Here is a 56826-nt window from a genome sequence, read left to right as displayed (position 1 = left end):
GATCAACAAGCCGGGCGGTTCAGGCGCCGAGGCGCTGCGCTATATGCAGGACAAGGCGGGTGACAACCACACCGTCATGATGACGCTGAACAGCTTCTACACCACGCCGATCATCCAGGAGGATCTTGGCATCGACGTGACCGAGTTCACGCCCATCGGCCTGATGGCGATGGACACGTTCCTGTTGTGGGTCAACACCGACCGCGAGGACATCACCGACCTCGACAGCTTCAACGCTGCTGTGTCCGAGGCCGGCAAGAACTGGAAGGTCGGCGGCACCGGATCGGGCCAGGAAGACAGCGTTCTGACCGCGATGATGGAAGCCGAGTTCGGCTATGACGTGACCTACATCCCGTTCCCGGGCGGTGGTACGGTGGCCAAGAACCTCGTGGGCAACCAGATCGACAGCACGGTGAACAACCCCGCCGAGCAGATGGAGTTCTGGCGCGCGGGCAACACCAAGCCGCTGGTCCAATTCTCGGCCGAACGCATGCCGGCCTTCCCGGACGTGCCGACGGCCAAGGAACTGGGCGTGGAGATCGAGTATTACATGCAGCGCTCCGTGAACGGCCCGCCGGACATGGATCCCGAGGCGGTGGAATGGTACGTGAACCTGTTCCAGGAGCTGTTCGACAGCGAGGAATGGCAGGCATTCTGCAAGTCCGACGGCCTGACCTGCGAGAAGATGATGAAGGGCGAGGACCTCGCCACGTTCCACGAGAACCAGAAGGTCGCGCATGAAAAGCTGATCGAAAAGGTCGGCGCGGGTGCGATCACCGGCGAGTAAGCCAATCCTGAAAAAGGCAGGGTCCGGACACATCGGGCCCTGCACCTGGATGCCTGACGATCCGGGCGCGGGCAGATTGGTCCGACACGGACACGCCCCCTCGAACGATCGCAAACGATTTATACGGAGCCAAAGAGAATGACGGTCCGGACAGCGGAACTTCTGATGGCCATTACGACACTGCTAGTGTCGCTCGGCCTGATGCTAAACGTATACACAGACGACCTCAGTATCGGCTGGGTCAGGGGCAGAGGTCCCGGTGCAGGTATGTGGCCGTTCTGGTTGTCGGCGGGGATGGCCTTGGCTTCCGTCGCCACGCTCGTGCGATGGGCGCAGAAAAAGACGCCCGAGTCGCGCAACACCGACCCCTACATATCGAGAGATACGATCTTTCTCGTGTCGATCTCGGCGGGGTCGGTTCTCGCGCTGCTGATCATGATGACGTTCATCGGCACCTACCTGGCGCTGGTCGTCTTCATGCTGTTCTTCGTGCGCTTCATGGGGCGGCATTCGTGGCCGATGACCCTTGGTTTCGCGATCGGCACGCCGATCTTCGTGTACCTGCTCTTCGAGGTGGCGTTGACGAAGTACCTGCCGAAGGGTCTGCCGATCTTCGAGGACGCTTTCCTCTGGGTCGACAACTTCCGCTACGAATGGTTCTACTGAGAGGTCTGACGAAAAATGGAAACGGTACTTGTATCCCTAGGGTCAGGCCTTCTTGAGGCGTTCCAGCCTCTGAACCTGATGATGATTTTCGCGGGCTGCCTTGCGGGGCTGTTCGTGGGCTGCATGCCGGGCCTCGGCTCGGTCAACGGGGTGGCGATCCTGCTGCCCATCACCTTCCTGGTGCCGCCGACGACGGCGATCATCTTTCTTGCCGCGCTCTATTACGGCGCGATGTACGGGGGGGCGATCAGTTCGATAACGTTGGGCATTCCAGGGGCCTCGACGGCCGTGGCCACGGTGTTCGACGGACGACCTATGGCCCAGCAGGGCAAGGCCGACCAGGCGCTTATGGCCGCGGCCATCGCGTCGTTCATCGGCGGCACGGTCTCGATCATCCTCTTCACGCTCTTCGCGCCGCCCTTGGCCGCCTTCGCGCTGAAGTTCGGACCGCAGGAGGAGTTCGCCCTGATGCTGTTGGCCTTCGCCACCTTCATCGGGCTGGGCGGGGACGACATACCCAAGACGATCTTCTCGATCCTTCTGGGTCTCGTGCTGGCCGCGGTGGGCTTCGACATCATCTCGGGCAGCCCGCGCCTGATCTTCTTCGACATGGTCGAATTCCAGCGCGGCATCGGCTTCCTGGTTCTGGCAATCGGCATCTACGGGATCGGCGAAATGCTCTGGACGCTGGAAACCACCAGCGGCAAGGTCCAGATGCACAACGTCAAGATCTCGATGTCGCGCATGAAGGAAAACTTCAAGCAGATCCGCCAGTACATCAACTCGACCTGGTTGGGCTCGTTCCTGGGCTTCTTCGTGGGCACGCTGCCCGCGGCGGGGGCCACCCCGGCGGCGCTGATGTCCTATGGTCTCAGCAAGACGTTCTCGAAGGATCCCGACAGCTTCGGCAAGGGCAACGTGGCCGGTGTGGCCGCGCCTGAAGCGGCCAACAACGCGGCCTCGACCGGCTCGATGCTGCCGATGATCACGCTGGGCATTCCCGGCTCGCCCACCACGGCGATCCTTCTGGGCGGCATGATCATCTGGGGCCTGCGCCCCGGGCCGCTCCTGTTCACCGAAAGCCCGGACTTCGTCTGGGGCCTGATCGGGTCGATGTACGTGGCCAACGCGGTGACTGTGGTGCTGAACATCGCGCTGATCCCGGTCTTCATCCGGGTGCTGGCGATGCCCTTCACCCTGCTGACGCCGATCATCTTCACGCTCTGCGTGCTGGGGGTCTTCGCCACGACGGACCGGATGTTCGACACCTGGATCATGCTGATCATCGGCATCGTGGGGTACCTGATGCGCAAGCTGAACTACCCGGTGGCGCCGGCGGTTCTGGCCATCGTTCTGGGGCCCCTGGCCGAACGCTCGTTGCGCCAGTCGCTGATCTCGGCTCAGGGCGACGCGACCACGTTCATCACGCGCCCGATCTCGCTGGTCTGCATCTGCCTGGCGCTGGCGCTGGTCCTGTTCCCGGTCGTGCAGCGCATCCTGCGCAAGCGCAAGAAGGCGGCGGAAAGCCGGGCCTGATACGGGCCACGCATCTTACCGCACCGCCCAACGCCTGCCCCCTGATCTCCCGGGGGGCAGGCTTTTTCTTTGCGGCTTCAGCTTTCGTAGCGAGTCGATCCGCGGCGATTTGCATTGATCGGCAGGTTGATGAACAGCGGTTGATGCGCACGCTGCGAACAGGCTTGCCGCGGGCAAAGCTGACAGTTGATGCCGATCGGTTGGTAAAGCGTGTGATCGTCTATCTTGAAGCTTGCGGCATAGCGAATGCGATGTGCGTGCCGCGCCTCGCAGCCCAGCGTCAGGGTAAGCCTCCGATCCTGCGTGTCGGCACTGAAGACCGGGCGATGGACGGTCCTGCTGATCGAAAAGAAGCGTTGTCCGTCTGGCATCTCCACGAATTGCGGGAAGATGACGCCGGGCACCGAGAAAGCGGCATGAACATTCCAGACCGGACAGGCCCCGCCATACTCAGCAAGGTCGAAAGACGAGGCATTGAAGCGTTTGGTGACATTTCCGGCCCGGTCCAGCCGAAGCAGGAAAAACGGAATCCCGTGCGCCTTGTCGCGCTGCATCGTCGTAAGGCGGTGACAAACCTGCTCGAACGTGACGCCAAAGGCCAGCGCGATGCGGTCGATGTCATATCCGGTACTTTCGGCCGTTGCCAGAAAATCCTCGTATGGCATCAGAAAGGCCGCCGCAAAATAGTTTCCCAGCTCGACCTCCAGCCTGGGCTGCACCCGCTCGGGGTCGGCCTGGGCATTGCGGGCCATTCTCGAAATCATGCGGCCTTCGGTCAGGAAGGCCAGGATATGCGCCATCTGGAAAGCCCGGTTCTCGGAGTTGAGCGCCTGCGACAACAAGAGCGTGCGGCTGTCTTCGTCGTAAATGCGCAGCGAGTCGCCAAGCTCCTCGATAGGGCGCACTTCCACCGAGACGCCATGGATCTCGCGAAGCCCCGCGCGAAGGTCGACAAAAAGAGACTCCGGCGCCACCGGAATGGCCTGCCGCGCATTTTCGGCCGCCACCTCGAGAACGGCGAAATAATTGCTGTTCTTGCGAAAAAAGTCGTGGATTGCCGTTTCCGGCGAGGCGTGCAGCACCTTCTCGTCGTGGCCGTCCGCTCCGCCCCGCATGATGACCCTCAAAGCGGCACGATGCGCGCGGTGCAATTTCAGGAAATGATCGACAAAAGTCGGCGCACGTTCAATCGCGCTGCGCAATTCCTGCACGTCCGGCGGATCGCCTTCCAAGGTCGTGTCACTGAACGCGTTGCGCAGATCCGCAAGCACATGCGCGCCGTCGTCCTGAGTCAGCTCCTTAACGTCCACATCAAACGTCTCGGAAATGGCCAGCAACATCTTGACCGATAGGCTTCTTTGGTTGTTTTCCAACAGGTTGACATATGCGGCGCTGACGCCAAGCCGATCTGCAACATCGGCCTGCGTCAGATCCTGGCTGATCCGCAGCTGCCGCAACTTGGGTCCGATAAAGGTCTTTGACATGAGGATAATTTACAAAATTACGATCTGTTGATCTGTTAATATTATCAATAACACATTTACACGAATTTTGTAGAAGAATCTCTGTGGGTAATTATGTTGCGCCATGAAAGCTCAAGGAGAGATCGACATGGCTCGCAAGATTCTAATTCTGGGTGCATCCTACGGCTCGCTGCTGGGGACGAAGCTTTTGATGGCAGGGCAGGACGTGACGCTTGTGTGCCGCCAGGCCACCGCCGACACCATCAACGAGAAAGGCACCGAAGTGCGCATCAAGCTGCGCGACGAGGATGAGCATCGCGCATTCAAATCGGGTGATCTTCCCGGGCGTCTCGATGCCAAGGCCCCTGCTGACGTGAAGCCTGAAGAATATGACTTGGTCGCGCTGGCTATGTCCGAGCCACAGTACGGCAATGCAGAGATCACCGAACTGATGAAGCGCATTGCCGCGGCGGAACGTCCTTGCATGTCGATTATGAACATGCCGCCCCTGCCGTACCTGAAGCGGATCGAGAAGCTGGATGCCGACGCCCTGCGCCCCGCGTTCAACAGCGTAGAGCCCTGGGAGGATTTCAAGCCCGGCCTCGTCTCGCTGTGCAGCCCCGACCCGCAAGCTTTCCGTCCGCCGGAGGAGGGGGCCAACGTCCTTCATGTCGGATTGCCCACCAACTTCAAGGCCGCGCCTTTCGAGGATCCGGCCCATACCGCCATCGTGCGCGAGCTGGAGGAAAAGATCGAAGCGGTCCGCGTGGATGGCAAGGACGTGCCGGTCAAACTGCGCCTCTTTGACTCCCTCTTTGTGCCTTTCGCCAAATGGGCCATGCTGCTGACCGGCAATTACCGCTGTGTTCAGCGGGACGGCATTCGTCCCATCAAGGAGGCCGTGCACGGCGACCTTCTGGAATCGCAATCGATCTACAAGAAGGTCTGCGATCTGGTCACGCAGCTGGGCGCGGACGAAGATGATCAGGTTCCCTTCGAGAAATATGCCAAGGCCGCGAATGGCCTTCTGAAACCATCCTCGGCCGCGCGGGCCATCGACGGCGGTGCCGAAGAAATCGAGCGCGTGGACCTGCTGGTCAAGCTGATTGCCGACCAGATGGGCACCCCCATGGCCGAAGCGGACGAAACCGCTGACATCATCAACAAGCGTCTCGAGGAAAACCGGCGCAAGGCCGCTGCCTGAGCCTGAACCGTTGGAGTTTTCACCGGCGCTACGATCCGCGGTGCCCGATCAACCGGCCAGAATGGTGACGTAGCGTCCGAAAACCCACCCGGCGCTGCACGGCCCATCGTATACTGCGCGCTCTGCCTGTGGCGAAGACACATTGCATTCCGTCTGGCCGTCCGCTGCATAGACGACGGCAAACCATTCGCGGGTCTGATCGCAGATCCACACCTCGCGATCCGGTGGCAGAAAGTCGGTTGCCGCGTATCTCGTGCCCGGACCATTGCGGACAGTCAGCGTGTTGTCCCCTTGCGGGTCCAGTCCCGTGACCGCACCAAGCGTGCCACAGGCGTCAAGCGTCGACTCGCCTCCGACCATCACCGGTACGGTTTCTTCTGCGCTTGCTGGTGCGGTGCCGGTCAGACAAAGGGAAAGACAGGAAATGAAGAGGCGGCTCAATATCATGGGTCTCATCCGGTTTGATGCTGGACGATAACGCGCGGGCCCACCTCTGCCAATCCTATCGGACCGCGCGCTGTTTCTGAACGCAGGTCGCGGGGACCCGTCTGCGCACGATGATGTGCATTCCGGTTGCGTTTCGCCCCTCCCTTCCCGCATCCTGAGGCGAAGCCATCCGCGGTCCGGCTTAGCCGCGACCGCAACGCAAGAAGTTCAAGGAGTGCCCACTTGGCCTTTGCCCTGTCCGACATCCTGGCCGCACGACAAACCATTGCGGGCGTCGCCGACGACACGCCCTTCGTGCCATCGCCGTTCATGACGCGCGAAACCGGCTCGGAATTTTTGCTCAAGCTGGAGAACATGCAGCCCATCGGCGCGTTCAAGCTGCGCGGAGCGGTGAACGCGGTGATGAACCTGGCCGACGACGTGCGGGGCGTGACCTGTTGTTCGACCGGCAATCACGGGCGCGGCGTGGCCTATGCGGCCGCGCATCGCGGGCTTAGGGCCGTCATCTGCATGTCGAACCTCGTGCCCCAGGCCAAGGTCGACGGGATACGGGCCCTGGGGGCCGAGGTGCGCACCTGTGGCCGCAGCCAGGACGATGCCCTGGCCGAAAGCCTGAAGCTGGTCGAAACTGAGGGCCTGGTCGAGATTTCACCGTTCGACGACCCGTATGTCATCGCAGGGCAGGGGACGATCGGGCTGGAAATGCTGCTGGCCCGTCCCGACCTTGGAACGATCCTCGTGCCCTTGTCGGGCGGCGGGCTGGCCGCAGGTGTGGCCGTTGCGGCAAAGGCGATCAATCCCGCGATCAAGGTCATCGGCATCAGCATGGACCGGGGCGCGGCCATGCACGCCTCTATCGCCGAGGGGCGTCCGGTCGAGGTGGAAGAGGTCGCAAGCCTCGCCGACAGCCTGGGCGGCGGGATTGGGATGAACAACAAGCTGTCCTTCGCGCTCTGCCGGGACTATCTGGATGAAACCGTGCTGGTGACCGAGGAAGAAATTTATCACGCCATGCAGGTGCTGTTCTACGAGGACCGTATCGTCGCCGAAGGCGCCTGCGTTGTCGGCATCGCCGCGCTTTTGTCTGGCAAGCTTTCTGGCCTGCCGGGGCCTGTCGGCACCATCATCACGGGGCGCAACCTGGATATGGGCATGTTCCACCGGATCATGGCGGGCGAGGATATCCGGTTGGGCGACACGCTGGTGAAAGGACGCGCCTATGGCACATGAAATCCAGATCGTGACCGAGGCCGACCTGCGAGCGGCGATCCGGCTGGACGTGGACATGGTGAACGTCATCGAACGCGCCTTTGCCGCGCTTGCGGGCGGCGAGGTGGTAATGCCGCCGATCCTGTCCATGGACCTGCCTCAAGCCAATGCCGAGGTCGACGTGAAAACCGCGTATATCCCCGGCTTCGACGGCTTCGCGATCAAGGTCAGTCCGGGCTTCTTCGACAACCCGGCACTGGGCCTTGCCAGCCTCAACGGCCTGATGATCCTCTTCTCGGCCAAGACCGGGCTGGTCGAGGCGGTCTATCTGGACAACGGTTATCTGACCGACATCCGCACCGCCGCTGCGGGGGCCGTGGCGGCGCGGCACCTTGCCCCTGACACCGTCGAGACAGCAGGTGTCATAGGAACCGGCGTGCAGGCGCGGCTTCAGATGCAGGCAGCACACCTGGTGCGCCCTTTCAAACGTGTGCTCGTGCATGGGCGAAGTGCCGACAAGGCCGCCGCCTGCGCCAAGGATCTTGCCGCGACACTGGGGATCGAGGCCGTAGCCGTGGACGATCCCGCAACCTTGGTTGCCGACAGCCAGCTTGTCGTCACGACGACACCGGCGCGCAATCCCGTGCTGATGGCTGACTGGCTGCATCCCGGGCTTCACATCACCGCCATGGGCGCCGACCAGGAAGGCAAGAACGAGATCGACCCGCAGGCCATCGCAGACTCAGACCTTTATGTGTGCGATCGGGTCAGCCAATGTGAAACCAGCGGCGAACTGGAAGCGGCCCGGGTGGCAGGCGTTCTGGAAGGCGTCACGCCGCCGGAACTGGGAGAGATCGTTGTGGGCAAAACCGAAGGGCGACAGTCGGCGCAGGACATCACCATATGCGACCTCACCGGCACCGGGGCGCAGGATACAGCCATCGCCAGTCACGTCCGCGCGGCGCTGCCCGATGCGGGTACGCGTATTCGGACCTGACCCGACCATGACACGGCTGGACGCGCGCGATATCGAGATCCTCAAGGTTCTGGCCGAGGACGGACGGATCACGAAAGCCGCGCTTGCCGACCGTGTCGGATTGTCGGCCTCGCCGTGCTGGGAAAGGCTGAAGCGGCTGGAAAAGGCCGGTCTGATCAGCGGCTACCGCGCCGAGATCGCGTTGCGCGAGCTGGGGCCGCACGTCACGGTGTTCGTGGCGGTGGAACTGACAGATCATACCGCCGCGACGTTCCGTATTTTCGAAGATGCGGTCCTGCACCATCCCGAAATCGTGGCGTGCTGGGGGATCGGCGGCGGGTATGACTATCTGCTGCAAGTTGTGACCGCCGATATCAATTCGTATCAGCGTCTTGTGGACCAGATGCTCAACGACAGGATCGGCATGGCGCGCTATTTCAGTTACGTCGTGACCAAGCCGGTCAAAGGCCTGACGCCCCCGCCGCTGGATGTGATCTTGGGTCAGAAGTAGATTCTTCTGCCACCCCAGCCGATGTGCAGATGCTTCGTCTTCTGCACGGGTCGCATTCAGGCTCACCCATTGCCGAAAGCCGATAAAACCTCCTCAAGTCAAAGGAGGACCTAATGCCCGACTCGTCATTGCGACTGATCGAAGACCTGCGCCTGGTGCGCAACTTTTCCTATGTGGGTGGCAAATGGGTCGCCGCCGCAGATGGCAGCACCCTGACCGTGACCGACCCCGCCGATGGCGCGGTCGTCGGCGAAGTTGCCAGCCTATCGGCAGAAGAAAGCGCCGAGGCCGTCACCGTTGCCCAAGAGGCCTTTCCCAAGTGGTCGTCCATGCTGCCACAGGACCGCTCCGCGATCCTGCGCCGGTGGTTCGACCTGATCATCGAGAACCGCGAGGATCTGGCCAAGCTGATGGTCGCCGAACAGGGCAAACCCCTGTCCGAGGCGCGGGGCGAGATCGACTATGCCGCGTCCTTCGTCGAATTCTATGCAGAAGAGGCAAAGCGCCCGAACATCGAAGGCGTTACCAGCCACCTCAACACCGCAGAGGTCGAGCTGTGGCTTGAACCCGTCGGCGTCGTTGCGCTGATCACGCCGTGGAATTTTCCCTCGGCGATGCTGACCCGCAAGGCCGCCGCGGCACTTGCCGCCGGCTGTACCATCGTCGCTCATCCCAGCCACGAAACGCCGTTCTCGGCGCTGGCGCTGGCCGAGCTGGCCGAGCGCGCAGGCGTCGAGCCGGGCGTGTTCAATGTGGTCACGGGCCGCGCCTCGACCGTTGTGCCGCCTTGGACCGACGACTCGCGCGTGCGGGCGCTGTCCTTCACCGGTTCGACCGAGGTGGGGCGGCTGCTGTACCGCGCGTCGGCGGAAACCGTGAAGAAGCTGGTGATGGAACTGGGCGGTCATGCCCCTGTCATCGTTTTCGACGATTGCGACCTCGATCATGCCGTTGCCGAGACCATCAAGGCCAAGTTCGCCACCTCCGGTCAGGACTGCCTGGGCGCGAACCGAATCTACGTCCAGCGCGGCATCTACGATGAATTCTGCACGCGTTTCACCAACGCCACGAAGGCGCTGACGATCGGCGTCGGCATGGATGATTGCGACCTCGGGCCATTGATGAACGAAGGCGCCGTGGCCAAGCAGGAGGCGCATGTCGCCGACGCGTTGGAAAAAGGCGCAAAACTGGCTTGCGGCGGCAAACGCAATCCGCTCGGGCGTCTGTTCTATGATGCGACCGTGCTGACTGACGTTCCGGACGAGGCCGAGATCATGCGCGAGGAAACCTTCGGGCCTGTCGCGCCGATCACACCGTTCGAAACCGAGGAAGAGGCCATCCGACGTGCCAACGACACCGAGTACGGCCTTGTGGCTTACGTCCACGCCCACGATCCGCGCCGCATCTACCGGCTCAGCCGCGCGCTGCAATTCGGCATGGTCGCGGTCAACCGCACCAAGGTGACCGGCGCGCCGATCCCGTTCGGCGGGGTCAAGCAATCCGGCCTTGGGCGCGAAGGGGCCAGAAGGGGCATGGAAGAGTTCATGGAAATCAAATACGTCTGCCGCGATTGGGGCTAAGGAGAGTACGAATGCTGAAGAACGATCAACTTGACCAGTGGGACCGCGAGAACTTTTTCCATCCCTCGACCCACCTGGCCGAATTCGCCCGGGGTGAGGCGCCGCAGCGCATCGTGACCGGCGGCTCCGGCTGTCACATTGAGGACCGCGACGGCAACCGCCTGCTCGACGCCTTTGCCGGGCTTTACTGCGTGAACGTCGGCTATGGCCGGCCCGAGATTGCCGACGCCATCGCCGCCCAGGCGCGCGAGCTGGCCTATTACCACGCCTATGTCGGCCACGGCACCGAGGCCGCGATCACGCTCGCCAAGATGGTGCTGGACCGCGCGCCGGACCACATGTCGAAAGTCTATTTCGGCCTCAGTGGCTCGGACGCGAACGAGACCAACATCAAGCTGGTCTGGTACTACAACAACATCCGGGGGCTTCCGCAGAAGAAGAAGATCATCTCGCGCTGGCGCGGGTATCACGGTTCGGGCCTGATGACCGGCTCGCTGACCGGGCTGCACCTCTTCCACCAGAAATTCGACCTGCCGCTGGCGCAGGTGCTGCACACCGAGGCGCCCTATTACTACCGCCGCGCCGACGTGAACCAGACCGAGGAACAATTCGTCGCCCATTGCGTGGCCGAACTGGAGGCGCTGATCGAACGCGAGGGGGCCGACACCATCGGCGCCTTCATCGGCGAGCCCGCGCTGGGCACCGGGGGCCTCGTGCCGCCGCCCGCAGGCTATTGGGCCGCGATCCAGGAAGTGCTGGCCAAGCACGACATCCTGCTGATTGCCGACGAGGTCGTCACCGGCTTTGGCCGCCTGGGGAGCATGATGGGCTCCGACCATTACGGCCTGAAGCCTGACATCATCACCATCGCCAAGGGCCTGACCTCGGCCTATGCGCCGCTTTCGGGGTCCATCGTGTCCGACAAGGTCTGGAAAGTTCTTGAGCAGGGCACCGACGAGAACGGCCCCATCGGCCACGGCTGGACCTACTCGGCGCATCCCATCGGGGCAGCTGCCGGTGTCGCCAACCTCAAGCTGATCGACGAGTTGAACCTCGTGCAGAACGCGGGCGAGGTGGGGGCCTACTTCAAGAAAGCGCTGACCGAGGCCGTGGGCGACCACGCCCATGTCGGCGAGGTGCGCGGTGAGGGGCTGCTTTGCGCCGTGGAATTCGTCAAGGACCGCGACGACCGCGTGTTCTTCGACGCCTCCGAGAAGGTCGGCGCACGGCTGGCCGGTGAACTGGTCAAGGAAGGCGTGATTTCCCGCGCCATGCCGCAGGGCGATATCCTTGGCTTCGCGCCGCCCTTCTGCATGACCCGTGAAGAGGCCGACGAAGTGGCCACCAAGCTGGGCAAGGTAGTGAAGACCGTGCTGGGCTAAAATCGCCCCGACGCAAACAGAAGGGCCGCGCCGCTCAGGTGCGGCCTTTCTTATTGGCTGTTGTTTCCTTAATCCGCCGGCGCGAACCCGGTGATCAGCTGTTTCAACCCCAGCGCCGCCCCGGCGAAGATCGCCAGAAACGCCACCGGCGCGGAAAAGGCGAGCACCGAAAAGGCCGAAACCCCCTGGCCGATGCTGCACCCCACCGCCAAAATCGCGCCAGGGCCCATAAGGGCCGCCCCTAAAATCTGGCGCTTCAATTCGCGCGGGTCCTCGCAGGCCTCCCACCGGAAATGCCCCTTGAAGCAGGAGCCGATGAAGGCGCCCACCACCACGCCCAGCACCGAGCCCACGCTGAACGACAGGCTGTTGCCCGAGGCGGTCATCGCGTAATAGATCGTGTCGCCGATGGGCGCGGCAAAGGAATGCGTCTCGATCGGTTCGGCCTCGAACCCCGTCATGGCGACCCAATAGGTGCCGACCCAGCCAAGGACGATGGCCATTCCTACCACGGCGGCCCAGAAAACCATATTCAACGAGCTCAGCATCCGGGCGCTGGCGAGGGAGAATATCAGGATGGCACCGCCGAGAAGCAGGCCGGTCAGCGCGGGGCCAATGCCCAGATGCGCCTGCGCCAACTGGCTGAACCCCTGGGGCGATGTCGCGCCTTCCTCGACAGTGAAAAGCCAGACGCGGAAATGGGCCAGCGGGCCGGACATCACCAGGTAGGCCGACAGCCCCATCACGATCACGATGACGAAAGACCGCAGGTCGCCGCCCCCCAGCCGCGCCAGCGCGCCGTAGCCGCAATTGCCCGACAGCGCCATGCCATACCCGAACATCAGCCCGCCGACGATGGTGCCCAAGGGGTTCCAGACCCGGTCCAGGTAGGCGGTGGCGGCTCCGTCCATATACCCGCCGGCCATCGCGAAGTGCGTGCCTATGATCGCCACGCCGATGGCGATGCCCCACATGCGTATGCGCCGGTCGTCCGAGGAGTATAGCACGTCCTCAATCGCGCCCAGCGTGCAGAATCTTCCCAAGCGTGCGGCCAGCCCCAAGGCGAGGCCGCCCAACAGCCCGATCAGCGCCGCGCTATTCGCTTCGCCCAGAACGTCCAGCATCTTGGTTCCCGTTTAGTGACCGGAACCTCTCCTCAATCCCGGTCAGTCTTCCCTGCAAAAAAGGTCATAGACGACTTCCATGATTTGCCTCGGCCTGTCGTCTGCCAAACTGTAATAGATCGCCTTGCCCTCGCGTCGCGGCGTCACCAGCCCCTCCAGCCGAAGCCGGGTCAGCTGCTGCGACACCGCCGCCTGACGGGCCGAAAGCAGATCCTCCAGTTCCGTCACCGACTTCTCGCCCGAGGCCAGATGGCACAGGATCATAAGCCGCCCCTCGTGGCTGATCGCCTTGAGGAAGTTCGACGCCCGCTGGGCGTTCTTCATCATCTTTTCCATGTCCTCGGCGCACATGTTGGCGTCGAGCACCGGCAGCCGCGTTTCGGGCTCGGATGCGTCGGAAGAATTCTGGGGGTCGAGTGTCATGGATTTCCGTCAGCCTGTCTTGTCGAGGTCGATGCGCGCCTCTTCCAGCATCTTGCCGAGCAGGCCCCAGAAGAAGTCCTCTCCGGGGTATCCTTCGATTCGGCCCAGTTCGGTGCCGTCACGGACGAGGATGAAGGTCGGCGTGAATCGGACCCGTCGGGCGAAGTCCACGTCCGGCGTTTCGCTGTAGAGGTCATAACGGCGCAGGGGCGCGGCTTGTCCTTCGGGAGTTTTGGAATATGTCGCCGAAACCTCCTCGTTCCATTGGGCACACCAGTAACACCCGTCCTCCTCGGCCATCAGCAGATAGGTTTCTGCCAGCAGGGGCGCGGGAAGCCAGGTCAGGAAAACGAGCAGGACTGCTCTGATCGCTGCCACGTGAAACTCCGATTGACGGCTTGCTAAATCCAATCATAATCTAATATTCGAATATTTCAAGAAAATGCGGTGGGCGTGTGAATGTTTGACGTGACGATCTACGGGGCGTTGATCGCGGGGCTCTTGTCGTTCCTGTCCCCCTGCATCCTGCCTATGGTGCCCTTCTATCTAAGCTATCTGGCCGGTGTGGGGATGAACCAGATCACGGCCGAGGCTGAGGTTTCCCGCGGCGTGCGTATTCGCGCCTTTCTCGCCGCGTGTTTCTTTGCGCTGGGCGTGATCACGGTTTTTGTCGGACTGGGCGCTTCGGCCACCGCCTTCGGCCAGCTGGTGCAGGAGTATTTCCATATCCTGCGTTGGGTCGCGGCGGCGATCATCATTGCAATGGGCCTGCATTTCCTCGGCGTCATCCGAATCGGCATTCTCTATCGCCAATTCCGAGCGGATGCGGGCGACACCAGCAATGTCGGCCTCGTGGGGGCCTTCGTGATCGGCCTTGCGTTCGCCTTCGGCTGGACCCCTTGCGTCGGCCCCGTTCTGGCGGCCATCCTCTTCACGGCGGCAGGGCAGGAGTCGGCGTCGCAGGGTGCGATACTGCTTTTCGTCTACGGCTTGGGCATGACGCTGCCCTTCATCGCGGCGGCGCTCTTCATCGGGCCGTTCATGCGGTTCATGGCGCGGTTCCGCCGTCACCTTGGCCTTGTCGAGAAGATCATGGGCGCTCTGCTGATCCTGTTCGGCGTCCTGATCGCGACCAACTCGGTGAACATCATTGCCCAGTGGATGCTTGAAAATGTCCCCTGGTTCAGCACAATCGGATAATTCGGAGGACTCAGTCAGATGACCAGACTTTTCGCCACTCTATTCGCCGCATTGGTGGCGCTGCCGGTGTTCGCCGCCGAATTGGGCGATGACGGCCTGCACAAGGCGCCCTGGATGCGCGACACGTTCAAGGATCTGGGCGACGACCTCGAAGAGGCGACCGCCGAAGGCAAACGCCTGCTGGTTCTGATCGAACAGCGCGGGTGCATCTATTGCACCAAGATGCACGAGGAGGTGTTTGTCGTCCCCGAGATCAAGCAGTTCATCGAGGAGAATTACTTCGTCGTGCAGATCAACATGTTCGGCGATGTCGAAGTGACCGATTTCGACGACAAAGCCATGCCCGAGAAAGAGGCCGTGCGCCGCTGGAACGCCATGTTCACCCCCACGATGATGTTTTTCCCCGAAGAGAGCGAAGGCGAGTTGCCAGCCGACGAGCTGGCGGTCGTCACGATGCCCGGCGCGTTCGAGAAGGGAACCACCCTGAACCTGCTGCGCTGGGTTGTCGAAAAGGGTTATGAAACCGATGAGCCTTTCCAGAAATACCTGGCGCGCAAACTTGGCGAATAGCCGCATGACTTTCTGCACGCGCAAAGCCGACGGCCTGCATCTTCTGCGGGAGCAAACAGATTTAGAAATTCATTTACTTGAATTTGTTGTTGCGTGAATCGGTTTTGTATGTGCAAGCTTGTAACAACTGTCATACGGGAGGGTACATGACACGTCTAACGGCTCTTGTCTCCGCGACCGCGCTTTTCGCGACCGTCGCGGCAGCGGAAACCATCGCACCCCAGGATGTGAACTACGCCGATGGGGCGGTGGAAACGTCACTGACCGGCCAGCCCGGCGATCCGCAAGCGGGTGCCGAGTTGATGAACAAGGGGGCGGGCAACTGCATCGCCTGCCACGCGGTCTCGGACCTGTCGCATCTGCAATTCCACGGTGAAATCGGCCCGCCGCTCGATGGCGTCGCCGACCGCTGGAGCGAGGCGGAGCTGCGCGGTATCGTGGCCAATGCCAAGCAGATGTTCGAAGGCACGATGATGCCGGCCTTCTACAAGGTCGACGGCTTCACCCGCCTCGGCGACGCCTACACGGGCGAAGCGCATGAGGGCGATGTCGAACCGCTGCTGACCGGCCAGCAAATCGAGGATGTCGTCGCCTACCTGATGACGCTCAAGTACGAATAACTCAGATACCTGGAGGACAAGATGGAACTCAATCGCCGAAAGATGCTGGTGCTCGGCACCGCAGGCGCAGCCGTGACGGCCTTCGGCGCGCTGCCGGCCTTTGCATCGGCCACCGAAGATGCGATCGCGAAATTCACCGGGGGCGCCGACGTGGGCGAAGGTGGTGTCGAACTGACCGCGCCTGAAATCGCCGAGAACGGCAACACCGTGCCGATCGAGGTCAGCGCACCGGGTGCCGTCGCCATTTCGGTCTTTGCCGATGGCAATCCGACGCCCGCCGTGGCCACGTTCAAGTTCGGCCCGCTGGCCGCCTCGCAATTCGCGGCCACCCGGATCCGCCTTGCCGGGACCCAGGACGTCATCGCCGTCGCAGAGATGCAGGACGGCTCGTTCAAGAAGGCCTCGGCAAACATCAAGGTCACCATCGGCGGCTGCGGCGGCTGAGCTAAGGACAAGGAGAACAGATTATGGCCGAAGGTGTAAAACCCCGCGTCAAGGTCCCGAAGACGGCAAGCGCCGGTGAGACGATCACCATCAAGACGCTGATCAGCCACCAGATGGAAAGTGGCCAGCGCAAGGATGACGACGGCAACACCATCCCGCGCTCGATCATCAACCGCTTCGTCGTCGACTTCAACGGCGAGAACGTGATCGACGTCAAGATGGAGCCGGCGATTTCGACCAACCCGTTTTTCGAGTTCGAGGCGACCGTGCCCGAAACCGGTGACTTCAAGTTCACCTGGTACGATGATGACGGCTCCGTCTACGAAGAGACGCAGACGGTTACGGTCGGATAAGGCGCTTCGAGGCGCTAGGGAGGATAACATGACAAGAACGACTGTAACGGGTGGGCGTTTGATCATGGCAGCGGCCGCCAGCGTGTTCGCGCTGGCCGCTTATGCCGGGCCGGACGAGGACGAACTGGTCGTCAATGACGAGATCGAGATGGTCACCAAGACCGACGCGCCGGCGCATCTCGACGGCCTGGACACGATCTATTCCGGTTGGCGCTTCCGCTCGGACGAGACGCAGGCCGTGCAGACCGACGATTTCGACAACCCCGCGATGCTCTGGGTCGAACAGGCCGGCGAGGTCTGGAAGACCGCGGAAGGGTCCGAGGGCAAGTCCTGTGCCTCGTGCCACAACGACGTCGACAGCATGGCCGGCGTCAGGGCGGTCTACCCCAAGTGGAACGAGGCCGCGGGCGAGGTGCGCACGATCGAGATGCAGATCAACGACTGCCGCGAAAACCGCATGGGCGCCGAGCCCTGGAAATACGCCGGCGGCGACATGACCAACATGTCCGCCCTTCTCGCGTCCGTGTCGCGCGGAATGCCGGTGAACGTGGCGATTGATGGCCCGGCCCAGTCCACCTGGGAAAAGGGCAAGGAGATCTACTACACCCGCTACGGTCAGCTGGAACTCAGCTGCGCCAATTGCCACGAGGACAATTGGGGCAACATGATCCGCGCCGACCATCTCAGCCAGGGTCAGATCAACGGCTTCCCGACCTACCGGCTCAAGAACACCAAACTGAACGCCGTGCATTCCCGCTTCAAGGGCTGCATTCGTGATACCCGGGCGCATACCTTCTCGCCCGGCAGCCCGGAATTCGTGGCACTCGAACTTTACGTAGCCTCGCGCGGCAACGGCCTCAGCGTCGAAGGACCCTCGGTCCGCAACTAAACTCAGTTCAAGGCTCCGTCGCAAAGGCGGGGCCTTTTTCATCCGCGCTATATTCAAATATGCGCATATGTCTTAAAGGATGAGCACTCATGATTTCGCGCAGGGATTTCCTTCAGGTCGGCATGGCGGCATCGGCGCTCGTCGGGGCCTCGGGCTTTGGCAACTGGGCCAGGCTGGCCGCGCAGCAATCGCTGACCCAGGACCAGCTATTGCAGTTCGATACGTTCGGCAACGTGTCCCTGATCCACGTGACCGACATCCACGCGCAGCTGAAGCCGATCTATTTCCGCGAACCCTCGGTCAATATCGGCGTTGGCGAGAACAAGGGCGAGGTGCCGCACGTGACTGGCGCCGACTTCCGCCGCCTCTACGGGATCGAGGATGGCAGCCCCAGCCATTATGCCCTCAGCAGCGGCGACTTCACGTCGCTCGCCCGCGAATATGGCCGCGTCGGCGGGCTGGACCGCGTCGCAACCGTGATCAACGCGATCCGCGCCGACCGTCCCGACGCCATTCTGCTCGATGGCGGCGACACGTGGCACGGCTCCTACACCTGTTATCACACGGCGGGCCAGGACATGGTCAACGTGATGAACGCGCTCAAACCCGATGCGATGACATTCCACTGGGAATTCACGCTGGGGTCCGATCGCGTGGCCGAGCTCGTCTCCTCTCTCCCGTTTGCCGCGCTCGGCCAGAACATCTTCGACGCAGAGTGGGACGAACCCACCGATCTCTTCCCGCCCTACACGACGTTCGAACGCGGCGGCACCAAGATCGCGGTGATCGGTCAGGCCTTCCCCTACATGCCAATCGCCAACCCCGGCTGGATGTTCCCGGAATACGCCTTCGGCATTCGGGACGAGAACATGCAGGCCATGGTCGTCCAGGTGCGCAGCGAAGGCGCGGAATGCGTTGTCGTGCTTAGCCATAACGGCTTTGACGTGGACAAGAAGATGGCCACTGTGGTCAGCGGCATCGACGTGATCCTGTCGGGCCACACCCACGACGCCCTGCCGGAACCCGTCCTGCCGGGCGAGACGCTCATCATTGCCTCGGGCAGCAACGGCAAGTTCGTCAGCCGCGTCGACCTCGATATTCGCGACGGCCGGATGATGGGCTATCGCCACAAGCTCATCCCGATCTTCTCGGACGTGATCGAACCCGACGCCGAGATGACCGCGCTGATCGACGAACAGCGCGCTCCGTATACGGACCAACTGTCCGAGGTCATCGGCCAGACCGAAAGCCTGCTCTACCGCCGCGGCAACTTCAACGGCAGCTGGGACGATCTGATCTGCGACGCGCTCCTCTCCGAACGGGACGCCGAGATCGCGCTCAGCCCCGGCGTGCGCTGGGGCCCGTCCCTGATCCCCGGTCAGGACATCACCCGCGAGGATATCTGGAACGTCACCTCCATGACCTATGGCGAGGCGTATCGCACGGAAATGACCGGCGAATTCCTCAAGGTCGTGCTGGAAGACGTGGCCGACAACATCTTCAACCCCGACCCCTATTACCAGCAGGGCGGTGACATGGTCCGCACCGGCGGGCTTGGCTACACCATCGACGTCAGCGCGCCGCAGGGCGAGCGGATCAGCAACATGACCCTGCTCAAGACGGGCGAGCCGATCGACCCCGCGCGCAATTACGTCATCGCCGGCTGGGCCTCGGTCAACGAAGGCACCGAAGGGCCGCAGATCTGGGACGTGGTCGAAAGCCACATCCGCAAAATGGGCACCGTCACGGTGCAGGAAAACGACAGCGTCGAAGTGACCGGCGTCTGAGCATTCATCAAGGGAGCGTTCAGCCATGAATGATCTTTTCAAATCCCCCTCCCGCCGCGCCTTCCTGCGCGGCAGCGCGGCGGCCGTCGCGGGCTCCGTGGCAGGGGCCGCGGCAGCGAACGAACCCGATCCGCTGATCACCGAGGTTCAGGACTGGGCCGCCATCACCGGCGAGGGGGTCGATGAAACCCCCTACGGCCTGCCGATCCGGTTCGAGGATGACGTGGTCCGCCGCAACGTGCCGTGGCTGACCGCCGATCCGATCAGCTCGATCAACTTCACGCCGATCCATGCGCTCGACGGCACCATCACGCCGCAGGGCTGCGCGTTCGAGCGTCACCATTCCGGCGCCATCGAACTCGCGAAAGAAGATTACCGCCTGATGATCAACGGCCTCGTGGATAAGCCTCTGGTCTTCCACTACGCCGATCTCGAGCGTTTTCCGCGCGAAAACCACGTCTATTTCTGCGAATGCGCCGCCAATACCGGCATGGAATGGGCGGGCGCACAGTTGAACGGCGTGCAGTTCACCCACGGCATGATCCACAACATGGAGTATTCCGGCGTCACCCTGCGCACCCTGCTGGAAGAGGCGGGGCTGGATGCCGCCGGCGATCTCAAGGACAAGTGGGTCTATGTCGAAGGCGCCGACGCGTCCTCGAACGGTCGGTCCATTCCAATGGAAAAGGCTTTGGACGACTGCCTCGTCGCCTTTAAGGCCAATGGCGAGGCGTTGCGCAAGGAGCACGGCTATCCGGTGCGCCTCGTGGTGCCTGGCTGGGAAGGCAACATGTGGGTCAAGTGGCTGCGCCGGATCGAGGTTATGGACGGCCCCGTGGAAAGCCGCGAGGAGACGTCGAAATACACCGACGTCCTGGCCGACGGCACGGCCCGCAAATGGACCTGGGTGATGGATGCCAAATCGGTCATCACCTCCCCCAGCCCGCAATCGCCCATCTCCCACGGCCCCGGACCGTTGGTCATCTCCGGCCTTGCATGGTCCGGCCACGGCAAGATCACCCGTGTCGATGTCTCCCGCGACGGCGGCGTGACGTGGGAAACCGCCCGCCTCGGCACGCAAGGCGACAGCAAGGCGCTGACCCGCTTCTACCTCGACACCACCTGGGACGGCGAGGAGATGCTGCTTCAGGCCCGCGCGATGGATGAGACGGGCTATGTTCAACCGACCAAGGCGCAACTGCGCGAGGTGCGCGGCGAAAACTCGGTCTACCACAACAATTGCATCCAGACCTGGCACGTCAAAGCCAGCGGGGAGGCTGAAAATGTCGAAGTTTCTTAAGATTTTCGCACCCGCCGCCGGTGGCGCCGCGGGCGTCCTGACGATGGCCTACGTGCTGGCCGACAAATTCGTCGTCGACATACCGTCGCTTGCCCCGGTGCTGGTGTCACAGGCCAACGCGGCCTCGACCGATGCGGCGGAGACTGAACCCGCCGCCACCCCCACACCCGAAGGCGGCTTCGGCCTGGGCCGCGAAGCGCTGCCCGAAGAGGTCGCCGCATGGGACGTCGACGTGCGCCCCGGCGGCATCGGCCTGCCCGAAGGCCGCGGTGACGTGGCCACCGGCGAAGAGGTCTTCGCCGAAGCCTGCGCCGTCTGCCACGGTGACTTCGCCGAGGGCGTCGGCAACTGGCCGGTTCTGGCCGGCGGCTTCGACACGCTCGCCGACAAGGATCCGGTGAAAACCGTCGGCTCCTACTGGCCCTACCTGTCGACCGTCTGGGACTACGTGAACCGCTCCATGCCCTTCGGCAACGCGCAGTCGCTCAGCCCCGATGAGGTCTACGCGATCACCGCCTACATCCTCTATTCCAACTACCTCGTCGAAGACGATTTCGAGCTTAGCCACGAAAACTTCGCCGCCTTCGAGATGCCCAACGCCGACGGCTTCATCATCGACGACCGCCCCGAAACGGAATACCCGATCTGGCGCACCGAGCCTTGCATGGAAGGCTGCAAGGACAGCGTCCAGATCACCATGCGCGCCTCTGTCATTGACGTGACGCCCGAGGAAGACAGCGCCGATGAAGAGGCCGCCGCCGAACCTGCCGCCGAAGACGTGGCGGAAGAGATCGAGGTGGCCTCCGCAGACCTCGAACCCACCGAGGCGGCCACGTCAGAGGCCGACGAAGGCGCCGGCCCCGATCCCGAGCTGGTGGCGGCAGGCGAAAAAGTCTTCAACAAGTGCAAGGCCTGTCACATGGTGGGCGAAGGCGCCAAGAGCCGAGTCGGTCCGGTGCTGAACGGTGTCATGGGCGCGACAATCGGCGGCCACGACGACTTCAAGTACTCCGGCGTGTTCGAGGAAGCCGCCGAAGCAGGCCGCGTCTGGGACGAGGCCGCCATGGCAGAATTCCTCGCCGCGCCGAAAAGCTATATGAAAGGCACCAAGATGAGTTTCGCCGGTCTCAAGAAGCGCGAGGATATCGACGCGATCATCGCCTATCTATCAAGTTTCGGAGACTGACCGCATGTCGGTCGGCTGCCGCTCGCTCTTTTTTGCCTTGGCGGCAGGCTGTCTGGCCTGTGCCACCTCCGCGGCGGCGGAAGAGGGCGACCCGGAGGCCGGCAAGGAGGTGTTCGACTACTGCTCCGGTTGCCACGAAGTGGGCAAGGGGGCCGAGCATGGCATCGGCCCGCATCTGAACGGTCTTTTCGGCCGTCAGGCCGCCACGCAAGTAGGCTTCCCCTATTCCGAAAGCTTCAAGCGCGCCGGCACCGGCGGGCTGGAATGGCACGCCGAAACCCTCGACGTCTTCTTGGAAAACCCAACTGCGATCGCCTCGGGCACCCGGATGAGCTTTGACGGGCTCCCGGACCCGCAGGAGCGTCTGGACCTGATCGCCTACCTGCGGCGCTTTTCCGACAATCCCCGCGACATTCCCGAGGCGGACCCGACCATCCAGGGCAGCGATCATGACCTCGATCCGGAAATCCTCGCGCTTGTGGGCGACCCGGAATATGGTGAATATCTCAGCGGGGAATGCGTGGCCTGCCATCAAGCCGGTGGCTCCAACGACGGTATCCCGTCTATCGTGCTCTGGCCGGAGGAGGATTTCGTGGTCGCCATGCACGCCTACAAGAACAAGCAAAGAAACCATCCGGTGATGCAGATGGTCGCCGGACGCCTGGGCGATGAGGAGATCGCCGCACTCGCCGCCTATTTCGGCCAACTGACGGAACAAAAAAGATAATAATACCTTTGGGAGGACTAAACATGACACTCAACAGACGGACGTTCCTTGGAACGACAGCCGCCGCGGCGACGACGCTCGCGGCGCCGAACGTGCTGGCGCAAGGCGCGGGCAAACCGCGCGTCGTCGTCATTGGCGGCGGTGCAGGTGGGGCCACGGCGGCCCGCTATATCGCCAAGGACAGCGACGGCGCCATCGACGTAACCCTTGTGGAGCCTACGCGCACCTACTTCACCTGTTTCTTCTCGAACCTCTATATCGGTGGCTTCAAGGAAATCAGCGATATCGGCCATACCTATGGCAAGCTCGCCGCGGCCGGCATCAATGTCCTTCACGACTGGGCCGTCGATGTCGACCGTGACGCCAAGACCGTAACGCTCGCTGGCGGGTCAACGCTGCCCTATGACAAGCTGATCCTCAGCCCCGGCATCGATTTCGTGGACGGGGCCGTCGAAGGCTGGAGCATCGAGGCACAGAACGCAATGCCCCATGCCTACAAGGCCGGCTCGCAGTCCGAGCTTCTGCGCGCCCAGCTGGAAGCGATGCCCGAGGGCGGGACCTTTGCCATGGTGGCCCCCCCGAACCCCTATCGCTGCCCCCCGGGCCCGTACGAGCGGGTTTCGATGGTCGCGCATTTCATGAAGGAAAATAATCCGACCGCCAAGATCATCGTGGCCGACCCCAAGCCGAAATTCTCCAAGATGTCGCTCTTCCAGGAAGGCTGGAACAAGCACTACCCGGGCATGGTCGACTGGATCGGCGAGGAATTCGGCGGCGGCAACGTCTCGGTCGATCCGGCGAACATGACCGTCACCATCGACGGCGAGGAGACCCAAGTCGATGTCTGCAACGTCATCCCCGCGCAAAAGGCAGGCCGCATCGCCGAGATGGCGGGTGTGACCGATGGCAACTGGGCACCGGTGAATCCCGCCGACATGTCCGCACGCGCGGATGCCGATGTCTACGTTCTGGGCGACTCGGCAGAACAGGGCGACATGCCCAAATCCGGCTTCGCCGCCAACAGCCAGGCCAAGGTCTGCGCCAACGCCGTGCGCGGCGCGCTGACCGGGTCCAAGGTGTTCCCGGCGAAATATTCCAACACGTGCTGGTCGCTCATCGCCACCGATGACGGCGTCAAGGTCGGCGCCACCTACGAGCCGACCGAGGAAAAGATCGCCTCGGTCGACAGCTTCATCAGCGAAACCGGCGAGGATTCCGCCCTGCGCAAGGCGACCTACGAAGAGTCCGAAGGCTGGTACACCGGCATCACCACCGACATGTTCGGCTAAGCCAACCCGCAGTCCCGGCTTTGATCTCGGTCAAAGACCGGGGCGGCGCCCCTGTGCGACACCAAACCGACACCTAGGAGGACCGACCTTGAAACCCGTGATTCTGACGGCTGCCCTGGCCTTGGCCACTGCCGCCCATGCCGAAGCTCCGATCGTTATGCCTTATGACGGCACGTTCGACGACGCGACCTTCGCCGTGGAAACCGCGATCGTGGGGCAGGGACTGGTCATCGACTACGTCAGCCATGTCGGCGAAATGCTCAACCGCACGGGCGAGGACGTGGGCAGCGACGTGATGCTGTTCAAGGAAGCGGATATCTTCATCTTCTGCTCGGCCGTCGTGTCGCGCGAAGTGATGGAGGCCGACCCGATGAACATCGCGCATTGCCCCTACGGTATCTTCGTGGCCGAAGACGCAGAAGGCGCCGTGACGATAGGCTACCGCGACTACCCCGATGGTCCGATGGAAAAGGTCGAGGCCCTGCTGGCCGAGATCGTGAAAGAGGCGACAGAGAACTGATGAACTACCAGGAATTTTTCCGCTCCGAACTCGATGGGTTGCGGGCCGAAGGCAACTATCGCGAATTCGCGGAATTGGAGCGGCGGCGCGGGCAGTTTCCGCAAGCGAATTGCTATAACGGCCCCGGGACAGTGACGGTCTGGTGTTCGAACGATTACCTCGGCATGGGCCAGCACCCGGCCGTGCTCGAGGCCATGCACGACGCCCTCGACACCACCGGCGCCGGGGCAGGGGGCACGCGCAATATCTCGGGCACCACCCATGCCCACGTGCAGCTAGAGGCCGAGCTGGCCGACCTGCATGGCAAGCAAAGCGCCTTGCTCTTCACTTCGGGCTACGTCTCGAACTGGGCCGCGCTGGGCACATTGGCATCGCGCATTCCCGGGCTGGTGGTGCTGTCCGACGCACTCAACCACGCGTCCATGATCGAAGGCATCCGGCACAGTCGCGCCCAGAAAGTCATCTGGAAACACAACGACCTCACCGATCTCGAGGCCAAGCTGGCGGCGCTTCCCGCAAACGCCCCCAAGATGATCGCGTTCGAGAGCGTCTATTCGATGGACGGCGACATCGCCCCCATCAAGGAAATCTGCGATCTCGCCGACAAGTATGGCGCCATGACCTATCTCGACGAAGTGCACGCCGTGGGCCTGTACGGTCCGCGCGGCGGCGGCATCGCCGAGCGTGAGGGCCTGATGGACCGCCTGACCGTGATCGAGGGCACGCTGGGCAAGGCCTTCGGCGTTATGGGCGGCTATATCGCCGCCTCGACCGAGCTGTGCGACTTCGTCCGCTCCTTCGCCTCGGGCTTCATCTTCACCACCGCCCTGCCGCCCTGCGTCGCCGCCGGTGCCGCTGCCGCCGTGCGCCACCTCAAGCACAGCAGCGAGGAACGCAGCCAGCAACAGGCCCGCGTGGCCGAGGTGCGCGCCCGGCTCGACGCCATCGGCCTGCCGCATATCGAGAACCCCAGTCACATCATCCCGGTGATGGTGGGCGACCCGGTCAAGTGCAAATACATCTCGGACGTGCTGATGCGAGATCATGGTATCTACATCCAGCCGATCAACTATCCCACGGTCCCAAAGGGCACCGAACGGCTGCGTATTACCCCTTCCCCGGTTCACTCCGCCGAAGATGTCGAGCGTCTGATCGGCGCCCTTGAAAAGCTCTGGGCGCAGTGCCAGCTTGCCCGGCTGCCCATCGCAGCGCAGTGATCGGAAAAATATTCCGCCCACACGAGAAATAGGAAAATCCGTTTCGCCGGACCGTCCTTCGATGGTCCGGGGTTGTAACGTTTTCCGCGTTCCGGAACGTTGTTTCTTCTTTGCCGCCAAAGCCGGAACAATGCTCTTCGCCTTGGGTTTTGACTCGCGCGATATCACACCAGATAAGGACGGATTACCTGAATCAGGACGTGACCCATGCTGCTCGACTCCCTGCCGTTCGACCTGCCCGTGCAAACCCTGCATCTTCTGCTTGGCGCGCTCTTGGGCCTTGCCTTCGGTGTTGCCGCCCAGATCTCGCGTTTTTGTCTGAGGCGTGCCGTGGCGGGCGAAGACGGCGTGGATCGCTCGGCGCTCTCGGTCTGGCTGGTCGCGCTTGCCGTGGCCATCGGCGGCATGGCCCTGGCAGGGGTCATGGGCTGGGTCGAGCTTGGCGACCACCGCTACCTGTCCAGCAGCGTGCCAGTCGCAGCGATCGCCGTGGGCGGGCTCGCTTTCGGCATCGGCATGGTGCTCACACGCGGCTGCATGTCCCGCCTGACAGTGCTTGCCGGCACGGGCAACCTGCGCGCGGTCAGCGTCATTGCGCTTTTCGCCATTGTCGCCCACGCAACGCTCAAGGGCGTTCTGGCCCCTCTGCGCACATCCCTCGGAGCGATCCAGTATGACTTCGGCATCGGCAGCCTCGCGTCCATTCCCGGCTTGGCGCCCGCCGTGGCACTGGGCTTGCTGGCCGTCGCAGTCCTGCTCGCACACCGCTCCGGCGCCCGCGTCCTGCACCTTGTCATGGGCGCGGTGATCGGCCTCGTGGTCGTCGCGGGCTGGGCCGGAACCTCCGTCCTTCTGCTTGATGATTTCGATCCGCTGCCGGCACAGTCGATGGCCTTTACCCTGCCGTGGACCGACACGCTTTTCTATGCGATCGCATCCACCGCCGTGCCGGCGGGGTTTGGCGTCGGCGTCATCGGCGGCGTGATCGTCGGCAGTTTCCTCAGCGCGGCAGCGCGCGGCGAGCTTGCCTTGCAAAGCTTTTCGTCCCCCGTGCAGACGCTGCGCTACAGTGCCGGCGCGGTGCTGATGGGCTTTGGCGGCGTGCTGGCGGGGGGGTGCACCATCGGCGCAGGCCTCAGCGGTGGCGCGAACCTCAGCATCGCCGCTCTTCTGGCGCTTGGATTCATCGTGCTGGGCGCAGTCGTGACACGGGCCGTCCTCGCCCCGCGGGGTGCCGCGGTTCCCGCCGAGTAAAGCCCGGCCCGACCGCCGTCAGGGCGGGCGTCACGCGTCCATTTCGACAAACCGATATCCGGTTTCGGTCGCTTCGGCCCGGCCGATGCCGCCTTCGGGCAAGTGGAAACCAATCAGGGTCAAATCCTCGGCGGCCAGACGATCCAACAAGGCCTTGCGGGTCGCCACCGCCATGATTGGGTTCTGGTCCGATCCGCTCGGCCATTCAGGCCGGGCGAAGGCCACATGGTGATTGGCGATCGCATCACCAATGACCATCGCCGCATCCGTTCCGCGACGCAGCTCAAAGCTCATGTGCCCGGGCGTGTGGCCCGGCGTGGACACCGCGAAAATTCCCGGCAGCACCTCTTCTCCGTCATCAAAGAACGCGACTGCGTCCTCTATCGCTTCCAGCCGGTTCTTCGCGCCCACGGCGAACGCGGCACGTTCGGCTCCGATGGTGTTCACGGTTTCGGGATCCCACCAGTAAGCCCATTCCGCGCGGCCCATCATGTACACGGCTTGCGGGAACAGCAGGTCTCCGAAATCGTCCAAAATGCCCCAGATGTGATCGGGATGCGCGTGTGTGAATACCACGTGGGTGATGTCCTCTGGCGCAAGCCCGGCGGCCTCCAGGCTTGCCGGCAATGTGCCCGCGCTGGGCATGAAATTCGGACCGGCACCGGCATCGAATAGCACTGTGTTGGTGCCGTCGCGGTAAAGGGTCAGATTGCATTCCGGACGCACCTCGCCCCGGCTTTGCCCGGCGGCGTCAAGAATCGGCAGTAGTTCGTCCTGCGGCATCTGCTCGAAGATAAAATCGCCCGGCAGGACAAGGTTGCCATCGCTTACAGTCGTAACTGTAGCATCGCCAAGGGATATGTCCGCCAGGCTCCAACGCGGCAGCGCCGCGGCAAGTGGCAGGGACGCACCGGTCGCCATCAGGTGACGTCGGGTCAGTCTCATGATAGTCCTCCCAAGAATTCTATTATAGGAATATGTGCGAATGTTTCGTGCAGCGCAAGCGCCGTCCCGTACACCTGGCCCTTTGCGGTAAATGATGCATATGAGAGCTTGTTGTCGGCTTGGCGCGCGATGACCGCTTCGCGCTCAGGCTAACGAATCCTGCCCCTGCATGGGGCTCTGCTTCGAGACCGGTCTCCATCGCGGCGAAAACTGGAAAAGTGCCTTCCTTTTTTAAAACATCAGTCTTCAAACCTGATCGAATTCGGGCAAGGATTTTCTTGGGCACGAGCCATCGAACAAGTGGGAAACAGTAATGAGCGACTATGTTTGGGCGAGTGATGCGCTGACCGGCTCCTATCATGATTTCGCCGGGGACATCTATTTTCAAGGTGCAGATGCGATTAAACAAGCGCAGAAATGCGTCGCGAGAAGCTCTTACGGATATCCTTTGAGCCGAGAGGATATTCCAAAAAGGACTTTCGCCGAGAAAAACAATCCGCGAAAGCTGAATCACTTCAATGTCGTAGGGTTCTTTCTCGTGTCTCCAGAAGTCGCCGATGTCTTGCGACAGGTCGATTTGGGACAAGGCGGTCTTTATGAGACGCAGTTTTTCAAGCAGGACCAGGTGACCCCACTGCATTACAGGCACATGTATTGGGACATCGGCAATCAAAAGGAAAGCTTTCTTGCCGACGCGTCCCCGAAGGCCGACCAAACGACCGCACCCAGAGACTGGCCGGAACGGGATCGTGCACGAACCCGGCGTCGTCACTCGGACTGGCAAGACGACGATCTGGCCTTGAGCGCGGATGCACTGATCGGTCCGGACACGTGGGTGGAAAAGTGTTTTCGCGGGTCTTTTTTCATTAGCGACCGCCTGGCCCGGATGCTGCGTGCGGAAGGCCTCGACCGGGATTTCAACCTAAAACGTTGCCGCATTCTAGGTTGATTTTCGAAATGAACCGGGGTCGTCAAGGGTATGGTGCGCACGCGCTTCGGGCCGGCGTACGTGCTTGGATGTCACTGAATACAGCCATTCCACTGGAAAACGCGATGGCAGCTCCGTCCGGATCGCCGGGACGCATCTCAAACAGCTTGCGAAGTTGTCTGCCGTCGCCGGTTTCTTGTCATCGGCCCGTCCTGAACGATCTCAGGTCTTTACTACATCCTCTACGGCAAAGGGCCGGCGCTCACGCAGCCGGTTTCCACTTGATCGAACAGCCGACCGAGGCAATCTGGTCGCGCGGGCCTTCACCGGTTTCCGCCACCTGCTTCATCGCCTCGAAAAGCTCGCGCGGCGCATCCGGTTCGGCGGGGGACATACGCGACGCATCCAGGCGGCCGCGGTACTGAAGCCCCAGCTTGGAATCGAAGCCGAAAAAATCCGGTGTGCACGCGGCATGATAGGCCCGCGCAACCGCTTGCTCTTCGTCATGCAGATAGGGAAATGGCAGGCCGGCATTTTCTGCCAGTTTGACCATGTTCTCGAAACTGTCGTCCGGATAGGCGTCGGCGTCGTTGGCACAAATCGCCGCCACGCCGATGCCAAGCTCCTGCAACGCCTTGCCGTCTCGCACGATCCTGTCCAGCACGGCCAGAACATAGGGACAGTGGTTGCAAATGAACATGATCAACAGACCGTTTGGGCCCGCAATATCATCCCGCGTATACATACGCCCGTCCGTGGCCGGCAGCCGGAAATCCGGGGCCGGCCAGTTGAAATCACACACCGGCGGTTCGTTTGCAGTCATGATCGTCCTCCGTCGCGGTTACGGGGACAGTCTTGCCGACCAGCGGCGGCTTGGCAACAGGGGGCTCGTCATGCCGGGGCTCATCGAAAAGCAAACGGCGGGTCAGGGTCCATGACGCCGTCGGCATCCCAGCGGTCGGCCAATGTCAGACCTCGTGCCGCCAGCATATCCAGAATGCGCTTGTCGATCGTGTCGATCAACCGTCCGAATTCCATTTCGTCGCGCACCAGCTTGGCGACATCCTGCGCGATCAGAGTCCGCTGTTGTGCCAGAAGTTCGCCGATCCAGTGCCGCGAGGTTTCCGCCAGCACCTTGACCGACGCCATCATCAGTTCGCGCAGCTTGTCGGTGTTCAACTCGACCTTGTCGAGACAATCCAGCGATCCCTGCTTGATCGATTCGATCGCCACGTCGGTGCGCATCCGGTTCGACATCATCACCACCGCGGCGGCAAAGTTCGTCGGATGGCTTTGCACCATTTTCTGGGCTGCCAGTCCGTCACTGTCAGGCAGCATGTAATCAATCAGGATCACATCGAAACTGCCCGCGTCCAGGGCTGCACCGAATTCGCCGATCGTCGCGGCACTGACCGAATTCACGGGCATCCCGGTCGCGTCCAAGGTGCGCGCCAGTCGTTTCTGATCGAACGGATCGTCGTCGAGGATAAGCACGTCAAAGCAATCGCCGCGCCGGCCGCCGTTCAGGCAGGTTGCGGGAAGCGCCTGAGTGACCATCGGCTCCTTGGGGATGGGGGAAATAGACGCCATGTCGTAACCTTTCTCACGAAAACACCCGGAAATCGTGACCTTATGCTAGAGGCGCGTACCTTACCAATCTGTTACCGACACATGGTCTGATACTGCGGATTTTAACGACTGATCAGCGTTCCCGGCAAAGATGTTCACGGATTGGAAACCTGGCTCTGAGATATCTACTTTCGCGCGAACACCAGGAAAGAGAGGCGATACGTGTCACGCTCGTTCACCTCTGACAGCCAGGGCCCGGTACAGGAGGCTGAGGAGTTTCTGTACATCCTGACGCACGACCTCAAGGCATTCGCCAGGGCCATGCGCACGATACCCGACTGGATCGTCGAAGATCTGGCGGCGCAGCGTATTGTCCTGTCCGCCGACGCCGCGGACAACCTCGCCATGTTGCGCGACTACGCGCATCGGCTGGATGATACGCTGACCGCACTGACAGAACTTTCCCGGGTGGGCCGTCTGGCCGACCCGCCTGCAATGCATGACCTTGACGGGCTGGTGACCGAAGTGTGCGACGACCTGCCCGCGCACCCCGGGCTAATCCGTGACATTGATTGCGGCGGCCTGTGTGTGACGGGCCCCAAAAACGATATGAAAAAGCTCTTCAAGGCGGTCCTCGGCAACGTTGCCGCGCATCACGACCGCGACTTCGGAAAGCTGCGGGTCACCGCCACCCCGTGGCAGGACCGTGTTCAGGTGGTCGTGACCGACGACGGTCCCGGGATCGAACCTGCTCATTGGACCGCTGTCTTCAAGCCTCTCGCGACCCTGCGCCCGAAAAGCGAGACGGGCTTTTCTGGCGTCGGTCTCGCCATCGCGCAGAAAGCCGTACGCAGCCTGCATGGCGAGATCGCGATCATCCCGACAGAGGCACCCCGCGGCCTGAGCCTACGCTTCGACCTGCCACGCGCCGGTTGCGGTCACTGACCCTGCCCATCCCGCACGCTTTGTCTGGCCAAGCTGGGGATAGGCTTGCTATCACCATCGCATGTTTTCGCTCCTTCGCGCCAGGTGGATTGTCATCACCCTGTTTCTGCTCGCCGTTGTCGCGGCGGCGGCGACCGTCTGGCGCTACGGCTACAGCCAGGGTCTGACGCAGCTGTCCAAGCAGGGGCGCGCCGACCTCGCGCTCGCGGCCGATCGCTTTACCGGCGAGATGCGCCGTTTCCGGGAACTGGCGGTTCTCATGTCCGATCATCCCGAACTGGCAGACCTGACCGGTGACGCGCCCGACGTTCCAGCGGCCACGCAACTGCTTCAGGAAGCCGTCGACAAAAGCGGTGCCGCTGCGCTGATCTTCACCGATGCCGCCGGCGCGGTGCTGGCCGAGGCCGGCGAGGTTGCGCTCGACCCATCCGGCAGCAGCTATTTCGCCCGCGCCATGCATGGGGCGCTGGGGTCGTTCTTCGGCAGGCTCGGACCCGACGGGCGACGCGTCTACGCCTATGCGGCGCCTTCCTTTGCGGTGGACGGTTCCATCCGGGGCAGTCTTATTGCCGTGGTCGACATCGCTGAAATCGAGTGGGGCTGGATCGGCGGTCAGCCGGTGGTCTTTTTTACCGACGACAACGGCCGCGTGTTTCTCTCCAATCGTGCAGAGGTCCTTGGCTGGCGCATTCGGCCGGACGGGGCCGGGCTTGCCGCGCCCGAAGACGATGCATCGGCGGGCGATACGACAGGCCTGGCCCCGGACATCTGGACGCTGGACCACGGCGATTACCTGCCAAAGCGCGCCTTGCACCTTGCCAGCCCCAAGCCCGTGATCGGAATGACCGGACACGCGCTGATGAACGTCGCGCCGGTGTCTCGCATGGCAGGCCTGCAATCGGCATTTTTCGCGGCGATCTGTCTTGCCTTCGGCGCGGTGCTCCTGCTTCTGGCCGAACGGCGCCGCGCGCTCGCCATTTCCAATGCCCAGCTTGAGGTGCGCGTGGCGGACCGCACGGCGGAACTGTCTCACACCAACGCCGCCCTGCGCCGTGAAGTGGCTGAGCGGATGGAGGCCGAGGCCGCATTGACCCGCGCCCAGGAGGATCTGGTGCAGGCCGGCAAGCTGGGTGCGCTGGGGCAGATGTCGGCGGGCATCAGCCATGAACTCAACCAGCCCTTGATGGCGATTCAGCAATTCGCCGACAACGGCGCCTCGTTCCTCGACTCCGGGAAAACGGGTGCCGCGCGCCACAACCTCAGCCGTATTTCCGACCTCGCGGGACGCGCCGCACGCATTATCCGCAACCTGCGTGCGTTTGCCCGCAACGAGGCCGAGCCTGCCGGCAAGGTCGATCTGGTAAGCGTAATCGACAGCGCGGTCGAGATGACCGAGCAGCGTCTTGACCGCGAAGGCGTGGCGCTTGAATGGCATCGCCCCGAGTTCCCGGTCTATGTGCTTGCGGGCGAAGTGCGGCTGGGCCAGGTGTTCGTGAACCTGATCAACAACGCGATCGATGCGATGGGCGGACAGCCCTGCAAACGCATCGAGCTGACGCTTGTTGCCGGCAACCGCCCGACAGTGACGGTGCGCGACACCGGGCCCGGAATTTCCGATCCGTCCAAGATTTTCGAGCCGTTCTACACCACCAAGGAGGTCGGTGGCGAGGATGGGCTGGGTCTTGGTCTTTCCATCTCCTACGGCCTGGTCGAAAGCTTCGGTGGCCGTATCAGCGGCAGCAACGCACCGGACGGCGGTGCGATCTTCCGCGTCGAACTGGATCCCTGGCAGGACGAGGCCGCAGCATGACGATGGAGGTATTGATCGTCGACGACGATGCATCCGTGCGCGAGGCCCTGGCCCAGACACTTGAGATCAACCAGCTTTCGGCACGGGTTGCCGGCTCGTTCATCGAGGCCAAGGACCATATCACCCCCGATTTCCCGGGCGTGATCCTGTCAGATATCCGTATGCCCGGCCGCGACGGGTTCTACCTGCTGGACTACACCCGCAAGACCGATGCAGAACTTCCCGTCATCCTGCTGACCGGCGAAGGCGACATCCCGATGGCGGTACGCGCCATGGGGCAAGGCGCGTTCGATTTCCTGGAAAAGCCCTGTGCCCCCGATGGTCTGCTGCCTGTTCTGACCCGGGCCTTGCAGACCCGCTCGCTTGTTCTGGAAAACCGCCGGCTGAAACGACAGCTCGAGACCGGAGATGCCGCCGCGCGAATGCTGTTCGGTACGTCCGTACTGGCCGAGAACCTGCGCGAACGGGTGCGGCGCGTGGCGGCCATGGGTGCCGACGTACTGGTGACCGGGCCGCCCGGCGCGGGGATATCGAAGGTGGCCGAGGTGGTGCACCTGATGACGCCCGCCGGTCGCGGACCTTATGTCAAACACCCTGCGGCGGCCCTCGATGCAGCGGCGTTGGATGACGCTTTGGCGTCGGCCCGCGGCGGAAGCCTGTTCATCGAAGAGATCACGGCACTGCCGCCGCACGCGCAGCACGCTCTTCTGGACCGGCTTGAGGAAGGCGCCGAAACACGGCTGATCGCAGGCACGACGACCGATCTCGCCAAGGCGGCCGAGGACGGGCGTTTCTATCCCGAACTCTATTACCGCCTTGATGTGGCGCTGGTGCGCATCCCGGCCTTGTCCGAGCGGCCCGAGGACATTCCGGTGCTCTTTCGGCATTACGTGGCACAGGCCGCCGAACAATCGGGCATCGCCGCGCCGGACATCGCGCCGGATCATCTGGCCCGCCTGATGGCGCAGGACTGGCCCGGAAACGCCCGTTCCCTGATGAGCGCCGCCATGCGCTTTGTCCTGGGTATGCCTGACGAGGTTACCCGCGCCGCGGATCTCGGCCTCTCGGAACAGATGGCGCAAGTGGAACGCTCCCTGCTGATCGCCGCGCTTGGCCGTCAAAATGGTCGCGCGTCAGAGGCAGCAAAGGCGCTGAAACTGCCGCGCAAGACGTTCTATGACAAGCTGGCCAGGTACGGGATAAAGCCCGAAAATTACCGCCGCGGCGACAGTTAGCGCGGTATCCGTGCCACAGACCCAGGCATTGGTGCACATATCGGCAAACGGTGATTCCGCGCACATATGAAAGACCTTAGGCTCCTGCGACACGACACGCGGCACCAGATCGCGGGCGAAAAACGGCAGAGCAGGAAGATCCCATGACAACCGCGACACCCCCCGACAAGATGCCCAAGGGCATGATGGCCGCCGCCCGCTGGGCCGCCGAGCGCACGCCCGAGAGCCGCAATCGTGCTGTCGACCTCTACCGCGCCATTGCCATCAGTTTCGTGATCCTCGGTCATTGGCTGCTGGTCGCAGCCGTCATGCGCGACGGCGAGGTGACGCTGGTGATCCTGTTGGCCGAACAACGCTGGACCCATTACGCGACCTGGCTCTTCCAGGTGATGCCGGTCTTCTTCTTCGTCGGCGGGTTTTCCAACAGCCTGTCCTGGGATTCCGCTCAAAAGGACCCGGAAAAGAAGCGCGCCTGGGCCGCCACGCGCCTGTCGCGCCTTCTGAAACCCACCGTGCCCGTCGTTCTGGCCTGGGCCGCGGGCGGAGTGATCGCGCGCGCCATGGGCGTATCGCCCGAGCTGATCGGTTTTGCATCTCAGGCGGCGCTCGTGCCGGTCTGGTTTCTGGCCGTCTACATCGTCATCACCATGGCCGTGCCGGTCACCGTCGCGCTGTGGGATCGCATAGGTGTCCTGTCGGTCCTCTTGCTGGCCCTAGGTGCCGTCGTCGTGGACGCCATCGCCTTCGGTCTCGACCAGGGGTGGCTGCGCTGGGCCAACTACGGCTTCGTCTGGCTGGCCGTCCATCAGCTTGGCTACTGGTGGCGCCGCGCCGCGCGGCCCAAGACATGGGCGCTGGGCTTCATCGCCTCGGGCGTCGCGTGGCTCTACGTGCTGATCGTGCAGTTCGGATACCCCGTCGCCATGGTCAGCGTGCCGGGCGCCGAGATGTCCAACACGCGCCCGCCCACCACCGCGATGCTGGCCGTGGGTGCCGTGCAGATCGGCGCGATCCTGCTTTTCACGGACCTCGCGCAGGCGTGGCTTCAGCGCACGCGGCCTTGGGCGCTGGTGATCCTCTTCAATCAGATGATCATGTCGATCTACCTGTGGCACATGACGGCGCTGATCATCGTTGTCGGCATCGCCGTGTTGTTGGGCGGCGTCGGCCTGCAAGAGCCGCCGGGCAGCGGCGCCTGGTGGGCCATGCGGCCTGTCTGGCTGGCGCTCTTCACCGTCGTACTGGTGCCACTCGTTTTGATCTTCGTACGGTTCGAGGCCGGCAGCCGCACCAAACCCGCCGGTCGCCCCGGCCCGATCCTCGCCATGCTGGGCGCCCTGATGACCTGCGCCGGGCTTATCGTCATGGCCATGGTCGGGCTGGGCGCGGACAACATCACCGGCGTCAACTGGCTGGCCGTGGGGCTGGTGGCGGTCGGCGTGCTGGTGGCGACGCGGCGCTGGCCGGGCAGGGCGGCCTGAGCGCCGTATCACCGAACTGTGCGAAAATCCGCACAGCAGCGTTGAGGCGCGTGCGGGAATCCGCACAGGCGATTCGAGGGCGTCTCGGGTCACAGCGATTCGAAAGCCTTAATGCACTGAAACTCTTCAATATATCTTGATTCCCGTGATCTTTCTCCGAATCAGCTTGTTGCATCCTTCGCAATCGCCATTCTGGCTGCGCAATACCGTGACGGTATCTAAACCAGTCTCGAATTAGGGAGGAGAGACCATGAAATTCCTGTCTGCCGCATCCGCGGCACTCGCACTGACCGTGTCTGCCGGCGCCGTAAGCGCCGCCTGTGACGATGGTGAAATCGTCGTCAAGTTCAGCCACGTCACCAACACCGACAAGCACCCAAAGGGCATCGCCGCCTCGCTGCTGCAAGAGCGCGTTAACGAGGAAATGGACGGCAAGATGTGCATGGAGGTGTTCCCCAACTCCACGCTCTACAACGACGACCAGGTGCTCGAAGCGATGCTTCAGGGCGACGTCCAGCTCGCCGCGCCGTCGCTGTCGAAATTCGAGAACTTCACCAAGGTTTTCCGCATCTTCGATCTGCCCTTCATGTTCGAAAACATCGACGCGGTCGACAGCTTCCAGGCGTCCGACGCCGGCCAGGACATGCTCGACTCGATGCAGCGACGCGGGCTGCAGGGTCTTGGCTTCTGGCACAACGGGATGAAGCAGTTTTCGGCCAACGTGCCACTGCTCGAGCCGTCTGACGCCGAGGGCCTGAAATTCCGCGTGCAGACCTCCGACGTGCTCGTCGCGCAGATGGAAGCGCTCGGCGCCTCGCCGCAGCCGATGGCCTTCTCGGAAGTGTACGGCGCGCTGCAAACCGGCGTCGTGGACGGTCAGGAAAACACCTGGTCCAACATCTATGGCCAGAAGTTCTTCGAGGTGCAGGACGGCATCACCGAGACCAACCACGGCATCATCGACTATCTGCTGGTGGCGTCCAGCGACTGGCTCGACTCGCTGGAGCCTGACGTGCGCGACCAGTTCATGACCATCGTCGCCGAAGTGACCGAGACCCGGAACGCCGAAAGCTATAACGTGAACCAGGAAAACCGCCAGGCGATCATCGATGCAGGTGGCGAGGTGCGCGAGCTGAGCGCTGAACAGCGCCAAGCCTGGGTCGATGCGATGCGCCCGGTCTGGGACCAGTTTGTCGAGGATGTGGGCCAGGACAACATCGACGCGGCCCAGTCCCACAACAGCGGCAGCTGACGCAGGACATGGCGGGCGCGCGCTTGCGGCTTCGCTGAGGCCGGACCGCGCCCGCAGCGCCGGACCCCGGCGGCACCCCGTGTGCCGCCGGAACCCACACCGGCCTGACCCCACATGATCCGGAGGGAAACGCCATGAGCGTGAGCGGATACACACCATCGGGCCCGGTCGGACGCGTCGTCCACCGCGCCGAGGAAATCTTCATCGCCCTCATCCTGGGCGCGATGACCCTGATCACCTTCGCCAACGTCGTCCTGCGCTACGGCTTTTCCGAAAGCCTGCTTTGGGGACAGGAAGTGGTGGAAATCCTCTTTGCCTGGCTGGTTCTCTTCGGCATTTCCTACGGGTTCAAGGTCACCGCCCACCTCGGCGTTGACGCCATCGTCAACATGGTTGGGGGCGGTCTCAAGCGCGGCATGGCCATCATCGCCTGCCTTGTCTGCGTGGCCTATGCCTTTCTTTTGCTCAAGGGCGCCTATGATTTCTGGGCGCCGTTCTCGAACCTCAATCCGACCTCTGGCCGCTGGTTTCCCACCGGTTTCGAAGAGGCCCGCGCCCAGGGCTACGCCGTGGTCCGCCCCGTGCCGATCCCTTTCGGCAAGGAGTTCCTCGAGAACACATTCAACTGGTACATGGACGGCGATACCCGCGTGGTCGAGGAATATGACTACCTTCCGCGCGTCATTCCCTACCTGATCCTGCCCATCGGCGCGTCCCTGCTTCTGTTCCGCGTGGTCCAGGCCACCCTGGGCGTCGTTCGCGGCACCCGCCAGCGCATCATCACCAGCCACGAGGCTGAGGACGCGGTGGAAACCGCCGCCGACAAGCTCGCCCGCGGCGAAGCCGTGAAGAAGGGCTGATACCATGGAAGTCGCATTTCTCTTCATCATGATCATTGGCCTGCTGCTGATCGGTGTGCCGATCGCGGTCTCGCTCGGGTTCTCCTCGATCGTGTTCCAGCTGATGTTCTCCAACACGTCCATCGGCGCGGTGGCCAAGTCGCTCTATGACGCGATGGCAGAGCATTACACGCTGCTGGCCATCCCGTTCTTCATCCTCGCCTCCAGCTTCATGTCCACGGGCGGCGTGGCGAAACGGATCATCCGCTTCTCCATCGCCTGTGTGGGGCACCTCAAGGGCGGTCTGGCCATCGCCGGCGTACTGGCCTGCATGATCTTCGCCGCGCTCTCGGGGTCATCGCCCGCCACCGTGGTCGCCATCGGCACAATCGTGATCGCCGCCATGCGGCAGGTGGGCTACACCAAGGATTTCGCCGCCGGGGTGATCTGTAACGCCGGAACGCTCGGCATCCTCATTCCGCCCTCCATCGTCATGGTCGTCTACGCCTCCGCCACCGATGTGTCCGTGGGCCGCATGTTCCTCGCGGGCGTCATTCCGGGCCTGCTGGCCGGTACGATGCTGATGATCACGATCTACATCATGGCCCGGATCCGCAACATGCCCGCCGGCGAGTGGAAAGGCTGGGTCGAGATCTTCGACAGTTTCCGCGACGCCTTCTGGGGCCTTCTGCTGATCGGCATCATCATGGGCGGCATCTATGGCCACCCATGGATCAACCTTACCGGCGAGGGCAGCCTGATCTATTGGCAACCCGGCGCCTTCACGCCCACTGAGGCCGCCGCCGTCGCCGCCGTCTACGCCTTCTTCGTGGCCTGTTTCATCTACCGCGACATGGGCCCGCTCGCGGCGCCGTCCGAAGAGGAAACCTACACCGGGGCCATGGGCGAGCGCAGCGTCAATGCCGCCGAGGCCCCGCGCCCCGCGACCCTGCTGCAAAAGCCCTGGGCGCTGGTGACGGCCTTCTGGCACCGCGACACGGTGAACACCGTGTTCGAGGGCGCCAAGCTGACGATCACGCTGATGTTCATCATCGCCAACGCGCTTCTGCTCAAGCATGTGCTGACCGACGAACAGATCCCCCAGGCGATTGCCGAAAGTATGCTGGCCGCGGGCCTCGGCCCGGTGATGTTCCTGGTAATGGTCAACGTGATCCTGCTGATCGGCGGCCAGTTCATGGAGCCGTCCGGCCTTCTGGTGATCGTCGCCCCGTTGGTGTTCCCCATCGCCATAGAGTTGGGCATAGATCCCATCCACCTTGGCATCATCATGGTGGTGAACATGGAAATCGGGATGATCACGCCGCCCGTGGGCCTGAACCTCTTCGTGACCTCTGGCGTGGCGGGAATGCCGATGATGAGCGTCGTGCGCGCGGCCCTGCCGTTCCTTGCCGTGCTCTTCGTCTTCCTGATCATGGTGACGTATATCCCCTGGATATCGACCTACCTGCCCACGACCTTCATGGGGCCGGAGATTATCACCAACTGACACCCCTGGCGCGCGGCCTAATCGTCGCGCGCCCGAACATTCTTCGCAGAAGAATGTGGCCAGAAAATTCTCCGAATTTTCAGCCGCCCTTGACCACCTTCAGCGCCCCTTCCAGACAGGATCGCGCTTTTCCGCAAAGGCCTTGGCGCCCTCCAACTGGTCCTCGGAATCATACAGCACATCGACGCTTTCAAATTGCCGCCGCGTGATCCGGTTCATCGCGTCCTGAAACGTCATCGCCTCGGCCTCGCGCACGATCTCCTTGATAGCGGCATAGACCAGCGGCGGCCCGCTCGCCAGTAGGTCGGCCATCTCCCGCGCCTTGGCCATCAGCTGGTCGCCGGGATGGATCTGGTTGATCAGCCCCCACCGCGCCGCTTCCTCGGCGTCGATCCAGCGCCCAGTCAGCAGCATTTCCATCGCGATATGATAGGGGATGCGCTTGGGCAGCTTCACGCTCGCCGCATCGGCCACCGTCCCGGACCGGATCTCGGGCAGGGCGAACTGCGCATGATCGGCGGCCAGGATGATGTCCGCGCTCAGCGCCCATTCCAGGCCCCCGCCGCAGCAGATGCCGTTTATGGCGGCGATGATCGGCTTGTTCATCGCCCGCATTTCTTGAAGGCCTCCAAAGCCGCCCACGCCGTAGTTGTCATCCACCGCATCGCCCCCGGCAGCGGCTTTCAGGTCCCAACCGGGGCAGAAGAATTTGTCGCCCGCGCCGGTGATCAGCGCCACCCGCAGTTCCGGATCGTCGCGGAAGTCCTTGAATACGTCGCCCATGATCCGGCTGGTCGCCAGGTCGATCGCGTTGGCCTTGGGCCGGTCCAGCGTCACTTCCAGCACATGGCCGCGTGTCTGGGTCTTTACGGGGCTCTCCGTCATGTCAGTCTCCTTTCCGGATCAGTGCATCCGCCGCCACGGCCCTTTCGGGCGTGCAGATCAGCGGGTTGATCTCGATCTCCTCCAGCCGGTCGCGTTCGGCGCCGACATAGTCCTGCACCGCCAGAACGGCGCGTGCAATGGCGGCGCGGTCCGTGCCGGGCTTGCCGCGATACCCTGCCAGCGCGGGGGCAATGCGCAAGCTGTCGAGCGCCCGTAACACTTCGTCTTCGGTGACCGGCAGGATCAGCGACACCGTGTCTTGCAGGATTTCCGTCAACGTCCCGCCAGCTCCCAGCGTCAGCACGAATCCGTGCGCCGGGTCCCGCACGACCCCCAGCAAAAGCTCGGCCACGCCGCCGCCGATCATCTCCTCCAGCAAAAAGCCGTCGCAGGCCATGCCCTTGGCCGCTTCCTCGACTTCCAGGGCGTCCCGCAGACCAAGCGCCACCAGTCCAGCCTCGGTCTTGTGTGCGATGCCCGTACCTTTCAACACCACAGGAAAGCCGATCTCCTTCGCCGCCGCCACAGCGTCTTCCACTGTATCCGCGACAATCGCCCGGGGCACGTCCAGGCCGGCGGCGGCCAGCGCGCGCTTGGCCTCGGCCTCTGACAGCAACCTTGCGCTTTCGGGCTGGTTTCCCTGCAACACGGGCGCGGGCAGCGGGCTGTGACTGCCGATGAAGGCCGCCGCCTCCATCGCGGTCAGAAAGTCGTCCAGCCCCTGCATCGGGATCATGCCGCCCGCCGTGGCGCGCGCGGCCATCGCCTCGGGCAGCAGCTCGGGCAGGGTGGACACCAGCACCAGAGGCCTGCCGGTCTTGGTCACCGCCGCCGCCCCGGCCTCGAACACGCAATCCCAGGCGGCGGGGTCGCACCGATCCGTGCGGGGAAAGTCGATGATCACGCAGGTCAGGTCTGCCGCGCCCTCCTGCATGATGCCAAAGACCTGCGCCATGCGCTCGGCGTCGTTCCAGATGAAGGTGTGGTAATCCAGCGGATTGGCCAGCGCGACCATGGGCCCCAGCGTCTCGCGCAGGCGGTCGCGTTGCGCCTGGGTCAGGTCGGGAAATTGCACCTCCCGGCCCTCGGCGCTGTCGGCCATCAGGCTCGCCTCGCCGCCCGAACAGGACAGGGAGGCCAGCGACGCGCCGGGCAACGGGCCCGCATAGTGCAACAGCTTCGCCGTCTCCAGCAAGGCGGGCAGGCTGTCCACCTGAGCCACGCCTAACCGCCGCAAAAGCGCGCGCGCCCCGGCGTCGCTGCCGGCAAGCGAGGCGGTGTGCGAGACCGCCGCCGCCTGTGCCCGCGCCGACTTGCCGGCCTTCAGCACGACCATGGGCTTTCCCAGCTCCCTCGCGGTGTGCACCAGCCACTCGAACGCGGCCACGTCGCCGATACCTTCGATGTGCAGCGCCAGCACCGTGACCCGCGGGTCCTGCAATAGCGTGTGGCCCAGCTCCGCCAACCCGGTCTGCGCCTGATTTCCGGCCGTGGTCACATAGGCCAGCGGCAGACCGCGCGACTGCATCGAGATGTTGATCGCCATGTTGGAGCTTTGCGTCAGCACCGCCACGCCGCTCTCGACCCGCGCACCGCCATGCTGGTCCGGCCACAAGAGCGCGCCGTCCAGATAGTTGATGAAGCCATAGCAGTTCGGGCCCAGAATCGGCATCTCGCCCGCCGCCTCCAGCAAGGCCGCCTGCAAGTCCGCGCCGTCACCGGTTTCGGCCTGCGCCTCGCTGAAGCCGCTTGCGAAACAGACCGCACCGCCCGCGCCCAACTCGCGCAGCTGGCGGACGACATCGACCGTGGCGTGCCGGTTCACCCCGATGAAGACGGCATCCGGTGGCGCGGGCAAATCATCCAGCCGGGCGCAGGCGGGCAGGCCCGCGATTTCCGCCTTCGACGGATGGACCGGCCAGACCGGGCCGGAAAACGCCATCTTCCTGCACTGCTCGACGACACTGGTGCACCAGGCCCCGCCGCCGATCACCGCAATCGACTTCGGCTGAATGAGGCGGCTCAGGTCGCGCATGGGGCGGATCCTTGCGCCAAAGAGTTTCTTGCCTCCGGCGGGGATATTTCCGGCCAGAGGAAGAAACGGTTTGTTAACCACGACCTGCAATGCTTGCCATGCGGTATAGGCGGGGACACCGATGACCGCGCCAGGGGAAGAGGCCGCGCCTTTTCCCGGTGGGAGCTTTCCAGGCTCCCCCCTTTTCCTCTGGCCACAAATATCCTCGCCGAAGGCATTCGTCTCTTATGCCCCCAGCGGTCGCAAAAGCTCGCGGCTGATGATGTGGCGCTGGATTTCCGAGGTTCCATCCCAGATCCGCTCGACACGTGCGTCGCGCCAAAACCGTTCCACCGGGAAGTCGTCCATCAGGCCCATGCCGCCGAAGACCTGCAAGGTGGCGTCGGTCACGCGGGCCAGCATCTCGCTGGCATAGAGCTTGGCCGACGCGATCTCGCGGTTCGCCGGCAATCCCTGATCCAGCCGCCATGCGGCGGCGAGGGTCAGCCAGTCGGCGGCGTCGATCTCGGTGACCATGTCGGCGATCTGAAAGCTCACGCCCTGGAACTTGCCGATCTGCTGGCCGAACTGTTTGCGCTCGGCGGCGTAATTCAAGGCGTAATCAAAGGCCCGGCGCGCCCGTCCCACGCTCATTGTCGCCACGGTGATCCGCGTGGCGTAGAGCCACTCGTTCATCACCGCGAATCCGCCATCGACCTCACCCAGCACCTGCGCATCGGGCAGGCGGCAATCGTCGAATTCCAGCACCATGTTCTTGTAACCCCGGTGGCTGACTGACTTGTAGCCTTCTCGAATGGTGAAGCCCGGCGTGCCGCGATCCACGAGAAAGGCGGTGATCCGCTTCTTGGGCCCTTTCGGAGTGTCGTCCTCGCCCGTGGCGATGAAGACGATAATGAAATCGGCATGATCCGCGCCCGAGATGAAATGCTTGGTGCCGTTCACCACCCAGTCGCCCCCGTCGCGCTTGGCGAAACACTTCATCCCCCGCACGTCCGACCCGGCATCGGGCTCGGTCATCGCGAGCGCATCCATCCGCTCGCCACGGACAGCGGGCAGGAGGTACCGCTCGCGCTGCTCGCCCTCGCAGGCCATCAGGATGTTCTGCGGACGCCCGAAGAAATGCGTCAGTGCCATGGACCCGCGCCCAAGCTCGCGCTCGACCAGCGCGAAATCCACGTGGCCCAGGCCCGCGCCGCCCACCTCCTCGGGGAAGTTGCAGGCGTAAAACCCGAGATCCATGCATTTGCGCTTGATCTCCTGCGCCACCTCGTCCGGCACCTCGCCGGTCCGCTCGACCAGCTCCTCGTGCGGATAGATCTCCTTCTCGACGAAGCTGCGCACCGTAGAGACGATCATTTCCTGCTCGTCCGTCAATCCGAAATGCATGGTCTCACTCCTCCGCGTGCAGGGCGGCCAGCGCCGCCACCTTGTCCGCCACGTCCTCGGGCGGCGCGCAGGTGCGCCGGGTCTCCAAGCTCACATGCAGCATCAACTGGTCGCAGGTCGCCATCACCTCGCCGTCGCTCTTGCGCTTCATCTCGTGAAAACAGCGCAGCTTCTTGCCGCCGCCTTCGGTCACCCGGCTCTCGACGATGATCTCTTCCCCGGCCCGCGTTTCGGCCAGGTACTTGATGGTCGTCTCCACCGTGAAATAGCTCAACTGCCGCTCCGATACATAGGCTTCGTCCGCACCCACAAACGCCATCACGCCCTCGGCCGCATCGCTGAACACCTGCCCGTAGCGGCCCTCGTTCATGTGCCCGTTCATGTCGGTCCAGTCGACCGGCACCATCCGGTCCTGCGTGATCATGGGCCGGGCGTCCTGCGGCGGTCGCATCAGCGTCCTTTGATGCTGACCGACCAGCTTGCCCGAAGCGGTGCCCTGCTGCTTCAGCGCCCGCATCATCGCAATCAGGTTGCGGTCACGCTTGCGCTCCAGCTCGCGGATCGTGAGGTGCCCCGACTGCGCGTCCGACTGGTCCGCGATCAGGTCCACCAACTCGGGGGTGAACTCCGGCACATCCATCAGCTTGGTCCAGGGCCAGCTCAGCGCCGGCCCGAACTGTGCCATGAAATGCCGCATCCCGGCTTCGCCGCCCGCCACGCGGTAGGTCTCGAAGAGGCCCATCTGTCCCCAACGCAGGCCAAAGCCATAACGGATGGCGTTGTCGATCTCCTCCGTCGTGGCGATGCCGTCCTTCACCAGCCATAACGCCTCGCGCCACACGGCTTCCAGGAAACGGTCGGCGATATGCGCGTCGATCTCCTTGCGCACATGCAGCGGATAAAGGCCCACCTCGGTCAGCACCGCCTTGGCAGCCTCGACCATCTCGGGCGATGTCGCCTCGGACGGCACCACCTCGATCAGCGGCAAGAGGTACACGGGGTTGAACGGGTGCGTGACCATGATGGTCGACGGATCGGCGGCACCTTCCTGCAACTCGGACGGCTTGAACCCGCTGGTTGACGAGCCGATGGGCACGCCCGGTGCTGCAGCCTGGATCTCGGCAAAGACCTTGTGTTTCAGGTCCAGCCGCTCGCTCACGCTTTCCTGGATCCAGTCCGCGCCCTCGGCCGCCTCGGCAATCGAGCCGTGAAAGCTCAGCTTGCCCTCAGCGGGCAGGGCACAGTCATAGAGCATCGGCAAAGCGCCGCGTGCATTGGTCAGCACCTCGCCCACCTTGCGGTCGGCCTCCGGGTCGGGGTCGAACACCCGCACGTCCCAGCCGTTCAGCAGGAACCGCGCGGCCCAGCCGCCGCCGATCACGCCGCCACCAATGATTGCCGCCCGTTTCGTCATCGTCTTTCCCTTTATCTCACCTTGATCCGCGAGGTGTCATAGCCGTTGAAGTTCAAAATCTCCGCCGCCGCCCGCAGCCGGTCCGCCCCGCCTTCGGGGCGACGGTCGAGGATCCAGCCATAGCTGCCATCGGGCGTCCCGATTGCCGCCGTGCGGAAATCGTCGTCCACCCAGACGACCCACATCTGGCGCGGCGCCGCGCCTTCGCGGTTCAGTTGCCAGCGGTTCTGCCCCAGCGGCCTGGCCAGCCAGATCTCGGTGTCCGTCTCGCAGTCGCCGGACAGCAGGCACGCCTCGGTACGGAACTCCACCGCCTCCTGACCGCGCAGATCGGGCAGCAGGGTCACCATCGCCAGCCCGCCGTCGCCCGGGAAGTAGCCGCGCACGAACCACGGCCCGCCCATGTCCTGCATCCCGTTGCCGCGTGTCGTCACCGACAGCGGTTTGCCGGTGTCGCGGAATGTCCGATCAGGCGCCATCGGCCCGCTGGCGCAGCCCGCCAGCGACAGGGCCGCCGCGAGGTATGTGGTTCGGTTCGTCCAGTTTCGCATGGTGTACCTCATGTCGTGATGCTTCACGCGCATCATGGCACCAGTGTCTCGGTGTGGCCATCCACCGCCATAACCTGACCCGAGATCTTCGACGCGCCCGGCGAGGCGAGAAACAGCACCATATCGGCCAGGTCGTCGGCGGTGACCCAGGAGCGCAGGCTGACACCCTTGACGTATCGCGCGCGCACTTCGTCCTCGGTCTTGCCGCTGGCGGCGGCCTCCATGGCCACGACCCGGTCCATCCGGTCGCCTTCCACCGCGCCGGGGGCGATGGCGTTCACCCGCACGCCCGCCGGCCCCAGCTCCATCGCCAGCGTCTTGGTCAGGCCCACAAGCGCCCACTTGGCCGAAGAATAGGGCGAGCGATAGGGATAACCCCATTGCCCTGCGGTCGAGGTCGTCAGCACGATCAACCCGGACCCTTGCGCACGCATCACCCGCGCGGCCCAGCGGCAGGTCAGGAACGACCCGTGCAAGTTGACCGCGACGCACTGCTGCCACGCGGCATAGTCGAGGTCCTCGATCAGCCCCGCCTGTCCGCCGGTTCCGGCATTGGCACAGACCACGTCGGCCCCGCCCCATTCACCTTCGACCTGGCCCAGAAAGCCGTCCATCTGGGCCTCATCGGTGACATCGGCCTGTTGCGCGATAAGCGATGGATTCGCGTCGGCCATAGCGGCGACGGCCACTGGATCAGCGTCGCAAATCGCCACGCGGTCGCCCATCTCAAGGAACCGCTCGGCCAGTCGCTTGCCGATGCCCGACGCGCCGGCGGTGATGACCACGCGGCGGCTCATGGCCGGGTTGTCCGGCAGGCGCAGATGGCACCGACGCGACGCCACCCAAATACCGACGCGATACCGACAGCCATTTTCAGACCGGCGCCCGCTTGGTCAGGCCCAGCTTCTTGCGCACGTCCTCGGGCCCGACGACGCGGGCGCCCAGCCTTTCGATGATCTCTTTCGCGCGCGTCACGAGCTCTTCGTTGGTGGCCAGCACGCCCTTGTCCAGCATCAGGTTGTCTTCCAGCCCGACCCGCACGTTGCCCCCCGCCAGCACCGAGGCGGCGACATAGGGCATCTGGTTGCGGCCCAGCCCGAAGGCGCTGAAGGTCCAGTCGTCGGGTATGTTGTTGACCATCGCCATGAAGGTATTGAGGTCGTCCGGCGCCCCCCACGGAACGCCCATGCACAGCTGCACCAGCGCGGGACTGTCCAGCACGCCGTCGCTAACCAGCTGTTTTGCGTACCATAAATGGCCTGTGTCAAAGGCCTCGATCTCGGGCTTCACGCCCAGCTCGGTCATCATTCGACCCATCGCCGTCAGCATTCCGGGCGTGTTCGTCATGACGTAATCGGCCTCGGCAAAGTTCATCGTGCCGCAATCCAGCGTGCAGATTTCCGGGCGGCATTCGGCCACATGCGCCACACGTTCGGTCGCGCCGATCATGTCGGTCGCGCCCTCGTTCAGCGGCAGCGGGCTCTCGACATCGCCGAATACCATGTCCCCGCCCATCCCGGCGGTGAGGTTCAAAACCACGTCGACCTCGGCATCCCGAATGCGCTCGGTCACCTCGCGGAACATGCCCACGTCCCGCGACGGCACCCCGGTCTCGGGATCCCGCACGTGGCAATGCACCACCGCCGCCCCAGCCCTAGCGGCGGCGATGGCGCTGTCGGCAATCGCTTTCGGGCTGCGAGGCACGTGGGGGCTCTTGTCTTGTGTTCCGCCCGAGCCTGTTACGGCGCACGTGATGAAAACGTCTCGGTTCATGGCGAGTGGCATGGAAGAAGCCTCCTTTTGCTGACATCAGCATATCGCGCTGGGAATGACATAAATCTTGCGGTAAAAGACAAAAATCATGCCGGAATGGACAAATTCAGCTTCTTCACCCACGCGGATCGGCTTTCTGCTTTTTGATCGCTTTTCCAACCTGTGCCTGGCCAATTGCATAGAGCCTTTGCGTGCGGCCAATACGCTTGGACCGGGCGCTTTCTTCGACTGGACGGTGATAAGCCTCGACGGCGGACCGACACGGTCTTCCAGTGATATCGAGATGATCGCCCGATGTTCGCTGTCTCAGATGCCGAAGGTCGATTACCTTTTCGTACTGGCCAGCTACGGACACGAGGCACATGACACGCCAATGACCCGTCGGGGTTTGCGTGAAGCTGCCCGGCAAACCAACCGGATGGTGGGGCTTGATGCAGGTCCCTGGCTGTTGGCGGCAGCCGGCCTGCTTGACGGAAAGCGCGCGACGGTTCACTGGGACCTGCTCGATGCCTTTACCGAGCGCTTCCTCGCCGTCGAGGCGGAGCGGGCGCATGTTCTGAGTGATGGTAGCGTGATCACGTGTGCAGGGGCGATGTCGGCGCTGGATCTGACGCTGGACCTGATCGCCCAGCACCTAGGAATGTCTGTTCGATTGGATGTCGAGGCGTTGTTCCTGCAAGGCGACCCACCCGTGGGCGGAAGCCGCACGGCGCAAGTTACGGATCCGCTGGTGCGCAAGGGCCTGCAGTTGATGCGGGATACGATTGAAAATCCCATCTCCGTTCAGCAGCTTGCACAGCGCCTGTCCTGTCAACCGCGCACGCTCGACCGGCGTTTTCGGTCCAGGTTGGGCGCGCCGCCGGGCAAAGTCTATCGCCACCTACGGCTTGCGGCGGCACGCAAATTTATCGAGGACAGCAATCTGGGAATTGCCGAGATCGCGGTGCGATGTGGCTACGACTCGCCGGCGGCCATGACCCGCGCCATAAAACGGCAATACGGGACAACCCCGCGCGATTTGCGGCGCCATTGACAGCGATCAGACTGCCGCTAAAGCTGCGCCAATGACAAACATTACGCGCAACGTGGCCGTGATCGGCGCCGGCATCGTCGGTGTATCCACCGCGCTTTGGCTGGCGCGGGACGGACAGAATGTCACGCTGGTCGACAGGTCAGCACCGGGCGAGGCGACCAGCTTTGGCAACGCCGGCCTTCTTGCGTCCGCCGCGACTTTGCCAGTGCCGGGGCCGGGGCTGCTGCGCAAGGCGCCGCGCATGGCGCTGGATCCGCGCGAACCCTTGTACCTGAGACTGCGGCACCTTCCGGCGTTGGCGCCGTGGCTGTTTCAGTATCTGCGTTATGCGTCTGCAAGTGCCGCGCGCACGCGCGCCGACGCGATCCTGCCTTTGATTGGCGACAGTCTTGCCGACCACCAGGCATTGGCTGCCGGAACGCCGGCCGAGCGGTACGTCCAGCCCTGCGATTATGTTTACGGCTATACGGACAGGTCTGGCTTCGAGGCCGACCGCTTTTCCTGGGACACGCGCACAGCGCAAGGTTTCGATTTCTCGGTCATGGATCGTGACGCTTTCCGCAAATATGACCCGGCTTACGGCGACGCGATCGGTTGCGCGGTCAGGATGCCCAACCACGGGCGCATTTCTGACCCCGGCGCATATGTGAAAGCGCTGGCGTCGGCGGCCGAACGTCTTGGGGTCAAGTTCGTGCGTGGCGAGGTCACAGGGATCGACAAGGAGAGAGGGCAGGTTCGGGGACTATGTATCGCGGGTGAGACCCTGGCTTGTGACACAGTCGTGATTGCAACTGGTGCTTGGTCGAAGGCGTTGACCCGCTCTCTGGGGCTCGTCGTTCCCCTGCATCCCGAAAGTGGTTTTCACATCGAGTTGTGGGAACCGTCACAAACGCCCCGAGCCCCTTTGATGTTTGAGGTCGGCAAGTTCGTTATCACGCCGATGGACGGCCGCATCCGGCTTGCGGGAATGGTGGGCTACGGCGGTTTCGATGCGCCGCCGCCCGAAGCGCCTTACCGGATGTTCCTGCGCTATCTGAAGAAGGCGTTGCCGGACTTGCGGTGGAAAGAAACGACGCGCTGGATGGGGCACCGGCCGGCAATGACGGATTCGCTGCCCATGATCGGTCCCGTTCCGGGGGTTGTCGGCGCGTATACCGGCTTTGGCCACGACCACGTTGGCCTGACGGCGGGCCCGAAAACCGGTCGCATTCTGGCGCAGATGATCTCGGGGAAGCATCCGAATATCGACGTTGCCCCATTCGCGCCCGGGCGTTTCAGCCGCTGACGCCAAATTGCTGTGCGTAGATGAACGCACCTATGTGCGGCCCGCGTCTGCGGTATCGACTTTTGAAGATCCGTCCTAACTCGTAAGTTGCAAAAACACAGGCGCACTCTTCGCGCCGGTTTGACGTTCCAGCGACTGCCAACAGGGATAGGAGCCAGACATGATTTCATTCACCCTCAACGGAAAAGAAACCCAAATCGACGCAAGCCCGGATATGCCTTTGCTTTGGGCGCTGCGTGATGAACTCAAGATGACAGGCACGAAATTTGGCTGCGGGGTGGCCGCTTGCGGGGCGTGCACAGTGCATATCGACGGCGTGCCGACGCGATCCTGCCAGACCTATCTGGGTGATCTGGACGGGGCGACCGTCACGACGATCGAAGGCGTTGAAAGCGATGCCGCCAAGGCAATCCAGGAAGCCTGGGTCGAGCTGCAGGTGCCGCAATGCGGTTACTGCCAGTCGGGCCAGATAATGTCGGCCTCGGCACTGCTGGCAGAAACGCCCAAGCCAACAGACGAAGATATCGACACGGCAATGGACGGCAACCTGTGCCGCTGTGCGTCCTATGCCCGCATTCGCAAGGCCATTCACAGGGCCGCAGAAATCATGGAGGCGTAAGATGAGACTGATCGACAAACGCGACCTGATGCCCGCGACACGCGCGATGACGACGACGCGACGCGGATTTCTGACTATGTCCGCCGGTGCCGCCGGTGGCCTTTTGCTTGGTGCCGCCGTGCCGGTACGCGGTCTGGCCCAGTCCGGCGCTCAAGGCGAAGTGCTGGTGACGCCGTTCGTGCACGTGATGCCCGACAACACCGTCCTGGTGCTCAGCAAGCACCTTGACATGGGGCAGGGCACGGCGTCGGGTCTTGCCACGCTGGTGGCCGAGGAACTTGATGCTTCGATGGACCAGGTGACCACCGATTTCGCGCCGTCCAATCCCGAGGTCTATGCCAACACCGCATTCGGCGTGCAGGGCACTGGCGGGTCCACCGCCATGCCCAACTCCTGGGAGCAGTATCGCAAGGCCGGCGCAACCGTCCGGGCAATGCTGGTCAATGCGGCGGCAAGCGAATGGGGTGTCGACGCCTCCGAAATCGGCGTAGCCGAGGGCAAGCTGTCGGCTGGCGAAAACAGCGCGACTTTCGGCGAATTGGCGAGCCTCGCGGCCAGCCAGCAACCGCCTGAAGACGTGGCGCTCAAGGCGCCCGGGGATTGGGTTTACATCGGCAAATCGTTCGCCCGCGTTGACGTGCCCCAAAAGACGCAAGGCAGCGTCGGCATGTTCGGTATCGACAGGCAGCCTGAGGACGGGCTGGTTGCCGTAACGGCCCGCCCGCCTCGTTTCGGGGCAACGCTGGCGTCGGTGGACGCGACTGATGCGAAAGAGATGGACGGCGTACTTGATGTGCTTGAAATCCCGCAAGGCGTCGTCGTGGTGGCGGAGACCACGTGGAAGGCGATGCAGGCGCGGGACGCGCTGACGCTGGAATGGACCGAAGGTTCGGGCGAGACCCGTGGCACCGATGCGCTGATGCAAGAGTTCCGTGCCCTTCTGGACCAGCCCGGAAACCCCGCAGAACCAAAGGGCGATGCCGCCGCCAAGCTGGAGCAGGCGGATAAGATCATCGAGGCGGATTACGTCTTTCCGTATCTCGCCCACGCGCCGATGGAGCCGCTGGACATGACCGTTCTTTTTGACGGCAGTTCCGCGCAGTTCTGGGGTGGCTCGCAATTGCAGACGGTGGATCACGGCACGGCAGCATCGGTTCTCGGGCTCGAGATGGGACAAGTGCAGATCCATACTAAGTGGGGCGGCGGCTCGTTCGGGCGCCGTGCCACCGGTGACGCGCATCTGGTCGCCGAAGCTGCGACGATCGGCAAGGCCTGGCTGGACGCCGGGCACGACGCGCGGCCCATCAAGCTGGTCTACACCCGCGAGGATGACATCAAGGGCGGCTATTATCGCCCCCTGACGATGCACCGGGTGCGGGCGGGCCTCGATGCCGACGGCAACATCTCGGGCTGGGAGCATCGGATTGTCAGCCAGAGCATCGCCAAGGGCACACCTTTCGAGCAATACATGGTCAAAAACGGCGTCGACGATACCACGATCGAGGGTATTCACCCGACACCCTATGCCATTCCCGACCTTTCAGTCGACGTGCATCACCCGGATGTCGGCGTGCCGGTCCTGTGGTGGCGCTCGGTCGGGCACACCCACACGGCCTATGTCATGGAAACCATGATGGACGAATTGGCAGAGGCCGCCGGGCGTGACCCGGTCGAGTTTCGCCTGTCCTATCTCGGAGAAGACGCGCGGCTGGCCGGGGTGCTGAAACTTGCAGTCGAAAAGGCCGGAGAGGCCGGGCCGGAAGGCACGTATCGCGGGATCGCCGTGCACAAGAGCTTTGGCAGCTACGTGGCCGAAGTGGCTGACGTGCGACTGCGCGAAGACGGCACGATCAAGGTCGAGAAAGTGACGTGTGGCGTGGATTGCGGTGTTCCGATCAACCCCGACAACGTCGTGGCGCAAGTCGAGGGCGCCTTGGGGTACGGTCTGTCGTCGATCCTGCGCGAGCAGGTCACCCTGACCGATGGTGAGGTGGACCAGTTCAACTTCCCCGACTACATGCCGCTGCGCATTTCGGACATGCCCCAGGTTGAGGTGCATATCGTGCCCTCGACCGAGGCGCCCACCGGCATTGGCGAGCCCGGAACGCCGCCCATCGGCCCTGCCGTGGCCAACGCGGTTTACAAGGCGACAGGCGAGCGGGTGCGCAGCCTGCCGATGTCGCAGCACGGGCTGGCCTGAGGCCGGTTGCTCGAGACTTGGAAGAAGGGGCGGCAACGCCCCTTTTTTCGTTCCGGCGATTTGCAACGGAGCTTCTGGCGATCCCGCGAGGACTCGAACCCCGAACCTGCTGATTAGAAGTCAGCTGCTCTATCCAGTTGAGCTACGGGACCGCTTGGCGAAAGCCTTACCCAAGCGCGGGTGCGAATTCAAAGCCGAAATCACCCGAAAGGATCTTCGGGATAGCCTACGCCCGCAAGGTATAGTCCCTGCGGCGGGCAAACCGGTCCGCAGGCAGCGCGGTCGCAGGCCTCAAGTGCGGTTTTCATCTGACCCGGCTCCCAGGCCCCGGCGCCAACGCGTTCCAGCGTGCCGACGATGCTGCGGACCTGGTTGTGCAGGAAGGATCGGGCGCGCAGCCGGAACTGGATTTCCGGACCGCTGAGGTTCTCGACCTGAGTGATGGAGATGTCATCCAGGGTTTTCATGGGGCTTTTCGCCTGGCAAATGGTCGAGCGGAAGGTGGTGAAATCGTGGTGACCGACAAGGTGGGCCGCACCTTGGCGCATGGCCTCGACATCCAGCGGATTCTGCACGCGCCAGACCAGCCCCTTGTCATGGGTGGCCGGCGCGCGGCGGACCAGCAGTCGAAAGAGATATCGGCGCTCGATCGCCGAGAACCGAGCGTGCCAGTCGTCGGCGACCTGCGCACAGTCGAGGATCGCGACGGGCAGGGGCTTCAGGTGATAATTCAACGCCTCGGACAGGCGGAACGGGTCCCAGTTCTTGGTCATGTCGCAGTGTGCGACCTGTGCCAGCCCGTGCACCCCCGCATCGGTGCGCCCCGCCGCCGCAATCGTGTGCGGGCCGGGTTCCAGCCGCGCCAGCGCATCCTCGATCGCGCCTTGCACCGAAGGCTGATCGGCCTGTCGCTGCCAGCCGGCGAAGGGCGCGCCGTTATATTCGACTTTCAATGCATAGCGGGGCATGAAAAGGGCTTAGCGCGACCGGGGGCGCGGAACAATCCCCCAACGCTCCCCTCTGGCACATGCCGGGTGTGCGGCCTATCTTTAGCGGAAAGAGAAGGGGCAGTTTGGTGCTTTCGGATATCGCAGATGGGCTGACGCGCGGGGTGGAACGCGTGGGCGACACGCTGTCGGGCGCGTTCATGGAACCGGTGATCCGGCTGGGCGTCACCGGGCTGAGCCGCGCGGGCAAGACGGTGTTCATCACCTCACTGGTGGCCAACCTGATGGATCGCGGGCGAATGCCGGGGCTGGTCGCCGCCGCTGAGGGGCGCATTTCGGCGGCCTATTTGCAGCCGCAGCCCGACGATACGCTGCCCCGGTTCGAGTATGAAAAACACCTGGGGGCGCTGACCGCCGAGACGCCGCGTTGGCCGGACAGCACAAGGACCGTGTCGGAGTTGCGCCTGTCGCTGCGGGTGCGCCCGTCGGGCTTGCTGGCCGGATTGCAGGGGCCGCGGACGGTGCACCTGGATATCGTGGATTACCCCGGCGAATGGCTGCTGGACCTGGGCCTGATGGACAAGAGCTTTGCCGAGTGGTCAGCAGAAACCCTGGGCCGGTTGGAAAGCCGCGAGCAGGCGCAGGGCTTTCTGGCCTTGGCCCGCGAAGTGGATGCCACGGCCAAGCTGGAGGAGCCCGTGGCGCAGTCGCTGGCCGAGGCGTTCACCGCCTATTTGAACGCGGCGCGGGCGGCGGGGCTGTCGGATTGCACGCCGGGCCGGTTCCTGCTGCCGGGCGATCTTGCCGGCTCTCCGGTGCTGACCTTCGCGCCGCTGCCCGCGCCCGACAGCCCGCCAAGGCGGTCGCTCTGGCGCGAGATGGAGCGGCGGTTCGAGGCCTATAAATCCAAGGTGGTCAAACCCTTCTTCCGCGATCATTTCTCAAGGATCGACCGGCAGGTCGTTCTGGTCGATGCGCTAGGCGCCATTCACAACGGCCCGCAGGCAGTCGAGGACATGCGCCGCGCGATGGCCGATATCCTGGGGGCGTTCCGGCCGGGGCGGAACGCCTTCCTGTCCAGGCTGCTGATCGGACAGCGGGTCGAGAAAATCCTGTTCGCGGCCACCAAGGCCGACCATTTGCACCATACGCAGCATGGGCGCCTGACGGGTATCATAGAGGCGCTGATGCGGGATGCGCGCAACCGGGCGGATTTCGCCGGGGCCGAAACGGCGGGAATGGCGATTGCCGCGCTCAGGGCCACGACCGAGGAAACGCGAGAGCATGGCGGGCAGACGCTGGACTGTGTGCGCGGTACGCTGATGACGCCCGAAGGCGAGCGCGGCAAGCAGGCGGCGTTCTATCCCGGGGCGTTGCCCGAGGACCCGGCCCACCTGCTGGGCCCGGCGCGGGACGGGGCCGAGGCGTGGCTGGAGGCCGAGTACGAGGTGATGAATTTCGCACCCGCGCGGCTGACGCTGAAGCGTGGAGAAGGGCCGCCGCATATAAGGCTGGACCGGGCGGCGCAGTTCCTGATCGGGGATCGGTTATGACCCCGTTTCGTGCAAGGCTTTGGCATGTGCCCGGCTTGCTGGCGGTGCTGTGGCGGTACCGGGACTCGAGTTGGTGGGATGACCTGACCATCATGCTGCGCCTGACGCGGCAGGGTTGCGTTCGGGCCGTTGCGGATGGCACTGGCATCGCTGGTTTCAGCCTTTGCCGGGCGGGCGAGTTACACGCGCTTTACGTGCATCCGCGGGCGCAGGGGCGCGGGCTGGGGCGCGTTCTGTTGCAGGATGCCCAGGACCAGCACGAACGGCTAAACCTTTGGGTGGCCGAGGAAAACACCGGGGGCAGGCGGTTCTATTGCCGCCATGGCTTTGCCGAAAAGACACGGGCGGATGGTGCGAGAAATGACGAGGGGCGGCCCGAGATCCTGATGGTCTGGCCGCCGGAGCGCAGGGTGGAGACATGAGCAAGCGGCCGGTTCTGATCGACATCGAAGAGGGTGATGACAGCCCCCGCCCCGACATGGCGCCGCCGGTGCCGGACCCCGTGTTGGAAGGCCACCCCGAGGGCCGCGCGATGCAGACCGTGGCGACATTGGCAGCGAAGAAACCGTCGCGCCTGGCGCGTTGGTTCTGGGGCTTGTTGCTGTCGATCCTCGGGGCCGTGATTTCCTTTGCCGCTTGGGACTTCGTGATGGCTCTGCTGGCCCGCAACGTGGTGCTGGGCTACGCCGTCACCGCGCTGATCGCGGCGTTTGCCCTTGTTTGCCTGATCATTGTCATTCGCGAGATGGCGGCGTTTTCGCGGCTGGCGCGGATCGACAAGCTGCACCGAGCGGCGGATGCGGCTTTGGCGGGCGCGGACCTGAAACAGGCGCGGCGCGTGGTGCATGACCTGACGCAGCTTTACGCGGGCCGGGAGGATACCAGCTGGGGGCGGGACCGGCTGCGCGACTATGGCCCCGAGCAGATGGATGCGGGCAGCCTGCTGGGGCTGGCCGAGACGGAACTGCTGGCGCCGCTGGACCGGGCCGCGGCGCGCGAGATCGAGGCCGCAGCACGGCAGGTGGCGACGGTGACGGCGGTGGTGCCGCTGGCCTTTGCCGACGTGATTGCGGCGCTGACGTCGAACCTGCGGATGATCCGGCGGATTGCCGAAATCTATGGCGGGCGGTCGGGCACGCTGGGCAGCTGGCGGCTGGCCCGGGCGGTGATGACGCATCTTGTGGCCACGGGCGCCGTGGCGGTGGGCGACGACCTGATTGGCTCGGTCGCCGGAGGAAGCCTTTTGTCCAAGGTCTCGCGCCGGTTCGGTGAGGGGATCGTCAATGGCGCGCTGACGGCCCGGGTGGGCGTGGCGGCGATGGAAGTGTGTCGGCCCCTGCCGTTCCGGGCGGGCAAGCGGCCCTCGGTGACGCGGATGGTGCAGCGGGCGCTGACCGGGCTCTTCAGCGGGGTTAACAACGTGTAAACAAACGGCAATTTTCGCTCGGTGTGTCGGTATTTTCGCCCCAAGGCAGATGCAGCCTCGCGGTTTTGCCCAAATTAGCGGGAAATCATTAACGTCCGGTCGCGGGGCCGTGCGTCAGAACGGGTTACCCAGCTTCGGGATGCCGCCGGGCAGGGTCTCGCGGTTCACGACGCCCGCGCGCAGGGTCTGGCCGATGCGGTGGGCGAGTGCGGACCAGGCGGCGGCCTTGGTCGGGGAAAGCTCGGAGTGCAGGGTGGTGTCGAAGAGGTCGAGCCATGTCGAGAACATGCCCGGTTTGACATTGCCCGCCTGCACATGGGCCTGCATGGCATTGCCCACGTAGCACCGCTCGTGCAGGATCGTGTTGGCCCAGAAATCGCTGACGCGGGCCTCGTGCGCGGTCCAGTCGGCGACATGGGCGGCAAAGACAGGGGCCAGCCCGGGATGCGCGCGGCACGCGGCGTAGAAGGCCGAGACCACGCGCTCGATCTCGGCGCGGGTGATCTCGAAACGGGGGGGCAGGACCGGTGTCATGGCCTCGAAT

55 protein-coding genes and 1 tRNA gene (1 of these 56 running past the window's edge) are annotated in these 56826 nt (G+C 63.6%); 38 read left to right on the top strand and 18 right to left on the bottom strand.

Translation table 11 applies throughout. The features are described from left to right. The 3 genes from XM53_RS08840 to XM53_RS08830 form a co-directional block, all read left to right on the top strand. A protein-coding gene (locus XM53_RS08840) for a Bug family tripartite tricarboxylate transporter substrate binding protein (RefSeq protein ID WP_057792389.1) crosses the window boundary here: on the top strand, positions 1–787 show its 3' portion. It extends 197 nt beyond the left edge of the window; 787 of the gene's 984 nt are visible here — the last part of the coding sequence; its start codon lies beyond the left edge, outside the window; the stop codon is at positions 785–787. 138 nt (positions 788–925) lie between these two features. After that, on the top strand, positions 926–1453 hold the full coding sequence (locus tag XM53_RS08835; RefSeq protein WP_082630843.1) for a tripartite tricarboxylate transporter TctB family protein: 528 nt from the start codon (positions 926–928) through the stop codon (positions 1451–1453). Between the two features lie 78 nt (positions 1454–1531). Continuing rightward, the gene (locus XM53_RS08830) at positions 1532–2989 is read left to right on the top strand and encodes a tripartite tricarboxylate transporter permease (protein WP_408006057.1); all 1458 of its coding nucleotides are present in this window, start codon (positions 1532–1534) and stop codon (positions 2987–2989) included. Positions 2990–3066: 77 nt separating this feature from the next. Here the strand turns inward: XM53_RS08830 and XM53_RS08825 are convergent, their stop codons facing one another. Further along, entirely contained in the window at positions 3067–4473 is a 1407-nt protein-coding gene (locus XM53_RS08825; protein WP_057792383.1) for a helix-turn-helix domain-containing protein, read from the bottom strand. Positions 4474–4600: 127 nt separating this feature from the next. Here XM53_RS08825 and XM53_RS08820 point away from each other — a divergent pair, with 127 nt between their 5' ends. Further along, on the top strand, positions 4601–5656 hold the full coding sequence (locus tag XM53_RS08820; protein WP_057792380.1) for a ketopantoate reductase family protein: 1056 nt from the start codon (positions 4601–4603) through the stop codon (positions 5654–5656). Positions 5657–5704: 48 nt separating this feature from the next. Here the strand turns inward: XM53_RS08820 and XM53_RS08815 are convergent, their stop codons facing one another. Next, positions 5705–6103, bottom strand: coding sequence for an SH3 domain-containing protein (locus XM53_RS08815; protein WP_057792378.1), 399 nt, complete (start codon positions 6101–6103; stop codon positions 5705–5707). Positions 6104–6325: 222 nt separating this feature from the next. Between XM53_RS08815 and eutB the strand changes: the two genes are divergently transcribed. From eutB to XM53_RS08790, 5 genes are all read left to right on the top strand, one after another. Continuing rightward, entirely contained in the window at positions 6326–7333 is a 1008-nt protein-coding gene (eutB, locus tag XM53_RS08810) for a hydroxyectoine utilization dehydratase EutB (RefSeq protein WP_057792375.1), read from the top strand. Next, positions 7323–8309 (top strand): cyclodeaminase, encoded by a 987-nt coding sequence (locus XM53_RS08805; RefSeq protein WP_057792373.1) that lies wholly within the window; start codon positions 7323–7325, stop codon positions 8307–8309. Before eutB ends, XM53_RS08805 begins: the two co-directional genes overlap by 11 nt. Before the next feature lie 7 nt (positions 8310–8316). After that, entirely contained in the window at positions 8317–8799 is a 483-nt protein-coding gene (locus tag XM53_RS08800; RefSeq protein ID WP_057792371.1) for an Lrp/AsnC family transcriptional regulator, read from the top strand. 113 nt (positions 8800–8912) lie between these two features. Continuing rightward, positions 8913–10379 carry an NAD-dependent succinate-semialdehyde dehydrogenase gene (locus XM53_RS08795; protein ID WP_057792369.1) on the top strand — a complete coding sequence of 489 codons (1467 nt, stop codon included), beginning with the start codon at positions 8913–8915 and terminating at the stop codon, positions 10377–10379. A gap of 11 nt (positions 10380–10390) precedes the next feature. After that, the gene (locus XM53_RS08790) at positions 10391–11761 is read left to right on the top strand and encodes an aspartate aminotransferase family protein (RefSeq protein WP_057792367.1); all 1371 of its coding nucleotides are present in this window, start codon (positions 10391–10393) and stop codon (positions 11759–11761) included. 68 nt (positions 11762–11829) lie between these two features. Here XM53_RS08790 and XM53_RS08785 read toward each other — a convergent pair whose 3' ends face one another. The 3 genes from XM53_RS08785 to XM53_RS08775 form a co-directional block, all read right to left on the bottom strand. After that, positions 11830–12885, bottom strand: a complete 1056-nt coding sequence (locus XM53_RS08785; RefSeq protein ID WP_057792365.1) for a YeeE/YedE family protein — start codon at positions 12883–12885, stop codon at positions 11830–11832. 42 nt (positions 12886–12927) lie between these two features. Beyond that, positions 12928–13236: an ArsR/SmtB family transcription factor gene (locus XM53_RS08780; RefSeq protein ID WP_057792425.1), complete on the bottom strand. Its 309-nt coding sequence runs from the start codon at positions 13234–13236 to the stop codon at positions 12928–12930. 81 nt (positions 13237–13317) lie between these two features. Continuing rightward, entirely contained in the window at positions 13318–13686 is a 369-nt protein-coding gene (locus XM53_RS08775) for a thioredoxin domain-containing protein (RefSeq protein WP_144435490.1), read from the bottom strand. Positions 13687–13767: 81 nt separating this feature from the next. Between XM53_RS08775 and XM53_RS08770 the strand changes: the two genes are divergently transcribed. The 14 genes from XM53_RS08770 to XM53_RS08705 all read left to right on the top strand — a co-directional run bounded on the left by XM53_RS08770 (position 13768) and on the right by XM53_RS08705 (position 26664). Beyond that, positions 13768–14508, top strand: a complete 741-nt coding sequence (locus XM53_RS08770) for a cytochrome c biogenesis CcdA family protein (protein WP_057792363.1) — start codon at positions 13768–13770, stop codon at positions 14506–14508. 18 nt (positions 14509–14526) lie between these two features. Next, positions 14527–15078 (top strand): thioredoxin family protein, encoded by a 552-nt coding sequence (locus XM53_RS08765; protein ID WP_057792362.1) that lies wholly within the window; start codon positions 14527–14529, stop codon positions 15076–15078. A gap of 146 nt (positions 15079–15224) precedes the next feature. Next, positions 15225–15698: a sulfur oxidation c-type cytochrome SoxX gene (soxX, locus tag XM53_RS08760; protein ID WP_057792360.1), complete on the top strand. Its 474-nt coding sequence runs from the start codon at positions 15225–15227 to the stop codon at positions 15696–15698. Between the two features lie 21 nt (positions 15699–15719). After that, complete coding sequence (gene soxY, locus XM53_RS08755; protein ID WP_057792358.1) at positions 15720–16142, top strand: thiosulfate oxidation carrier protein SoxY; 423 nt, start codon at positions 15720–15722, stop codon at positions 16140–16142. A gap of 23 nt (positions 16143–16165) precedes the next feature. Beyond that, entirely contained in the window at positions 16166–16495 is a 330-nt protein-coding gene (gene soxZ / locus XM53_RS08750; RefSeq protein WP_057792356.1) for a thiosulfate oxidation carrier complex protein SoxZ, read from the top strand. Positions 16496–16559: 64 nt separating this feature from the next. Then, positions 16560–17384: a sulfur oxidation c-type cytochrome SoxA gene (gene soxA, locus XM53_RS08745; RefSeq protein WP_144435495.1), complete on the top strand. Its 825-nt coding sequence runs from the start codon at positions 16560–16562 to the stop codon at positions 17382–17384. A gap of 89 nt (positions 17385–17473) precedes the next feature. After that, the gene (gene soxB, locus XM53_RS08740) at positions 17474–19171 is read left to right on the top strand and encodes a thiosulfohydrolase SoxB (RefSeq protein WP_057792352.1); all 1698 of its coding nucleotides are present in this window, start codon (positions 17474–17476) and stop codon (positions 19169–19171) included. 25 nt (positions 19172–19196) lie between these two features. After that, complete coding sequence (soxC, locus tag XM53_RS08735; RefSeq protein ID WP_057792350.1) at positions 19197–20471, top strand: sulfite dehydrogenase; 1275 nt, start codon at positions 19197–19199, stop codon at positions 20469–20471. Next, the gene (locus XM53_RS08730; protein ID WP_057792348.1) at positions 20455–21657 is read left to right on the top strand and encodes a c-type cytochrome; all 1203 of its coding nucleotides are present in this window, start codon (positions 20455–20457) and stop codon (positions 21655–21657) included. Before soxC ends, XM53_RS08730 begins: the two co-directional genes overlap by 17 nt. Before the next feature lie 4 nt (positions 21658–21661). Beyond that, positions 21662–22384, top strand: a complete 723-nt coding sequence (locus tag XM53_RS08725; RefSeq protein WP_057792346.1) for a c-type cytochrome — start codon at positions 21662–21664, stop codon at positions 22382–22384. A 23-nt stretch (positions 22385–22407) separates the two neighbouring features. After that, a complete protein-coding gene (locus tag XM53_RS08720; protein ID WP_057792344.1) occupies positions 22408–23673 on the top strand; it encodes an NAD(P)/FAD-dependent oxidoreductase in 1266 nt (421 codons plus the stop codon). Between the two features lie 88 nt (positions 23674–23761). After that, entirely contained in the window at positions 23762–24193 is a 432-nt protein-coding gene (locus tag XM53_RS08715) for a DUF302 domain-containing protein (RefSeq protein ID WP_057792342.1), read from the top strand. Next, positions 24193–25410: a 5-aminolevulinate synthase gene (gene hemA / locus XM53_RS08710; protein ID WP_057792339.1), complete on the top strand. Its 1218-nt coding sequence runs from the start codon at positions 24193–24195 to the stop codon at positions 25408–25410. The genes XM53_RS08715 and hemA overlap by 1 nt, the downstream gene beginning before the upstream one ends. Positions 25411–25617: 207 nt before the next feature. Then, positions 25618–26664, top strand: coding sequence for a YeeE/YedE family protein (locus tag XM53_RS08705; RefSeq protein ID WP_057792337.1), 1047 nt, complete (start codon positions 25618–25620; stop codon positions 26662–26664). 30 nt (positions 26665–26694) lie between these two features. Here XM53_RS08705 and XM53_RS08700 read toward each other — a convergent pair whose 3' ends face one another. After that, on the bottom strand, positions 26695–27609 hold the full coding sequence (locus XM53_RS08700) for an MBL fold metallo-hydrolase (protein WP_057792335.1): 915 nt from the start codon (positions 27607–27609) through the stop codon (positions 26695–26697). A gap of 313 nt (positions 27610–27922) precedes the next feature. Between XM53_RS08700 and XM53_RS08695 the strand changes: the two genes are divergently transcribed. Then, positions 27923–28558: a hypothetical protein gene (locus tag XM53_RS08695; protein ID WP_057792333.1), complete on the top strand. Its 636-nt coding sequence runs from the start codon at positions 27923–27925 to the stop codon at positions 28556–28558. A 241-nt stretch (positions 28559–28799) separates the two neighbouring features. On the opposite strand, the gene XM53_RS08690 is transcribed toward XM53_RS08695, so the two are convergent. Both XM53_RS08690 and XM53_RS08685 read right to left on the bottom strand, forming a co-directional pair. Beyond that, positions 28800–29360 carry a thioredoxin family protein gene (locus XM53_RS08690; protein ID WP_057792330.1) on the bottom strand — a complete coding sequence of 187 codons (561 nt, stop codon included), beginning with the start codon at positions 29358–29360 and terminating at the stop codon, positions 28800–28802. A gap of 80 nt (positions 29361–29440) precedes the next feature. Further along, complete coding sequence (locus tag XM53_RS08685) at positions 29441–30127, bottom strand: response regulator (RefSeq protein WP_082630839.1); 687 nt, start codon at positions 30125–30127, stop codon at positions 29441–29443. Between the two features lie 201 nt (positions 30128–30328). Here XM53_RS08685 and XM53_RS08680 point away from each other — a divergent pair, with 201 nt between their 5' ends. From XM53_RS08680 to XM53_RS08650, 7 genes are all read left to right on the top strand, one after another. Next, entirely contained in the window at positions 30329–31051 is a 723-nt protein-coding gene (locus tag XM53_RS08680; RefSeq protein ID WP_057792326.1) for a sensor histidine kinase, read from the top strand. 61 nt (positions 31052–31112) lie between these two features. Then, positions 31113–32861, top strand: a complete 1749-nt coding sequence (locus tag XM53_RS08675; protein ID WP_057792324.1) for a sensor histidine kinase — start codon at positions 31113–31115, stop codon at positions 32859–32861. After that, positions 32858–34096, top strand: coding sequence for a sigma-54-dependent transcriptional regulator (locus tag XM53_RS08670; RefSeq protein WP_057792321.1), 1239 nt, complete (start codon positions 32858–32860; stop codon positions 34094–34096). Before XM53_RS08675 ends, XM53_RS08670 begins: the two co-directional genes overlap by 4 nt. A 143-nt stretch (positions 34097–34239) precedes the next feature. Next, positions 34240–35577, top strand: a complete 1338-nt coding sequence (locus XM53_RS08665) for an acyltransferase family protein (protein WP_082630837.1) — start codon at positions 34240–34242, stop codon at positions 35575–35577. Between the two features lie 250 nt (positions 35578–35827). Continuing rightward, positions 35828–36829, top strand: coding sequence for a DctP family TRAP transporter solute-binding subunit (locus XM53_RS08660; RefSeq protein ID WP_057792319.1), 1002 nt, complete (start codon positions 35828–35830; stop codon positions 36827–36829). 134 nt (positions 36830–36963) lie between these two features. Then, a complete protein-coding gene (locus tag XM53_RS08655) occupies positions 36964–37689 on the top strand; it encodes a TRAP transporter small permease (RefSeq protein WP_057792317.1) in 726 nt (241 codons plus the stop codon). 4 nt (positions 37690–37693) lie between these two features. Beyond that, a complete protein-coding gene (locus tag XM53_RS08650; RefSeq protein WP_057792315.1) occupies positions 37694–39175 on the top strand; it encodes a TRAP transporter large permease in 1482 nt (493 codons plus the stop codon). 99 nt (positions 39176–39274) lie between these two features. On the opposite strand, the gene XM53_RS08645 is transcribed toward XM53_RS08650, so the two are convergent. The 7 genes from XM53_RS08645 to XM53_RS08615 all read right to left on the bottom strand — a co-directional run bounded on the left by XM53_RS08645 (position 39275) and on the right by XM53_RS08615 (position 47231). Next, entirely contained in the window at positions 39275–40060 is a 786-nt protein-coding gene (locus XM53_RS08645) for a carnitinyl-CoA dehydratase (RefSeq protein WP_057792313.1), read from the bottom strand. Position 40061: 1 nt separating this feature from the next. Further along, a complete protein-coding gene (locus tag XM53_RS08640; protein ID WP_057792311.1) occupies positions 40062–42095 on the bottom strand; it encodes an acetate--CoA ligase family protein in 2034 nt (677 codons plus the stop codon). Positions 42096–42320: 225 nt separating this feature from the next. Continuing rightward, positions 42321–43481 carry an acyl-CoA dehydrogenase family protein gene (locus XM53_RS08635; protein WP_057792309.1) on the bottom strand — a complete coding sequence of 387 codons (1161 nt, stop codon included), beginning with the start codon at positions 43479–43481 and terminating at the stop codon, positions 42321–42323. Between the two features lie 4 nt (positions 43482–43485). Further along, complete coding sequence (locus XM53_RS08630; RefSeq protein ID WP_057792307.1) at positions 43486–44895, bottom strand: carnitine 3-dehydrogenase; 1410 nt, start codon at positions 44893–44895, stop codon at positions 43486–43488. 11 nt (positions 44896–44906) lie between these two features. Beyond that, positions 44907–45458 carry a lipocalin family protein gene (locus XM53_RS08625; protein ID WP_160321376.1) on the bottom strand — a complete coding sequence of 184 codons (552 nt, stop codon included), beginning with the start codon at positions 45456–45458 and terminating at the stop codon, positions 44907–44909. Positions 45459–45478: 20 nt separating this feature from the next. Continuing rightward, positions 45479–46243 carry an SDR family oxidoreductase gene (locus XM53_RS08620; protein WP_057792303.1) on the bottom strand — a complete coding sequence of 255 codons (765 nt, stop codon included), beginning with the start codon at positions 46241–46243 and terminating at the stop codon, positions 45479–45481. 76 nt (positions 46244–46319) lie between these two features. Continuing rightward, positions 46320–47231: a BKACE family enzyme gene (locus XM53_RS08615; protein ID WP_057792302.1), complete on the bottom strand. Its 912-nt coding sequence runs from the start codon at positions 47229–47231 to the stop codon at positions 46320–46322. 76 nt (positions 47232–47307) lie between these two features. Here XM53_RS08615 and XM53_RS08610 point away from each other — a divergent pair, with 76 nt between their 5' ends. From XM53_RS08610 to XM53_RS08595, 4 genes are all read left to right on the top strand, one after another. After that, the gene (locus XM53_RS08610) at positions 47308–48252 is read left to right on the top strand and encodes a GlxA family transcriptional regulator (protein ID WP_057792299.1); all 945 of its coding nucleotides are present in this window, start codon (positions 47308–47310) and stop codon (positions 48250–48252) included. 52 nt (positions 48253–48304) lie between these two features. Beyond that, positions 48305–49537: an NAD(P)/FAD-dependent oxidoreductase gene (locus tag XM53_RS08605; protein ID WP_236544444.1), complete on the top strand. Its 1233-nt coding sequence runs from the start codon at positions 48305–48307 to the stop codon at positions 49535–49537. Positions 49538–49697: 160 nt separating this feature from the next. After that, the gene (locus tag XM53_RS08600) at positions 49698–50156 is read left to right on the top strand and encodes a (2Fe-2S)-binding protein (protein WP_057792295.1); all 459 of its coding nucleotides are present in this window, start codon (positions 49698–49700) and stop codon (positions 50154–50156) included. 1 nt (position 50157) lies between these two features. Continuing rightward, complete coding sequence (locus XM53_RS08595; protein ID WP_236544443.1) at positions 50158–52356, top strand: xanthine dehydrogenase family protein molybdopterin-binding subunit; 2199 nt, start codon at positions 50158–50160, stop codon at positions 52354–52356. A gap of 75 nt (positions 52357–52431) precedes the next feature. Here the strand turns inward: XM53_RS08595 and XM53_RS08590 are convergent. After that, positions 52432–52508 (bottom strand) — tRNA-Arg (locus XM53_RS08590). Between the two features lie 48 nt (positions 52509–52556). Beyond that, positions 52557–53324 (bottom strand): tRNA pseudouridine(38-40) synthase TruA, encoded by a 768-nt coding sequence (gene truA, locus XM53_RS08585; RefSeq protein WP_057792293.1) that lies wholly within the window; start codon positions 53322–53324, stop codon positions 52557–52559. A 104-nt stretch (positions 53325–53428) separates the two neighbouring features. Between truA and XM53_RS08580 the strand changes: the two genes are divergently transcribed. The 3 genes from XM53_RS08580 to XM53_RS08570 are packed head-to-tail and all read left to right on the top strand — an operon-like array spanning position 53429 to position 56282. Next, on the top strand, positions 53429–54856 hold the full coding sequence (locus XM53_RS08580) for a YcjX family GTP-binding protein (protein WP_057792291.1): 1428 nt from the start codon (positions 53429–53431) through the stop codon (positions 54854–54856). Continuing rightward, complete coding sequence (locus XM53_RS08575) at positions 54853–55278, top strand: GNAT family N-acetyltransferase (protein WP_082630833.1); 426 nt, start codon at positions 54853–54855, stop codon at positions 55276–55278. Before XM53_RS08580 ends, XM53_RS08575 begins: the two co-directional genes overlap by 4 nt. Beyond that, on the top strand, positions 55275–56282 hold the full coding sequence (locus tag XM53_RS08570; protein ID WP_057792287.1) for a YcjF family protein: 1008 nt from the start codon (positions 55275–55277) through the stop codon (positions 56280–56282). The genes XM53_RS08575 and XM53_RS08570 overlap by 4 nt, the downstream gene beginning before the upstream one ends. Positions 56283–56396: 114 nt before the next feature. On the opposite strand, the gene XM53_RS08565 is transcribed toward XM53_RS08570, so the two are convergent. Continuing rightward, on the bottom strand, positions 56397–56816 hold the full coding sequence (locus XM53_RS08565; protein ID WP_057792285.1) for a group III truncated hemoglobin: 420 nt from the start codon (positions 56814–56816) through the stop codon (positions 56397–56399). Between the last annotated feature and the right edge of the window lie 10 nt (positions 56817–56826).

Origin of the sequence: Roseovarius atlanticus, from assembly GCF_001441615.1 — a bacterium.
In the GTDB taxonomy this organism is placed as follows: Bacteria; Pseudomonadota; Alphaproteobacteria; order Rhodobacterales; family Rhodobacteraceae; genus Roseovarius; species Roseovarius atlanticus.
The sequence above is the reverse complement of the archived record's forward strand: the minus strand, read 5'-3'. Positions and strand labels throughout refer to the sequence as shown.

Coding starts and splice junctions, on each gene's coding strand:
- XM53_RS08835 (WP_082630843.1), top strand. CDS start 926: ATGACGGTCCGGACAGCGGAACTTCTGATGGCCATTACGACACTGCTA.
- XM53_RS08830 (WP_408006057.1), top strand. CDS start 1,532: ATGATGATTTTCGCGGGCTGCCTTGCGGGGCTGTTCGTGGGCTGCATG.
- XM53_RS08825 (WP_057792383.1), bottom strand. CDS start 4,473: ATGTCAAAGACCTTTATCGGACCCAAGTTGCGGCAGCTGCGGATCAGC.
- XM53_RS08820 (WP_057792380.1), top strand. CDS start 4,601: ATGGCTCGCAAGATTCTAATTCTGGGTGCATCCTACGGCTCGCTGCTG.
- XM53_RS08815 (WP_057792378.1), bottom strand. CDS start 6,103: ATGATATTGAGCCGCCTCTTCATTTCCTGTCTTTCCCTTTGTCTGACC.
- XM53_RS08805 (WP_057792373.1), top strand. CDS start 7,323: ATGGCACATGAAATCCAGATCGTGACCGAGGCCGACCTGCGAGCGGCG.
- XM53_RS08800 (WP_057792371.1), top strand. CDS start 8,317: ATGACACGGCTGGACGCGCGCGATATCGAGATCCTCAAGGTTCTGGCC.
- XM53_RS08795 (WP_057792369.1), top strand. CDS start 8,913: ATGCCCGACTCGTCATTGCGACTGATCGAAGACCTGCGCCTGGTGCGC.
- XM53_RS08790 (WP_057792367.1), top strand. CDS start 10,391: ATGCTGAAGAACGATCAACTTGACCAGTGGGACCGCGAGAACTTTTTC.
- XM53_RS08785 (WP_057792365.1), bottom strand. CDS start 12,885: ATGCTGGACGTTCTGGGCGAAGCGAATAGCGCGGCGCTGATCGGGCTG.
- XM53_RS08780 (WP_057792425.1), bottom strand. CDS start 13,236: ATGTGCGCCGAGGACATGGAAAAGATGATGAAGAACGCCCAGCGGGCG.
- XM53_RS08770 (WP_057792363.1), top strand. CDS start 13,768: ATGTTTGACGTGACGATCTACGGGGCGTTGATCGCGGGGCTCTTGTCG.
- XM53_RS08765 (WP_057792362.1), top strand. CDS start 14,527: ATGACCAGACTTTTCGCCACTCTATTCGCCGCATTGGTGGCGCTGCCG.
- soxX (WP_057792360.1), top strand. CDS start 15,225: ATGACACGTCTAACGGCTCTTGTCTCCGCGACCGCGCTTTTCGCGACC.
- soxY (WP_057792358.1), top strand. CDS start 15,720: ATGGAACTCAATCGCCGAAAGATGCTGGTGCTCGGCACCGCAGGCGCA.
- soxZ (WP_057792356.1), top strand. CDS start 16,166: ATGGCCGAAGGTGTAAAACCCCGCGTCAAGGTCCCGAAGACGGCAAGC.
- soxA (WP_144435495.1), top strand. CDS start 16,560: ATGGCAGCGGCCGCCAGCGTGTTCGCGCTGGCCGCTTATGCCGGGCCG.
- soxB (WP_057792352.1), top strand. CDS start 17,474: ATGATTTCGCGCAGGGATTTCCTTCAGGTCGGCATGGCGGCATCGGCG.
- soxC (WP_057792350.1), top strand. CDS start 19,197: ATGAATGATCTTTTCAAATCCCCCTCCCGCCGCGCCTTCCTGCGCGGC.
- XM53_RS08730 (WP_057792348.1), top strand. CDS start 20,455: ATGTCGAAGTTTCTTAAGATTTTCGCACCCGCCGCCGGTGGCGCCGCG.
- XM53_RS08725 (WP_057792346.1), top strand. CDS start 21,662: ATGTCGGTCGGCTGCCGCTCGCTCTTTTTTGCCTTGGCGGCAGGCTGT.
- XM53_RS08720 (WP_057792344.1), top strand. CDS start 22,408: ATGACACTCAACAGACGGACGTTCCTTGGAACGACAGCCGCCGCGGCG.
- hemA (WP_057792339.1), top strand. CDS start 24,193: ATGAACTACCAGGAATTTTTCCGCTCCGAACTCGATGGGTTGCGGGCC.
- XM53_RS08705 (WP_057792337.1), top strand. CDS start 25,618: ATGCTGCTCGACTCCCTGCCGTTCGACCTGCCCGTGCAAACCCTGCAT.
- XM53_RS08700 (WP_057792335.1), bottom strand. CDS start 27,609: ATGAGACTGACCCGACGTCACCTGATGGCGACCGGTGCGTCCCTGCCA.
- XM53_RS08695 (WP_057792333.1), top strand. CDS start 27,923: ATGAGCGACTATGTTTGGGCGAGTGATGCGCTGACCGGCTCCTATCAT.
- XM53_RS08690 (WP_057792330.1), bottom strand. CDS start 29,360: ATGACTGCAAACGAACCGCCGGTGTGTGATTTCAACTGGCCGGCCCCG.
- XM53_RS08685 (WP_082630839.1), bottom strand. CDS start 30,127: ATGGCGTCTATTTCCCCCATCCCCAAGGAGCCGATGGTCACTCAGGCG.
- XM53_RS08675 (WP_057792324.1), top strand. CDS start 31,113: ATGTTTTCGCTCCTTCGCGCCAGGTGGATTGTCATCACCCTGTTTCTG.
- XM53_RS08670 (WP_057792321.1), top strand. CDS start 32,858: ATGACGATGGAGGTATTGATCGTCGACGACGATGCATCCGTGCGCGAG.
- XM53_RS08665 (WP_082630837.1), top strand. CDS start 34,240: ATGACAACCGCGACACCCCCCGACAAGATGCCCAAGGGCATGATGGCC.
- XM53_RS08660 (WP_057792319.1), top strand. CDS start 35,828: ATGAAATTCCTGTCTGCCGCATCCGCGGCACTCGCACTGACCGTGTCT.
- XM53_RS08655 (WP_057792317.1), top strand. CDS start 36,964: ATGAGCGTGAGCGGATACACACCATCGGGCCCGGTCGGACGCGTCGTC.
- XM53_RS08650 (WP_057792315.1), top strand. CDS start 37,694: ATGGAAGTCGCATTTCTCTTCATCATGATCATTGGCCTGCTGCTGATC.
- XM53_RS08645 (WP_057792313.1), bottom strand. CDS start 40,060: ATGACGGAGAGCCCCGTAAAGACCCAGACACGCGGCCATGTGCTGGAA.
- XM53_RS08640 (WP_057792311.1), bottom strand. CDS start 42,095: ATGCGCGACCTGAGCCGCCTCATTCAGCCGAAGTCGATTGCGGTGATC.
- XM53_RS08635 (WP_057792309.1), bottom strand. CDS start 43,481: ATGCATTTCGGATTGACGGACGAGCAGGAAATGATCGTCTCTACGGTG.
- XM53_RS08630 (WP_057792307.1), bottom strand. CDS start 44,895: ATGACGAAACGGGCGGCAATCATTGGTGGCGGCGTGATCGGCGGCGGC.
- XM53_RS08625 (WP_160321376.1), bottom strand. CDS start 45,458: ATGAGGTACACCATGCGAAACTGGACGAACCGAACCACATACCTCGCG.
- XM53_RS08620 (WP_057792303.1), bottom strand. CDS start 46,243: ATGAGCCGCCGCGTGGTCATCACCGCCGGCGCGTCGGGCATCGGCAAG.
- XM53_RS08615 (WP_057792302.1), bottom strand. CDS start 47,231: ATGCCACTCGCCATGAACCGAGACGTTTTCATCACGTGCGCCGTAACA.
- XM53_RS08610 (WP_057792299.1), top strand. CDS start 47,308: ATGCCGGAATGGACAAATTCAGCTTCTTCACCCACGCGGATCGGCTTT.
- XM53_RS08600 (WP_057792295.1), top strand. CDS start 49,698: ATGATTTCATTCACCCTCAACGGAAAAGAAACCCAAATCGACGCAAGC.
- XM53_RS08595 (WP_236544443.1), top strand. CDS start 50,158: ATGAGACTGATCGACAAACGCGACCTGATGCCCGCGACACGCGCGATG.
- truA (WP_057792293.1), bottom strand. CDS start 53,324: ATGCCCCGCTATGCATTGAAAGTCGAATATAACGGCGCGCCCTTCGCC.
- XM53_RS08575 (WP_082630833.1), top strand. CDS start 54,853: ATGACCCCGTTTCGTGCAAGGCTTTGGCATGTGCCCGGCTTGCTGGCG.
- XM53_RS08570 (WP_057792287.1), top strand. CDS start 55,275: ATGAGCAAGCGGCCGGTTCTGATCGACATCGAAGAGGGTGATGACAGC.
- XM53_RS08565 (WP_057792285.1), bottom strand. CDS start 56,816: ATGACACCGGTCCTGCCCCCCCGTTTCGAGATCACCCGCGCCGAGATC.